The organism is Bifidobacterium sp. LH_743 (assembly GCF_056355775.1).
This window is the reverse complement of record NZ_JBKESZ010000008.1, coordinates 57,672-114,057: the sequence shown is the minus strand read 5'-3', so window position 1 is coordinate 114,057 and position 56,386 is coordinate 57,672. Positions and strand designations below refer to the sequence as shown.

Below are 56,386 nucleotides of genomic sequence, written 5' to 3'. Positions count from 1 at the left end.
TGGAGAGGAGGCTGGCGGAGACGCGGGCCCGTCTGGACGAGCTGGACGCCGACATCGAACGGCAGCGGCGGGAGAAGAAGGAGCTGGACATCGAGATCGCGATCCGGAAGGGCGCGTTGGAGCTGTTGGGAAAAGAGCCGGGCACAGACCCGGAAAACCTGACCAACCGCGAGAAGACGCTCCTCGTCAGGACCGTTAGCGAGACGCTGGGCGTTACCGCCAGGAGCCTGTTGGGTGTGGTCGGCATCGCGCGCAGCACCTACCATTACCAGCTCAACGCCATGAAACGTCCCGACAAGGATGCTTCCCTCCTGGAGCTCGTGCGCGAGGCGTTCGAGAACAGCGAGCGGCGCTACGGGTACAAGCGGATCCACCTGGAGCTGAAGGGCATGGGCGTCAGGGTGTCGGCGAAACGGATCATGAGGCTCATGACCGGAAACGGCCTGGTGCCCCTGTTCAAGAGCGCGAAGCGGTACAGCTCGTACAAGGGCGAGCTGACCAAGGCCCCGGCGAACCTGGTGGACAGGGATTTCCACGCCGAGCGGCCGAACATGCTGTGGGTCACGGATCTCACGGAGTTCTCGATCCCCGCGGGCAAGGCGTACCTGTCGCCCGTGATCGACTGCTACGACGGCATGCCGGTCGCGTGGACGATCGGAACGAGCCCCAACGCGGCGTTGGCCAACGGCATGCTGTTGGACACGTGCTCCACGCTCAAGGACGGCGAGAGGCCGATCATCCACAGCGACCGTGGCTGCCACTATAGGTGGCCGGAATGGATCCGCATCTGCGAGGACAACAACCTGACGCGTTCCATGAGCGCGAAAGGCTGTTCTCCCGACAACGCCGCCGCGGAGGGGTTCTTCGGACGCCTCAAGCAGGAGTTCTTCCACAAGCGCAGCTTCGCCGGCGTCTCGATGGACGAGTTCATCGGCATGCTGGACGACTACATGGTCTGGTATCGGGACAAGCGGATCAAGACGGAGTTCGGCATGAGCATCATGGACCGTCGACGCGAGCTCGGTCTTGTGGCATGATTGGTGGTGATGGAATCAATGACGAGTCCAACAAAACGGCACCAGCCCCGACGAGAAAGAACAATTCGACTACCATGTCAGGTACGGCGATATCAAAACACCGTATAATCTCGAACCATCCAGGACATCGATAAGCCAAATTACCTGCAACTGAAGTAAGGACGGAATCATGCGTAGCGAGTTCCCCGGGCTGTTGTATTGCGCGGGTACGTTAATCGCCGTGGCCTCTTGGACTCTTTTTATGTTCTCGAAAAAAATGCATCGGGAAGGCCGAACAGTATCCATCCTGCGGCTGTCCGTCATTTGGATACTGTTCCTCGTGAGTTCGACGCTGGCTCTCGCATCGTATCCGGTTTTTGAAATGCACTCGGAATCCATGGATCCGGATGTCATCGATTTCTACAGTCAGTCGTTCATACGACTGCTGCCGGCAGCAACCTGCATAATGAATCTGTGCGTATCGACATGCTGCTCCATGGCTCTTGTCAGCAAACGCAGAAAAACCGAGCACCACTAAAAACCAGATTCGCGGCATGTACTAGACCGGCGCCGTTCATTGGATCACCATCGATCCCATCACCAATCATGTCGCAAGACCCCACATCCTGCGTCGACCCATGATGCCTGTGCCAGACGCCCCGGTCTCAAGCCCATGAGACACTTAGGACCATGACTACAGTTATCATGCGCACCTCCGAAGGTGACATCAAAATCAACCTGTTCGACGACAAGACCCCGAACACCGTGGCCAATTTCCTTGGTCTCGCGACCGGCGAGAAGGAATGGACCGATCCGATGACCGGCCAGCCTTCCCATGAGCCGTTCTACAACGGCCTGACCTTCCACCGCATCATCAAGGACTTCATGATCCAGGGCGGTTGCCCGCTGGGCAACGGCACCGGCGGCCCGGGCTACGATTTCGACGACGAGATCGTTCCGGAGCTGAAGTTCGACCATCCGTATCTGCTGGCCATGGCAAACGCAGGCCTGCGTCGCGGCCGCGACGGCAAAATCCACGGCACCAACGGCTCCCAGTTCTTCATCACCACCGTGCCGACCCCGTGGTTGGATGGCCATCACACCATCTTCGGCGAGGTCGCCGATGACGAGTCCAAGGCCGTGGTCGACAAGCTCGAGGCCGTGAACACCGATCGCATGGACCGTCCAACCGAGCCGGTCGGCATCGTATCCGTGGAAGTGCTCAAGTAATAGTATTCAAGCGGCAATCGCCATACGATACGAATGAAGCCCCTCCGACGAGGGGCTTCATTTTTCTGAGATCCGATTGACCGGAACCGTCACATCTTGCGCAGCCGCGGTTCCGCGGAATCCTTCGCTCCGGTGATGCGGTACACATCGAACACGCCTTCGATCTTGCGCACGGCCGCAAGCAATGTGTTCAGATGCTGCGGGTCGGCCATTTCGAAGCTGAACTGGCTGGTGGCCACACGGTCAGTGCCGGTGGAGATCGCACCGGAAATGATGTTCACGCCATGATCGGACAGCACGCGCGTCACATCGCTCAACAGATGCGGACGGTCAAGCGCCTCGACCTGGATCTTGACCATGAACACACCCTTGGTGCTGGTCCACTGCACGTCCACCACACGTTCGGGCTGACGTCTTTCCAGTTCGAGCATGTTCTGGCAGTCCACGCGATGCACGGACACGCCTTGGTTGCGGGTAATGAAGCCGATGATCTTGTCTCCTGGCACCGGCATGCAGCAGCGAGCCAGCTTGACCCAGATGTCGCCCACACCCTTGACGGAAATACCCAACGAACTGGTGGTCTTCTTGGTGCGCTCCACTTGCTTGAGCGGCAACGCCTCCTGCTCAACCTCCTCGTCGACCTCGTCGCTGCCGGCATCCCGGACCAGATGGGAGATGACGTTCTGCGTGGAGATCTGCCCGTCGCCGATCGCCGCGAACACGGCATCGGCATTGGCGAAATTCAGCTCATCGGCGATGCCGACCAACGCTTCCGGAGTCATCAACGTGCCAATCGGCAGGTTGCGCTTGCGCATGGCGCGGGTCAGTTCGTCGCGCCCCTCCTCGACGGCTTCGGTGCGACGTTCCTTGCTGAACCATTGACGGATCTTGTTGCGAGCCTTCGGGCTTTTGGCGAAGCTCAGCCAATCACGTGACGGGCCGGCCGACTCGGATTTGGATGTCAGTATTTCGACGGTATCGCCGTTCTCAAGCTTGGTGTCGAGCGGCACCAACCGCCCGTTCACGCGCGCGCCCATGGTACGGTGCCCGACTTCGGTATGCACCGCGTAGGCGAAGTCGATCGGAGTGGCTTCGGCCGGCAGGGAGACGATCTTGCCTTTCGGCGTGAACACGTATACTTCGGATCCGCCCAGATCCTCCTTGAGCGATCCGAGGAATTCGTTGGAGTCCGGGGTCTCGCTCGTCCAGTCGGCAAGCTGTTGGATCCACTTGAGGTTGTCGGCCTCACTCAGCTCCTGATTCTCCCCACGCTTGCGGTCGGACTTGTCCGGCGAGCTCAGGGCACGGCCGGCCTGGCCATTCTCCTTGTATTTCCAGTGCGCGGCGATGCCGAACTCGGCGCGCCGGTGCATGTCCCACGTGCGGATCTGAATCTCGACCGGCTTGCCGCCAGGACCGACCACCGTGGTGTGCAGGCTCTGGTACATGTTGAGCTTCGGCATGGCGATGTAATCCTTGAAGCGGCCCGGAACCGGGCTCCACCGCGCGTGCACCGCGCCTAACGCCGCATAGCAGTCCTGAATCGTGTCGACGATGATACGCACGCCCACCAGATCGTAGATGTTCGCGAAATCATGTCCGCGCACAATCATCTTTTGGTAGATGGAGAAGTAGTCCTTCGGACGGCCCGTCACATAGGCCTTGATGTGCTGGGCGCTAAGATCCTCATTGACTTCGGCGAGGATCTGCTTCAGATACACGTCCCGCTGGCCGGCACGACGAGCCACCAACACCACGATCTCGTTGTAGATCTTCGGATACAGGACCTTGAAGCTCAGTTCCTCGAGTTCGGTCTTGATGGCGTTCATGCCGAGGCGATTGGCGAGCGGAGCGTACACGTCCAGCGTTTCGCGCGCCTTCTTCTGCGCGTTCGACTGCTTGACGTAACGCCATGTGCGGGCGTTGTGCACGCGGTCGGCGAGCTTGACCACCAGCACGCGCACGTCCCGGCTCATCGCCACCACCATCTTGCGGATGGTTTCGGCCTGGGCGGAATCGCCGTACTCCATCTTGGAAAGCTTCGTGACGCCGTCGACCAGTCCGGTCACTGTGTCGCCGAACTCGGCACGGCATTCGTCAAGCGTGTAATCGGTGTCCTCCACCGTATCGTGCAGAAGTCCCGCGGCCACGACCAGCGGCCCCATGCCCAGATCGGCGAGGATCTGCGCCACCGCAAGCGGATGGATGATGTAGGGCTCGCCGGATTTGCGTCGCTGCGACGAATGCTGGGTGACCGCGCGTTGGTACGCCCTTGAAAGAATGCTCATATCCTCGCCGGGATGATGGTATTCGCACATCCTCAGAATCGGCTCAAGCGGGTCGAGGGGATTCGTGCTGATCTCGCAACCCAGCATCCGGGCCGAACGAACCTCATGATCCATGTCGCTCATTTCATCCTCCTCGCTTGGAATGAACCCTATAGTACCCGCGTATCGACGCATATCGGGAGCACCCGACCGCATGTCGCGCGATCGGGTGTTTCCCAAAACCTTCGTTGGTCGTATGTGTCCGTCAGGATGCGACGCCGGTCGAACCGAACCCGCGCTCGGCGCGGTCGGAACCGGGCAATGTCTGCGCGTCGATGAATTTCGCCTCGACATACCGTTGGATGACCAGCTGCGCGATGCGATCGCCCGGATGGAACGTCACGGTATGCTCTGGGTCGAGATTGATCAGCGGCACTTTGATCTCGCCACGGTATCCGGCGTCGATGGTGCCCGGCGCGTTCAGCACGGTGACACCCTGTTTGACGGCAAGCCCGGAACGCGGATGCACGAGCGCGACGTAGCCGGCCGGCAACGCGATTGCCACTCCTGTGGGCACCAGTGCCCTATGGAACGGCTCAAGCGTGACCTCTTCGGTGGTGCGCAGGTCCGCGCCCGCGTCTCCGGCGTGGGCGTAATGCAGTTGAGCAGGTTGGTCGGGATTCAGCGACTTTACCAGAACCTCGACGTTTTCCGGCTCATTGTATGCTTCGTCGAACGCCATCAGGCAGCACACTCCTTGCATACCGGCTGGCCATCGGCGGTGGTGTGGTCAAGCTGGCTGCGATGCTTCACCAGGAAACATTCGGAGCAGATGAACTCGTCGCCCTGCATCGGGATGACGGTCACCGAAGCGTCCTCGTTGCTCAAATCGGCGCCCGGCAGCTCGTAATCCTCGGCGATGGCGTTCTCATCGTCATCCATGTCGTTGGAGTTGTTCTGAGAACCTTTGCCCAAAGCCTGGAGCGACTCCTCGTCCTCGTCCTTGTTGCGCGGGGAATCATAATCCTGTGCCATCGAGATTCCTTTCATCATCTACGGTGCCTTATGCGCCATAGAATACATGACTTTTCCCCCGCTAGAATACACGAATTGAAATACTCGTAAAATCCGACACGTGGGGCACAATAGAATTAATAGAAAAAATCAAGGGAAAGTGGTGTGTTGTGCCTGAGAATGCGCTCGAAGACGCACGGTTCGATCATGTAAGCGAAACCGGCGAACTCATCTTTGTTTCAGGTGCCGGCAAATTCGCCGTCAAAGTCACTGAATCGCTTGAAAGAGCCATTTTGGAGGCGAAGCAGATTCGCTCCGAAGCCCAGGAGGAGCATCAGGCCCAGGCCCCCGCCACTTTGCCGATATCGCAAATCCAATCGCTGATTCGAGCCGGCGCGAGTCCGACACGCGTCGCGGAACGTTATGGACTGAGCGAAGCACTCGTTCGGCGTTTCTCATCGGCGGTGGAGACCGAAAAGCAGTATGCGATCGAACAGTTCCTCGCCGTTCCCGCTCCAAAGGAAAGCCGGGTGCGGTCGCTTTCCGAGCTGATCGAGCGCACGTTCGCGGCCGCGCGGGTGCGTTTGGAAGGCGTGAAGTGGAAGGCCACCAGACGTGGATTGGAGCCGTGGAAGATCAGCGCGCAATTCGAATCCTCCGGTCGGACCGTCTGTGCGGAATGGTCGTGGAACATGCATGACAATGCGGTCGTCTGCCTCAATTCCGCGGCACGCAAGCTTATCGGCGAGCAGGACACATCGAAGGAAGGACATGCTGAAAAGCATGTCGATCAGGGATTCCTCACTTCGTTGAATCTTCCTGGAGATTCCGCACGTTCCGCACGTATCGAGCAGACGGTGTCCGCATGGAACACGCTGGAACCGCCTACGACGGCGCCCGCGCCGTCGGATGACGGCAGAACCGCCGCGAATGCCCTCGATGCGTCCAGCCCCATAACGAACAACGATGTGCCGTTGCCTGATCGTCCGGAGGCAGTGTCAAGCCTCCTGCCTACCGAAGCGAAGGCCCCGCAGGCTGCGGCCGACACCCAGGACGCGAAAACCGGAGTCGTGGAAGCGACCGCGTCCGCCACGCCCAAGACTGAGCAGACGCAGGACCCGCACAGCCAGAACACAACCAAGACGAAACGCCGTTCGGGGCGTTCCGCGGTGCCAAGCTGGGATGAAATCCTGTTCGGAGACTGACGACATCCTTTCCATGGGAACCTGCTTGAAGGGGACGGGATCTCGTCGAGCGTTTCCAGACGGATGTCTTATGCGATGTCGATCAGACAGGGGATGTCCGATTCCAATCTGGTAAGCGAACCGTGGACGCTGGGCAGATGCATCGCCTTTTCCGCTTGCGTGCGTGAATCGACGATGGTGGTGGCGCCGGTCGAGGACACGATCACGTCTCCGATCATCGGTTCCACGTATGGGGCCACCTGCCCATAGATGCCTTCCTCAATGGCCTGCCGACGCGTGCGTACCTGTGCCCGCTCCCCCAATGTCTCGCGCCATCTCATGGCAATGTCTTCTGGGTTCTCATCGGTTTCGGCGTAGAGCATGACGCAACGCGGTTCGCCTCCCACCTTCGCCACTCCCCTCATCAGGCGGGGGTCCGCTGCGATGTCGACGCAGCATTCCGGATCCGCGGTGATCATCCCGTGGTCCGCCACGATGACCATGAGTGTGCCTTTGGGAAGGTTGCGCCGCAATAGTCCCAGCTGCGCATCGACACGTTCGAATGCGCCGATCCATTTGTCGGAATCCCAACCGTAATTGTGTCCGATCTTATCGGTGTCGCGCAGGTACACGTATGTCAATCCCGGTGTCCGTGCCGCATTGGCGGCCGCCATGATGCGTCGGCGCGGGTCGTCGTTGGAGATGTAATCGCTGCCGCGCAATGCCGCCTGTGTCAATGCGGAGAACGCGAACTTCGGCAGGCCCGAACTGGTGACGCGAGCGTCTTGCGCCGTCAGTCGTTCGAAAATGGTCGGCTGACGCTGCAGTTCCATCGGCGCGGGGGCGTTTTTGAAGGATATGAGCTGGCAGATCTCCCCGGTGTCGGGATTAAGCTGCGTGTATCCGGTCATGCCGGTCAGTCCGGGGCAGGTGCCGGTGCCGAAGGTGGACATGGCGGCCACCGTGGTGCTGGGCATGCATGTGGCGATCGGACGTTGGTTGGCGCTGTCCGCCATCAGCGAGCGTAGGTATGGCGCGTGCCCCAGCCTCATGTTGATGTTCCAATAGCCGAGGCCGTCCACCAGGACCACGACCGCCGAACTCGCGTCGGGCAGGCCAAGCGCTTCCTGCAGGCGTTTCGGGTCGGCGTGCACCATTGTCGGTATGGGATGCCCGATGGCGCTGGAGATGGCGGGAAGCACCGAGGACAGGTGAAAGGCTCCGCCACGAGCGTTCCCATCTGGCGTATCGTCTCCGTATGACGCCGGTCTGGTCATGGACAGCAGCTGGTCGGTATCGGGCACTTCAACACTCATGGTTTCCATTCAAGCACCGCGGCAGTACCAGCTGGTAACATTGCTAGGTTGATTACCATAAACTTTCCGTGAGGAGAACCACCGCATGGTGTCGCACCGCAAACCGGCAAAACCAGCCTTCGACCCGCGTACGGTCAAGGAGAACATCGTCGAGACGCCGTTGAACGAGGAGATGAGCAAATCGTTCCTCGAATACGCGTATTCGGTGATCTACGCCCGAGCGCTGCCTGATGCCAGGGATGGTCTGAAGCCGGTGCAGCGGCGCATCATCTATCAGATGGGTCAGATGAATCTCAATCCGGATCGGCCGTACATGAAGTCGGCCCGTGTGGTGGGCGAGGTGATGGGCAAGCTTCATCCTCACGGCGATTCCGCGATCTACGAGGCGATGGTGCGTTTGGCGCAGCCGTTCGCCATGCGGCTGCCGTTGGTGGACGGCCATGGCAATTTCGGTTCCCTTGATGATGGTCCGGCGGCCTCTCGTTACACCGAGGCGCGCATGGCTCCGGCCGCGTTGGGCATGAATGCGGACATCGCGGAGGATACGGTTGATTTCACGCCGAATTACGATAACAAGCTCAAGGAGCCGACCGTTCTGCCCGCGGCGATTCCGAATCTGCTGGTCAATGGCGGTTCCGGCATAGCCGTCGGCATGGCCACGAACATGGCCACACACAATCTTGGTGAGGTGGTGGCCGCGGCCAAGCATCTCATGCGTCATCCCGACGCGACCTTGGAGGAGTTGATGCGCTACGTGCCGGGGCCGGATTGGCCGAGCGGTGGCGTGATTGTGGGCCGCAAGGGCATCCGTGAGGCGTATGAGACCGGCCGTGGCGCGTTGACCACGAGGTCGGTCACGCATATCGAGAATGTGACGGCGCGCAAGAAGGCGATCGTGGTGACGGAGCTTCCGTTCATGGTTGGTCCGGAACGTGTGCTGGAACGTATTTCCGAGGGCGTGAAGAACCGCAAGCTGGAGGGTATTTCCGGCGCCATCGATCTGACCGACCGTCATAATGGCACTCGTCTGGTCATCGAGGTCAAAACCGGTTTCGATCCGAACGCCGTGCTGGTCCAGCTGTTCAAGCACACGCCGTTGCAGGACAATTTCACCATCAACAACGTGGCGTTGGTCAATGGTCGTCCGCACACCATGGGCCTCAAGGAGATGCTTCAGGTGTGGGTGGATCACCGCCGCACGGTGATTCGCCGCCGCAGCGAATTCCGCAGGAAGAAAGCGCTGGAGCGTCTGCATCTGGTGGAAGGCCTGCTGCTGGCCATGGTGGACATCGACGAGGTCATTCAGGTGATTCGTTCCTCTGATGACGCCGAGGCCGCGAAGACTAAGCTCATCGCCGTATTCGATCTGGATGAGGTCCAAGCCCAGTACATCCTCGATCTGCGTCTGCGTCGTCTGACCAAGATGAGCCGTATCGAACTGGAAGCGGAACGCGACGATCTGAGGAAACGCATCGAGGAGCTCGAGCGGATTCTCGCCTCCGATGAGGCGCTTGATGGCGTGGTCATCGACGAGATGGACGACGCCGTGGCCAAATATGGCACTCCGCGTCGTACCGTGCTGCTGGATGAGGATGCCGAAGGCAATCTGACTCCGGTGGTGGCGCATGGTGATGACGGTGTTTCCGCGAATGCGGTGGCTGCGGCGCGCGCGGCGGCCACCGTCTCCTCCACCGCGGCGGACGTGGCCGCGGCCGCGAAGGCTGCGAAGAAGGCCGGTGAGGATAACGCCACCGCGGCGGCTCTGCAGATTGACGATGAGCCTTGCGCGGTGATGCTGTCCGCCACCGGCCTGATAGCGCGGACTTCCGTAGATGCGGTGGAACGTTGGGAGAACCGTTCCGCTTCCGCGAACCGGGCCAAGGACGATCAGATCGTTTCGATGTTCCGCACTTCCACACGTTCCTCGTATGGTCTGATCACGTCCGCAGGTCGTCTGGTACTGGCCCATGTGGTCGAACTGCCGAAGGTCTCCTCCGAGGGAACAATCAGCGCAGCCGGAGGCGTGAAGGCGGAGGAGCTTCTGGGCATGACGGAGAACACCGATCCGATTCGTGGGGAACGGGTCGTCGCGGCGATAGCCATGCCGTCTCCGGATGACGGCCAGCCAGCTCCCTTGGCGTTGGGCACGCGCAATGGTGTGGTCAAGCGTTGGAACCGCGAGTCGCCGACCACCATGGATTCGTGGAGCGTCATCGATTTGAAGGATGGAGACGCGGTGCTCGCCGCGGCCGAAGCGAACGACGATGACCGTTTGGTCTTCGTGTCCACCGATTCCTCCCTGCTGACGTTCGAGGCAAAGAACGTGCGGCCTCAGGGCCGTACCGCCGGAGGCATGGCCGGCATCCGATTGGCGGAAGGCTGCACGGTGGCCGCTTTCGCGGTCGTTCCGGCAGATAAGGTGGCTTGGAACTATGAGGAGGGCGAGAACGGCCTGTTCTCCGCTTCCGGAGCCGTGGTATTGACCGTGGCCGGCGATTCCAAGGCGTTGCCGGGCACAGAGAACGGTTCGGCGAAGGTCACTCCGTTGGAAATGTATCCGACGAAGGGCCGTGGCACTGGCGGGGTCCGCTCGCAGCGGTTCCTTAAGGGGCAGGACACGTTGATTCTCGCGTTTGTGGGCGCATATCCGGTTCATGCCTCGACCAGTGGCGGAACCGACGTGGAGTTGCCGAAACCCGATATGCGTCGTGATGGTTCCGGAACAGAACTGTCGGCTCCGATCGCGGTGGCCGGTTAAAAATAGGTTTTTCTGGATTCCTGAAAATCGCGGGGATGCCGTGCGCCGGTATGAATCCGATGCACGGCATCCCCGTTTTGCGTCAATGCGCATGAACGACGCTCAGCGGTACAGTTTCATGCCTTGCGGACTGTCGGTGAATCCCGCGGCGCGTAGCAGACGCCATGCATCGTTGCGAGCATTCAATGGTTCGCCGTTCATTTCGGCAAAGCTGACGCTGCCGCTGGGAAGCCGCTGCAGTGTATAGGCGAGTTCCGCGCAAGCGGATCGCAATGTCGGCTCGTCATCGGTGAAACTGACGAGCTTATGGCTTTTCGGCATGGCGAATATGACCGGAGCGCCTTTGGCGAGCACGATGATTGAGCCGGCTCTTCGTGCCGGTTTGAGATGCTCCTGTTGCGGCCATGCGATCGCGGATCCCGTCAGAACGGCAGGATCGGTCACATCAAGCGCCACGCAGGACAGGCCACGCGACCCGTGCTCGTCGCGTAGGACATCAACGGTGTCACGGCTGGCGAATTGGGCCGCGCCAAAGCCTTTGACGAACATGCCTCTGGCCAGGAGTCCATGTTCCTCCATACGCTTGAGCACCGGATACAATCCGGAGAATCCTCCGGGGATCCGTTCCTTGTCCACCAGAGGGGCGGCGAGCACGCCGTATCGGTCCAAAAGCGATTCGACCAGTTCAATCTCGTATTCCTCAGCGCCTGATGGCCGCGCCGACTCGTCGGAACCGACCGTGCCGTCCGGGTTGACCGCAGACCACAGTCCGCCAAGCGTAGCGGGAATCGAAGAACGTGTCCGCACGCGTCTGCGGGCGGGCACGCGAGGTGTACGGACCGTTCCATGTCTGCGGGACAGCGAACGGACGGGCATGAACGAACTGTTCGTTATCCTGCCCTGCCATACCAAGGACCATAACGCCTCTTCGAACCGCTCCTCGTTCCACGAGGGGTATATGATCTCCCCCGTTTCGGCATTCACTTGGATCTCGGCATGGTTCTGCCATAGGGTTTTCGCCATGGATGAGAGCTGCCGGGCGGGAAAGGCTCCGCCACCATCCAGAACGGCGAGCACTGCTTCCGGAACGGTCATGGCATCGGTGTGCGACTCGTTCCGTTCAGGATTATCCGGCATGTCTAGCAAACGTGAGTCGGCGGGATGGAATGCGATGGTGCCGGCATCCTTGGCATTGGATCCATTGGATTTGGAGCCGACCCATACCACTTCTCCGGATGCGAGCAGTTCGTCGAGCATGCCCGGCTCGTAATCGCGGACCCGTGCCGGAAACACCGAGGATTCCCATACGTCGGCATTGAGAGTCACGCCTTCGAGCTGTTCGATGACGCGCAACAGCCCGTCGGCGCCTTCATATCGGGCACCGCCCACCGGTCCGACGCCTTGGCGATCCAGCAGGAACGCCTGATATGCCGTCTGGTCGACTGGTTTGACGGCACGGCGTGCTTTGGCGAGGGATAGCGACCGAATACGTCGGAACACCTCGACGTGGAGCCACTGGTCGACGGCCTGGTCCGAACCGGAGAAACGTCCTTTGAGCAAAGTCCCTTTGGCGTTCAGCTCGTCCAGGGCATGGACCGCCCGCGTCGCGTCGATCCGGAGCTGTGCGATCATCTGGTCCGCGGTGAATGGTCCGTGTGTTTTGGCGTATCTTGTGACTCGGCCCGTGACATCATCCTCATCCAGATCGTTCCAGAACGTTCTTCTGGCCAGTTCCTGCTCGACCTGCGCGATAGCGTCCGGGTCCAGTAGCGAGGCCATGTCTGCGGCGCCCAGCAGTCGTTCCAGCACTTCCGGATCCATGGACAGCAGCTGCGTGCTGCGTTCGGCCTGGGGAACGTCATATTGGTACATCACCGATCCGACGAATCCGAACAGTAGCTGTTCTGCAAATGGCGAAGGCGTCCGCGTGGTCGTTTCGGTCAGATTGATGGCACCATCATTCAATCCCGCCATCACCTGGTGCAATGCAGGCAGATCGTAGACGTCCTGCAGGCATTCGCGCGCGGTTTCCAATAGGAGCGGGAAATTCCTGCAGGCGCGTGCCGCGTTGAGCAATTGCGCGGCTTTCAGCCGCTGCTGCCATAGCGGCACACGTTTGCCGGGTCTGGTGCGGGGCAGGAACAACGATCGTGCGGCGCATTCGCGGAATCGCGCCATGTACAGCACGCTTTTGCCGATCTGCGTCTCCACGATGCGTTGCAGCTCATCGCAGTCAAACAATATCAGATCACGCATCCGCATATCGGCGTATCCATCCGGCAAACGCAGGATGATGCCGTCATCGGCCGCATGCACCTGTCCATCGAAGCCGTAACGTTGCTTCAGACGTGTGGTGATGGCCATGGCCCACGGCTCGTGAACGCGTCTGCCGAACGGGGAGTGCACGATGATGCGCCAATCGCCGTCTTCCTCCCGACTACGTTCCACGACGAGTTCACGGTCGTCGGGCACGATGCCAGTCGATTCGCGCTGTTCGGCCAGCAATGCGGCCAGATCGCCGATGGCGTTGCCGTCAAGTCCGTCGTCCCGCAGTCGCCGCTCCGCCGATGCGGTGAATTTCGGTTTTCCGACGGAGCCGTCCGTTCCGGAGGACAGTTCACGGCTCAGCTCGCGGACGAGACGCCCTTCCGTCATGCCGAAATGGTAATCACGTCCATCCTGGTCGCCATGCCAGAATGGCAGCCGAGCCGTGCGCCCGGGAGCCGGCAGCACCACGACACGGTCGTGGGTGATCTCCTGGATCTGCCATGTCGAAGTGCCCAAGGTGATGACGTCCCCGACCCGGGATTCGTAGACCATCTCCTCATCCAGCTCCCCCACTTTGCGCGGCCCCGGACCGGAACCTTCTTCGGGGAGCACGACGGTATACATGCCACGGTCGGGAATGGTGCCGCCGCTGGTGACTGCGAGACGCGCGGCACCGGGTCTGGCGGTGATAAGCCCCGATTCCTCGTCGTATTGCAGAGGCGGCCGGAATGCGGAGAAGTCCTCGCTGTTGTAGGCACCGGTCATCATGCCCATGGTGGCGTCGAACATGGAACGTTCAAGATCGCGGAACGGCGCGGATCGGCGTACCACGGCATACCATTCGTCCGGTTTGAGGTCGTGCATCGCCGCCGCCGCGACCGTCTGCTGCGCGAGCACATCCAATGGATTGCCGATGACGCGCAGTGGTTCGAGATCCCCCGACCGCATGCTTTCGACACTGGCCACCATGCCGATGATCTGCTGACGCGTGACCGGATAGAGCAACGCGTGCGACACTCCCCCGACCTTGTGGTCGGCGCGTCCGACGCGCTGCAGCCCCGACGACACCGACAACGGAGGGGCAATCTGGATGACCAAATCCACCGACCCCATATCGATGCCGAGTTCGAGGCTGGATGTGGCCACCACGCAACGCAGTTGTCCACGTTTGAGCTGTTCCTCGATCTGCTTGCGACGATCCTTGGAGACCGAACCATGGTGGGCCATGGCGATCGCGTCGGCATCCTCGTGCGACTCGACCAGCATGGTGGTCGAGCCGACCACGGAATCATAGTGTCTGGCGAAATGCTCGCGCCCTTCGGGCGAGCCCATGTCCTGATATTGGGGAATGGAACCGCCACGGGATTGCGTATAGAGGTCGTTGAGCCGTGCGGTGAGCTTTTCGGCAAGTCCTCGCGAGTTGACGAACACAAGGGTGGTGCGGTGGACAAGCACCTCATCGAGCACGCTGCGCTCGATGGCCGGCCATACCGACCCTCCGGTGGCGCTGGTGTCAAGCATGTCGGAGAGCGGCTCCACTACCTTGATCTCCATATCCGGACGGGACTGCGGACGCACGATGCGTACCGGCTGCGAGCCGCCGAGGAAGCGGGCCACCTCCTCCACGGGATTGACGGTGGCCGACAGTCCTATGCGCTGTGCCGGTTTTTCAGTCAACTCGTCAAGCCGTTCAAGGCTAAGCGCCAGATGCGCGCCGCGCTTGGTTCCCGCCACGGCATGGATTTCGTCCACGATGACGGTTTCGACGGTGGAAAGTATCCGGCGCGCCTGGGAAGTGAGCAGCAGGAACAGCGATTCGGGTGTGGTAACGAGGATGTCTGGTGGATGGCTGACGATTCGGCGTCGCTCCTGTGGCGAGGTGTCCCCGCTGCGCATGGCCACGCTGACATTCGGAGCAGGGAAGCCCATCGTCTCGCATTGTTTGGAGATACCGTCCAATGGAGCCTGCAGGTTTTTCGCGACATCCGCGCCCAGCGCCTTCAATGGCGAGATGTACAGCACTTTGACTCCGCCGACCGGTTTGCCGCTTTTTGAGTCGGATGGCTGGGCCGTCCGACGTTCTTTCCCGGACATCAGCCGGTCGATCGCGGAAAGGAACGCGCATAGCGTCTTGCCCGAGCCGGTGGGAGCCACCACCAGAACGTTCTCACCGGCTCGTATAGCGGGCCAAGCCTGCCGCTGTGCTTCGGTCGGATGGTCGAACGCATGCCTGAACCATGTTCTGGTCGCTTCGGAAAACAAGTCCAAACATTCGTACATACGTTCGATTATGGCATCGCCTTCAGACATGCCAACCGTCAATCGACGTCATCGACCCATTCGAGCACATCGCCGGGCTGGCAGTCAAGCGTGGAGCATATCGCGTCAAGCGTGGAGAAACGAATCGCCTTGGCGCGGCCGTTCTTCAGCACCGACACATTGGCGGGCGTGATGCCAATCGCATCGGCCAGCTCATTCACGCCCATCTTGCGCTTGGCCAGCATCACATCAAGATTCACACGGATCGCCATGTCAGATCACCGCCGAAAGCTCATCACGCTGCTCGATGGCCTGCCGCAGCAGCGAGCGCATCACCAGCATGAGCAGCATGAACGCCGCTATGAGCAACAGAGCCACCAGACCGCCGCCCGCGACCGCGAAGCGAACCAGATCCGTTTCCAACCCGAGCAGCCTCGACAGGAACAGGGATGGCGACAGCCAGGCCTGGGAGAGCATCGCCAGGACGACCAGGATCCCTTCCACGCCGGCGCAGCCAAGTATGCCGTCGACCAGATGGATGGCCTTCCCGGAGAACACGTCACGATGACGAACCAATGTCAGCAGCCTCCACAACGGCACCAGAGCCACCTCGAAACAGGCCACCATCAACACGAATCCGATCACATAGAGCCAATGCGTCACATCAGCATGGAAGCAATCGATGGAAACGACCACCCCCGCCACGAACGCGCCGACCTGCAGAGCCAGCCCACACAGTGCAAACAGCACGACCAGCACACGCAGCGCCACAATCACCGCCGTCTCTCGTTCCGGATCGTCCATCGAATCATTCCGCGCACACATATACGGTATCTCCTTCATAGACAAACGCGATTTACGAAAAACGATAATAACCTATCGTTTTTCAATATGCAAATTCCGTGAAAAAATAAATTTCGATATGTTTATATCGTTTTTCGATAGCTTACCATGGCGACAGTTCCACATTGATCCATCAATCGAAAGGAATGCCATGAACACCCAACAGACACCGGCGCCGCAACCGGCCACACGCGTCGCCATCGAACAGCAGCATCCGGCATCCCGACGGACGGGACGGCGCACCATCGCGACCATGGCCACGGCGCTCGTCATCACCTTCGTCTTCGACCGGTTCGTCTGCAGCTCCACGCTTCCCGAATGCGTATACGGATATGCCCTGCCGTTATTCTGGCTGCTATGTCTTGCGCTCGTCACCGCGCTCCACTGGACGAGCGTGCGCAAACGTCCGTACACGTGGCTTGTGGCCGGCACGATCACCGCTTTGAGCGTATGGAACATGCTTTCCGTCAGCGCCACTCCGTATAGCGGGAACATCGATTACTCGCTGACCACATTCCTTGCGCAACCCATACTGCTGATGCTGCACTGCCAGCTGGTCAACGGCCGATACAGCATATGGCATCCGTCCCAAGTGGCACGCGATTGGCTTACCGGCTGGCTCGTACAGCCGTTTTCCAATCTGGGGCGTGTCTTCGGATCGCTTACCATCCTGGCCCGTTCCGCCGCTTCGGCCAACAAACGCTCGAAGGCCCGTGAAATCGGTATGGCAGCACTAGTCTCGATACCCCTACTACTGACCATCATCCCCTTGCTGACCAGCGCGGACCAGATATTCCGCTACGAACTGACAGCCGCCATCGGACATCCCGACCTTACGGCGATCACAATCCACACACTGATCGTCATTGTGCCCTGGCCGTTCCTATGCTCCCTGCTTCTTAGCCTCGATATCGAAAACAAAGAGCCGTCGGAGCCCCGTCATATCGCCTTGAGTTCAACGATGACGGTCACCGTGCTCTCGATGATGCTGGTCGTATACACGCTGTTCTGCGCGGTGCAATTGCGTTTCCTGTTCGCCGGAGCTTTGACGGACGGCTTAATCTCACTCCCGGATGGACTGACCTATAGCGAGTATGCGCGAGACGGTTTCTTCCAGCTGCTGACGGTGGCCGCCATCAATCTGGCCATCTTCGGCATCGCTCTCATATCCACCCCACACACACCTTGGCTGAACGCCACGCTGGGCGGACTGCTGGCCGTGACCGCCGTCATGCTGGCCTCGGCGGCCCTTCGACTGGGCCTGTACATCGGAGCGTACGGTCTGACCTGGCTGCGCTACTTCTCACTGACGTTCATCGTATTGCTGGCAATCGCCATCGCGCTGTGCGCGATCCGCATGTTCACGGCACGCCTTCCGCTCATGGCGACGCTCGCCGCGCTCGTCATGGTCTGGTATGTGACGCTTGGCTTCAGCAATCCGGATTGGGTGTGCGGCACATACAATGCCGCGCACGGTTTCAGCAGTTCCTATTCGCCGGACAATCCGGCGACGTGGATGTTCTGACGTTCAGGCCGTGACCTGGCCACCACACTTTTTGCGCAACGTTTCGTGCATGACCACCATGAGCACCAGGAACGCCACGAGATACCACGGGAACAGGTTGACGGAGATGTGCTGGGCAATCAGACCGAACACCGGAGGCATGCACATCGACCCCACATAGGCGAATGCCATCTGCATGCCGACGATGGCCTGGGACTTGTCCTTGCCGAAATAGGTCGGCGTGGAGTGGATGACGCATGGATAAATCGGCGCGCATCCCAGGCCGATGACCATCAGTCCCGCGATGGTGCCGATGTGATGCGGCAGCGGCAGCAGCATGATGATGACACCCGTCAATACCAGAGCCTGTCCAAGGCGGATCATGGACGGATCGCTCAATCTCATGGTGAGGAAGCCGCTTGCGAGACGTCCGACGGTGATGCCGATGCAGAACAGGCTTCCCCACATGGCGGCCGTGGTCTTGTCGATGCCCTTGCCAAGCACCATGTAGCTGCTGGCCCACAGCATGGCAGTGGATTCAAGCGCGCAATAGCAGAAGAACATGACGAGGATCTCGCGTGCGCCACGAATCGCAAGCACGCCACGGATGCCGAGGGGCTTGCGTGGCGCATCGTCCTCAGTTGTCTCTTCGGTGTCTTGTGCGGTGCGTGTCTTCCACAGCGGCAGGCTGAATACCAGTACCGCGGTGAGTGCTATTTGCAGGATAGAGATGTACCGGTACCCCCATGACCAGCCTTGACCTGCGCCCAACGCATACGCCATGATGTACGGGCCAAGCAGCGTGCCCAATCCCCACATGGCGTGCAGCCAGCTCATGTGACGGCTTTCATAGTGGATCGCGACATAGTTGTTCAGCGCCGCGTCGACGCCACCCGCCCCCAATCCATAAGGAATCGCGAACAGCAGCAACATCCAGTAATTCGGCGCGATCGAGAAACCGAACAAAGCGAACGCCGTCAACGCCACGGACACCACAGTGACCTTGCCCGCGCCGAATCGCAGGGTCATGCGATCGGACAGCAACGCGGACACGATGGTGCCCGCCGAAATGGTCATGGAGATGCCACCCTCCCAGGAAACAGGCGCGTTCAAATCGGTGCTCATCGTCGGCCAGGCAGCTCCGAGCACGGCATCCGGCAAGCCCAGACTGATGAAAGCCACATAAATCACGGCAAGCAGCAGATTGGCCATGAATCAGCTCCTTTGATGGTTCCTTGGACACGTTGATCCGAATTCTTCATACAGTTTACCCGCAGTTACCTACCAAACGGTAACTAGCGATTTGCGGTACCGCTTCAACGTCTGATTCCGGTCAAAGCATGATTCGGTCTTGTTTTTCGGTCTTGTTCCAAGAAGCGAGCAGGCGTTGGTTCCGGCAAAAAAGCGGGAGGCGGGTTTCGACGGAACGGAACCTACCTCCCATGCAATCAAAATCAGGTGTCGATCTTCGAACGGTCGAAATCGTCCGCGTTCTCCACGATGAACGCCTTGCGCGGAGGCACGTCATCGCCCATGAGCAGGCTGAAGATGTGGCTGGCCTGTTCGGCGTCCTCCATGCGGATGCGGCGCAGCATGCGGGTGCGTGGATCCATGGTGGTGTCGGCCAACTGATCGGCATCCATCTCGCCAAGGCCCTTGTACCGCTGAATGTCCTCGTTGTAGCCGATATGTTTTCTGTCGAGCTCGGCAAGCTTGCCCGCCAACTCGTCATCGGAATACGTATAGATGAACTCGCCCTTGTGCGCGCCCGTCAACGCGATACGATGCAACGGCGGCACGGCCGCATACACGTGACCGTATTCGATGAGCGGCCGCATGTACCGGTAGAACAGCGTCAACAGCAGGATGCGGATATGCGCGCCGTCGACGTCGGCATCGGTCATCATGATGATCTTGTTGTACCGGGCCTGCTCGATGTCGAAACTCGCTCCGGAGCCGGCGCCGACCACCTGGATAATGGCCGCGCATTCCTTGTTGGACAGCATCTGCGCGAGCGACGCCTTCTGCACGTTGAGGATCTTGCCTCGAATCGGCAGCAGCGCTTGGAATCCGGAATTGCGGGCGGCCTTGGCGGTGCCGAGCGCAGAATCGCCCTCGACGATGAACAATTCGGCCACATCGTCGTTGCCCGGCTGGCAGTCGGACAGTTTCGGAGGCATGGAGGCGGATTCGAGCGCGTTCTTGCGGCGCGTGACCTCCTTGGTCTTGCGGGCCTGCACGCGGGCGTGCATCTCACCGACGATCTTCTCCAGCACGCGGCCGGACTGCTCCTTGTATCCGCGCTTGGAGCCGGTGATCATCTCGCCGAACTGCCTGTCGGTCATCTTGGAGACGATGGGCTTGACCTGCGCGGTGCCGAGCACATCCTTGGTCTGTCCCTGGAACTGCGGCTCGGCGATGCGCACGGTGACCACGGCGACCAGACCGGCGAGGATATCGTCGCGCTCCACCTTCATGTTGGAATCCTTGAGATTCACCTTGAGCTTACGCGCATTATCCTCGACGGCCTTACGAACCTGTCTGGTGATACCCTGCAGGAAGCCGTCCACATGCGTGCCTCCGCCGGGGGTCTCCACCACGTTGACGAAGCTGCGTATGGTTGTGTCATATCCGTTGGTCCAACGCATGGCGATGTCCACGGCGCAATCACGGGTCACCTTTTGCGCATGCAATTCACCGTCATCGCCCACAGCCTGCGTCTCTTCGACATACGTGTCATCGCCAGTGATGCGCCAAATATCCGAAACGGCCTCGCCTTTGGACAGGAAATCGACGAAATCCCTCACACCGCCGGTATGAAGGAATTCCTCGATGCGCGCATGCGGGTATTTCGGACGCGTGTTCGGTGCGGCGTTTTCCTGCGGTTGCGCGTCGGCACCGTCCGTCTGGGCTTCAGGCGTTTCGTCCGTGGCGGTGGCGTCCGGTTGTGCCGCGTCCGTGGCATTGTCCTCGACATCGACTTCCAGCATTTCGTCGACGGCCTCATCACCGGTTTCAGGGATGTTCTCATCGATGACGGTGATTTTCAGCCCTGGTACCAGGAAGCTGGTCTGACGCACACGGTCGATCAGCTGGTCGTAGCTGAATTCGGCGGTGTCATTGAAAATCTCAGGATCGGCCCAGTAACGGATGCGGGTTCCCGTGGTCTTCGGACTTACCTTGCCAATGATCTCCAGTTCGGTCGGACGGTTCTTCCGTGTCTTCTTGAACGGCGAGTCCGGGGACGGATGCTTGGGATCAGCGTCGGAATACACGCCGGGATGACCCTGGTGGAAGGCCATGTGATGCGTTTTGCCGTCACGATCCACTTCCACGTCAAGGCGGGAACTCAACGCGTTCACCACAGACGATCCGACGCCATGCAGACCACCGGAGGCGCCGTATGAGGAATTGCCGAATTTCGCACCGGCATGCAGCTTGGTCAACACCACTTCCACGCCGGTGAGCTTGGTCTTGGGCTCGACATCCACCGGAATGCCACGGCCGTTGTCCGCCACCTCGACGGAACCATCATCGTGCAATGTCACGATGATGTGGTCGCAGGCACCCGCGAGAGCCTCATCGACGGCATTGTCGATGATCTCCCAAAGGCAATGCATCAATCCTTGGCTGTCGGTCGTACCGATATACATACCTGGACGTTTGCGCACCGCGTCCAAGCCTTCGAGCACGGTGAGGCTCTTCGCTCCGTAATTATCCTTTGCCATGTTCCCTTTCGATTATCGCGTCTCCAGACGGAAGAAGCCGAGAAACCAACGTCTCCGCCGGTTTCTCGACTTCGTTCATTCACGTCCGATCACTGATCCAGGAAGTCGCGCAACGTCTGCGAACGAGACGGGTGACGCAACTTGGACATGGTCTTCGATTCGATCTGGCGGATGCGTTCACGGGTCACCCCGTACACACGGCCGATGTCGTCCAACGTCTTGGGCTGGCCATCCTCCAAGCCGTAACGCATCTTGATGACGCCTGCCTCACGGGGGGACAGCGTCTCAAGCACCTGCTTGAACTGCTCTTGCAGCAGAGAGAAAGCCACGGCGTCGGACGGAGCGATGGCATCGGTGTCCTCAATCAGGTCGCCGAATTCGGAATCGCCGTCCTCGCCAAGCGGGGTGTGCAGCGAAATCGGCTCACGGCCATACTTCTGCACTTCCTGGACCTTCTCAACAGGCATGTCGAGCTCTCGAGCCAGCTCGTCGGGCGTTGGTTCGCGGCCCAGATCCTGAAGCATCTGGCGCTGCACGCGGGACAGCTTGTTGATGACCTCGACCATGTGGACAGGCACTCGGATGGTGCGGGCCTGGTCGGCCATGGCACGGGTGATGGCCTGACGAATCCACCACGTGGCGTACGTGGAGAACTTGAAGCCCTTCTTCCAGTCGAACTTCTCGACGGCACGGATCAGACCGAGGTTGCCTTCCTGAATCAGGTCAAGGAACAGCATGCCGCGTCCCGTATAACGCTTGGCCAGAGAGACCACAAGTCGGAGGTTGGCCTCCAGCAGGTGATCCTTGGCTCGTTTGCCGTCGTTCGCGGCCCACTTGAGCTCGCGCTTGCGCTTGAAGTCCATCTTGTCGGATTCCGTGTCCAGCAGATGCTGGGCGTACAGACCGGCTTCGATGCGTTCGGACAGGTCGACCTCCTGCTCGGCGTTCAGCAGGTTCACACGGCCGATCTGCTTCAGATAATCCTTGACCGGGTCGGCGGTGGCGCCGGCGGCGATCACACGACGCTTCGGATTGCCCGACGGCGTCAGATTGTCGTCGTCATCATCATCGCGGACCACGAAAGCGCCCTTTTCCTTAGGCTCTTCCGGCTTCTTGCGCTTATTGTCCTCGTCATCATCCGACTCGGAGTCGTCCTCGTCGAGATCATCATCCTCGTCGAGATCATCATTGTCATCGTCGTCCGCGTCCACGTCGTCGAGGTCATCATCGAAATCGTCGAGATCGGCGTCCTCGTCGGGGCCATCTTCGTCCTCGGGAACCTCGTCGACCAGATCCTCCTCGTGATCCTTCTTGACCTTGGAGGCCTTCTTCGCGGTGGCTTTGCGCGATGTCTTGGCGGTGGTCTTCTTCGCCGCACCCCTCTTCGTAGTGGTCTTGCGCGTGGAGGCCTTCTTCGTGGAGGTGGTCTTTTCGGTCAGATCAGTCTGTTCCGTGCTTGCCGTCGTTTCCTTGGTGGCCAAACTTATCCTCCTACTGATCCCGCCGGAAGCGTATACCATATGGGCCCACTTCTGGCAAGGGCAAATCGTCAACTATGTGAGTAAACCATCTTGCAAGGACGATTATTCCCGCGTGTTGGGCCCATCACGCACCAATGTCGACGCCTTTCGGCGTGTTGTCTGCGTTTTCCGAAGTCCATGCCGGACCAATATGACGGTGCGTGGCGGAACAGACGATCGCGGCAAGCGAACAGTCCTCATCCAACGCGAGTGCCCGCAGGGCACACAGCATGGCACGCTCGTCACCCATCCACCACAATACATAGCTGATCACGGCCAATGGCTGAACCTGATAGCGTTCGGGAACCATTTCGATGATGTCGAACATCATGGTGACGCCGTTGTCGCAGCGCACGGTGTCGGGAGTCGTTGAGGCGTCCCGGAACGAATCCTTGAGTATCTCCTCCAGCCGGCGTGAATTATCGGGATGCATCGGATTGGTCATGAAGTCCATCAGGAACTCGCGCGGCGAACGGTCCTCCCCCACGACGATGGACACCAGCAATGCGTCGCGGACCGACATCGCCCGTTCCATGGCGACGGCGATCGCCCGCTTATCGTTCCGGGATAGTCTGCGAGCGCCATCCAGACCACCGCCGACGGACTGAGAATCGGCAAGAGAGTCCATCCATCGTCCGAACGGCTCCTGCAGGAATCCGCGTATCGCTTCCTCCATTCCCTGCGATTTGCAATCTTCCGTCAGCTGTTCGCCGAGCTGATCCATTTCCGTGTCACGTATCGGCGTCGTCTCGTCGATCATGTTCATCATTCCGTTCTCCTTGACATGGTTGGCGCGGACGCCGTGCGCGACCGCTTTCCGGAGTACTATGCGGCATCCGCCGATGCTCGGGCCGTGTTTTCAGCCCCTGTGGTCGGAGAATGCGTCCATCGGCGTGTCATGGAACGTGCCATACCGTTCCATCCATTGCAATTACTGCGTTCCGTTCTTGTCGGACGCATGTGGATAACTTTGATATATGACTAGCTCCTCCGATTTGGAACAGATTGAAACGCGCACGTTATCGTTGGTGAGGGATTTTTCGTTCCTTCACGCGGATGATGCGGTCGCCGATTCCTGTAGGCCCATCGCCGACGCGGTCGCCCGGCAGGCGGTCACGTCAAGCGAGGGCGGCAAACGGCTTCGCGCGCTGCTGACGTTGGATGCGTTTCGCGTGTTTGCCCAGCAGGACGTGTTGGAGCGGGATATGGACGCGGTGCTTGATCTGGCCTGCGCGATCGAGGTGTTCCAGACCGGAGCGTTGGTGCACGATGACATCATCGACGATTCCGACCTGCGTCGCGGCAAACCATCCGCTCATCGCGCGCTGTCCATGGACACGCACAGCGATGCCATCGGCCATGGTCTGGGCATCATGCTGGGCGACATGCTGGCCACCGCAAGCGTGGATATCGCGGAAAAAGCGGCATCCCGTCTTGGTTCCGGAACGGACGTGGTGTCGGCGTTCCTGAATATGCATCGCGAGGTGGAGATCGGCCAGGTGCTTGATTTGGCCGTGGAGCTCAATTCCCTGGACGATCCTGCCGAGCTGGCGGCCGCGTCGCTGAATGTGTTCCGTTGGAAGACTGCCAGCTATACCACCATCGCGCCACTGGAATTCGGTATGCTCGCAGCCGGTGCCGATGCCGGTACCGCACGTGACCGTGCTTTGGCGATAGGTCTACCTCTTGGCTTGGCGTTCCAACTTGCCGACGATCTTCTGGACGTCATCGGTTCGAGCCGCAATACCGGCAAGCCGATTGGCGGTGATATCCGGGAAGGCAAACGCACGGTGCTGCTCGCCGATGCCATCGATGCGGCTGACGAGGCGGAGAGACGCGAGCTCATCGGCATGTGGGAGGCCGGTTCCCGCGACGAGGAACAGGTTGCCCGCGCCATCACGCTTTTCGAATCCACCGGTGCGATCGATCGTTCCAAGGAAAGGATAGCGGAGCTGTGGGGCGAATCCAGGAAGTCCATCGAATCGCTTGGTCTGCCCCGTCAACGTGAGGATATGCTTGTCAAGGCCTGCGCACGCTTCGTGCCCATCGTTCACGAATAGATCTGGAAAATCAGTATCAGGAATCTCGCGGAATGCGTGAAAGACCCATGTCCGTCATATGTTCCGCGAGGCTCATGCTTGACCCCTGCTTGTAAACTACGGATTGAAGACTGTTCGACAAGACGTTTTTGAGAAGGAACCATACCGATCAACCATGAATGAAGCCCCACACGACCCCGTAGGCCAAGTCATAGAAGACCGGTACCGGGTTATCAGCAGAATCGCCGACGGTGGCATGGCCACGGTGTATCAGGCCACCGATGAACGGCTGGGACGCACCGTCGCCGTAAAAATCATGCACACGCAGCTGGCGCAGGGACCGAAGCGCGATCAGTTCGCGGAACGCTTCCGGCGTGAGGCCCGTTCCGCGGCCGCGATAGCCAATCCGCACATCGTGCAGGTCTACGATACCGGCGAATTCAATGGATTGGATTATCTCGTCATGGAATACGTCCATGGCGTGAACCTGCGTTACGAAATGAACCAGCAGGTCACTTTCAGCGTGCGTGAGACGCTCCGGATTGTCGGGGAAACGTTGGATGGCCTGGCATCGGCCCACCGCGCGGGCGTGGTGCACCGCGACATCAAACCGGAGAACATTCTGCTCAACGACCGAGGGCATGTGCAGATCACTGATTTCGGCCTGGCCAAGGCCGTTTCACAGGCCACGTTGTCCTCCACGGGCATGTTGCTGGGCACGGCCTCGTATCTGGCGCCGGAAATGATCGAAAGCAACCGGGCGATTCCTCAAGGGGACCTCTATTCTGTGGGCATCATGGCTTGGGAGATGCTGACCGGCAGGGTTCCTTTCAACGCCGACAATCCGGTGACGTTGGTGTTCAAGCATGTGCATGAGGACGTGCCGGACGTTTCGACCGTATGTTCCGGAATCAATGCCGACGTGTCGGCGTTCATCGCAAAGCTCACCGCGCGTGCGCCGGAGGAGCGCCCCCAAGACGCTTCCGTGGCGCTCGAGGAACTGCAGCGATTGCAAAGGGGCCTCACAATCGACGATTGGCAGTATCGACTACCCTCAGAGACCGACGTCTCAGCCAACGTCGGCGGGCCGGGCATGATCCCTCCCGCTCCCCCTGCGCCGCCCACGAACCAATCCGACGATCGCACCCGTCCTTTTGAGCAGCATACGACGAATGCAACCAGTATCATGCCAACGGAACAGTCACGACCCGATCCGGAGGAGACCGCCAGACTGTCCTTGGACGGACACGGATCCCCGACCGGATCCAGGGAAAAGGCCAAAGGCAAGCAACGAGGCCGCAAGGGCAAACGTACTCCCGTGATTGTCGCGTGCATAACGGCGGCCGTACTTGCCTGCGCCGGTGGAGGCGGCTATGCGTGGTGGTACTTCCAAGGTCCGGGAAGCTATTGGACCTTGCCTCAACCGGCCGACCTGTCGTGTGCGGCTTCAAAATCCTGCCGCATCTCCAATGTCAAATGGAGCTCCTACGAGCAACTGCTGAAATTCGCCAATATCGAATACGAAATGACTGAGGCCTACAGCGATTCCATCGCCAAGGGAGACATCATCTCCACCGATCCGGCGAACGTCGGATCGCATGTGAGCAAACGACGCCATCAGAAGGTGAAGGTGGTTGTGTCGAAAGGCGTCAAGCAGGCCACCGTTCCCGCCGACATACTCGACGCCGACAGCGCGAATGGCAAAGACCCCGTCAAAGCGCTGAAAGAAGCCGGCTTTGACAATATCGAGCGGACGCCGGACAGTGATGACGCGTACTCCATGGACGTGCCCCAAGGGGCGTTGCTGTCGCTCAGCGTAGACCCTGGCGCCACCCTGTCCCATAATACGAAGATCACCGTCACCCTGTCACAGGGGCCGAAACCGGTCACCATGCCTAATATCGTCGGCGAATCGAAGGACGAAGCCCAACAGGCATTGGACGGACTCAAGCTCACCGTCGACTGGTCCGAGCAGTTCGATGACAAGATTCCGCAGGGACAGGTGATGTCCGCCTCCGCAAAGGCCGGTGACGAGTTGCATTGGGGCGACGCCATCGAAGTGGTGGTGTCGAAGGGGCCGCAGACCGTGACGCTGCCGAATTACGTCGGACAGCGTGCGTCCGATGCCAAGAGCGCTTTGGAGAAGCTTGGGTTCAGTGTGAAGATCAGCTCGCAGATCACGCTTGATTCCAGCCAGGACAAGAAAGTGGCGTCGCAGGATCCCGTAGGTGGCACAGAGGTGCGTCTGCATCAGGAGGATGGAACGCCGACCACCATCACTTTGAAGATGTATTCGTCGCTGTTCTGAGCATCCTCATGGCTCATGGCATGCGACGACCATGAGCCGTATATGGCGATGGGGATGTTCCGACGTTCCTGGAACATCCCCATCGCCATATATGAAAAGAATCTACTTTTTGCCGTTCTCAGACTGGTTGGCCTGCGCTTCGGCCTCCTGCTGGGCCTTAAGCTCGGCCTTAACCTTTTGCGCATACTCGTCGACGTATTCCTGGCCGCTCATCTTCTGGATCTCGCGGGTCACACGGTCGGTGAGCGAACGCAGGTCCTCATGGGTGATCTCGTCCACCGGCTTCTTCTCGACTTCAATCGGCTTGCCGTAAATCACCGTGGATTTACCTTTGTTCGGAATGACCTGTCCCGGCTTCTGCAGTTCACGGGAGCCGATGATGGCGGCCGGAACAATCGGGCATCCGGTCTCGAACGCCAGTCGGGCCGCGCCGGTATGTCCCTTGTAAAGACGTCCGTCCGGACTACGCGTACCTTCGATGTGGATACCGAACAGATGCCCGTCCTCGATGATCTCACGGGCATGGTTCAACGCTCCAAGCGATTTGGAACCGCCGGAACGGTCCACGGGGAACACGCCGACGGAAGTGAACCACCATTTCTTGAACTTGCCTTTGATGCCCTTGCCTTCGAAATACTCGGCCTTGCCCATGAAATGAATCATGCGCGGGCAGGTCAGCGGCAACAGTGCATCGTCGATGACGGCAAGGTGATTGGCCGCGATGATGGCGCCACCCTCATGCGGAATGTTCTCAAGTCCCTGCGCGGTCGGCCCCAGACGATGGATGGCGATCGGCCCCAGACCTTTGACGAAAAACCAGTAGAGCATTCTTCACATTCCTCCCGACGGATTGGCGCCCGCCCGATTAGAGTATAAGTATGACTGACCTCAACAATACCAACGACGATGAAGAACGCCCAAACGATGAGTCGCATGGCGGTGTCTCGCCATCCGACGACCTGGATGCGGCCTGGGCCGAATTCGCGAATTCGCACGCCGATGACCTGAAGGCCGTGGAACGTTCGCGCAGTGCGAAACGTTTCGAAAAACACGCGCAACGTCAGGAAAAAGAGGCCCTGCTGTCCGTCAACGATCTGGATCAAGGCACATTCGTCGGCGACATGCCGTCAACTAGCCGCGGTCCGCGTGATTTCACCGGTTCAAGCTGGCTTGATACTGACCGGGTCATGGACCGTTATGGTGAGGATTTCGTGCCACCGAACCCCAAGATCGGCCCTGTGAAATTGTCGAAGCTTGTCTTCTGGGTATTGTTGGTCGCCGGTGTCATCGGCATCATCGCTTCGGTGTTCATGCCAGCGCTGGCTTCGATTCTGGGGTCCATCTTCGGTCTGTGCGCATTGGTCGGCGCCGCCGGGCTCATTGTGCAGCATAAGGGGCATTCCCAGACGCGCACCGACGAGTTCGATGATGGCGCGCGCGTCTGATGACGGCTCCCATATGCGGCCTAGCTGCCGTCATATCGGACGATGCAATGTGAAGGCCCGACACTGTTATTCCATCAGTGTCGGGCCTTCACATGTCTGTACAAGCGCTATATACGCGCGGATTCAGGCTTTCGCAGCTTGGGCGGTCGCAATCCACTTATCGAGCAGCGCCGTTGCCTTGCCGGAATCGACGGTCTGCTCGGCAATGGCATAAGCTGCCTTGAAGCGTTCGGCCAAGCTGGCATCGGCCAGTACCTGATGCCCGTCGGCTACGATGGCGGATGCGGCGTTCAACAGGGCGGTGGTGCGGAACGGCACATCCTTGCCCGCGAAGAAATCACGTGCCAGTCGTGCGTTGAGTTCGGGTTCTCCGCCTTTCAGGTCGGAAACGTTGATCTTGGCGAGACCAAGCTCGACGGTCGGGTCGAATTCGTCTTCAACAACCTTGCCATCCTTGAACTCCCAGATGGAGACCGGTCCGGTCGGGGCCATCTCGTCAAGTCCCTCGCTGGAGGTGTAGACCATGCCGGTTTGACCGTTCGCCGCGTACACGGCGGCCATGATCGGGCTCATCTTGCGATTGGCGCAGCCGACGGCCATATGCTTCGGGCTTGCGGGATTTGTTAGAGGACCAAGCACGTTGAACACGCATGGCACGCCGAGCGCGGCGCGAATCGGTCCGACGAAACGCATCGCCGGATGGAAGGTACGTGCGAACGCGAACGCGATGCCGCATTCGTTGCCGACTGCGGCCACCTGTTCCGGCGTCAAATCCAACGGCAGTCCCAACGCTTCGAAGCAATCGGCGGTGCCGCACTTGGACGAGGCGGCGCGATTGCCATGCTTGACGATCTTGACGCCCGCTGCGGCGGCAACGACCGCGCCCATGGACGACAGGTTCACCGTGGACGCGCCGTCTCCGCCGGTGCCGACGATATCGGTGGTCTCACCTTCGATATGCAGCGGGATGGCGTGGGCGACCATGGCCTTCGCCGCACCGCGAACCTCATCAGGCGTCAATCCCAGCTGTTGCTGGGTGGCTAGCACCGCGCCGACGGCGGCCGGATTGGCGTTGCCGTTCATGAGGTCATCGACGAACCACTCGGATTCCTCGGCGCTTAAGTGGTCCCCCTCGACCAGCTTGGTGAGGATCGACTTCCATGTGATTTCGGCCATGATGCCCTCCTTGGCGTTGAGACGCCTGTTGTTATGTTTGTCGCTACATTGTAATGACTCGCTGTTTCCTCTGGCATGCACGTCCGTATCACGAACAACGAATACCCACGTTCTTAATAACAGCAATGGCCTCGCATCTGGTAGACATACATCAGCTATTGAAGTCGATGGACTCCTGAAGCTCGTTGATCATGGCCTTCGCCGCGGGAAGCGGCTTCTGCTTGCCGAACACGACGTCCTGCTGGTATCTCACGATTATCTTGTCCAAATCGGAAGCGCCATTGGGCGTGATGCCCGGAGCCTTGCCCAACGACGATTCGATCCGGTCCACAAAGTCCAGAGAAAGCTTGTCCATGCCGCTCGCACTAGAAGAGATGCTTTTGCGGATGCCGTTATTCGCCGGGATACCTCGTTCGGTGCCTAGGATTTTTCCAGCCTTCTCGTTGTTCAGCAGGTAGTCCACCAACATGGCCGCCTCGGCTGGATGCTGGGAACCGGAGGAGACACACCAGTACATACCTGGTTTTAGATAGCCCGTTTTGGCGCCTGGATTGACCTGTGGCATCGGCAACAGCGACATATTGGCAGTTCCGGCCGCCTGTGCGTATGGCACAATCTGCGGAGCTTGGGTGAGCATCAGCGCCTGCTGTCCCTTGCCGAATGCGCTATCGTTCAACGACGCGGTGACATTCTCACTCCAGGTTTCTTTGCTGATCTCGATGCCATTGGCAGCCCATTCGGAGGGCATCTGCAAGAATTGGGCCAATGTGTCCGGCTTAATCGCGACAGTATTGCCATTGAACAGCTTCTCGCCATGCTGCCGAGCCCACAACTGCAAAGCGTACCCGTTATTGGGAGCAATCGCACCGACTATTTTGCCGTCCGACTTGGCGGCCACCTGCTTGGCAAAGTCCTCAAACTCGTCCCATGTCCATGAATTGGCGTTTTCCGGCAGCTTCAGCCCCAAAGAGTCGAGCACATCGTTATTGACGATGACGCCATACTGCGCCGTGCTTAACGGCACTGCCACCTGCTTGCCATCCAACTTTCCCATATCAAGCAGACTGGAGTCGATCTGACTAAGGTCAAGATACTTCTTCGCCTTGTCGAGATCAAGCAAGGCGTTCATGCCACCATAGAAGGAAAGGTACAGCTCATCCATCTGCATGACATCAGGCGCGTTGCCGCCGGCAGATTGCACCGCGAGCTTGTCCCAATATCCCGTCCAATCGGAATATTCGGTCTGCACATGGATGTTGGGATGTTCCTTTTCGAACGCCTTGACCACCTGCTCGGTGGTCTTGACGCGACTGTCACCACCCCACCAGTTTAGACGGATAGTCACTTCGCCCTTCGATGGCACGACCGGAACATCGCTTGCGCCAACGGAAGTTCCGCACCCGGAAAGGACCAACATGGCAAGCGCCGCGCAGACTGCGGCAATCTTCTGCATACGCTTCATCTCACAACTCCCTGATATCCGTTGCCGATACCGCCGAATCACATTCGCTCCGCATCACTTGCCTCCCGTGGTTGCGATGCCCTGGACCAGGTACTTCTGTCCGAAAGTGAACACCAGGAACAGTGGAATCAGGCTGAGGACGCTCATGGCGAACATCGGCCCATAGCTCGATTGCGATTGGGAGTCGATGAACGTGCGCAATGCGATCGGAACCGTGTACATGTCCGGCTTGGTCAGATACAGCAGCTGGGAGAAGAAATCGTTCCATGTCCAGATGAACGTGAACACGGCGCAGGTGCCGACCGCAGGCTTCATCAACGGCAGTAGTACATTGAAGAAGATACGGAAGTGGCCGGCGCCATCAAGTTTCGCCGCCTCATCCAATTCACGCGGGATGCCACGCAGAAACTGGTAGAACAGGAATGTGAAGAAGCCGTCCGTGGCGAGGAATTTCGGCAGGATCAGCGGAACGAAAGTGTTCACCAGATGCAATGAGTTCCACATGATGTACTGCGGAATCACAATCACGTGGATTGGGATCATCAGCATCAGCAGCATGAACGCGAACAGCGGTCCGCGGAAGCGGAAATTCAAACGTGCGAAAGCGTAGGCGGCCATCGAGCAGGTCAGCGTATTGCCGATGATGGCGCATACCACGATGAACAACGAATTCAGCAGATACCGGCCGAACGGATAGCTCAATGCGTTCCAACCCGCGATGTAGTTCTCCCATACCGGCTTGGTGACCACAAGCCCCATGTCGGTGAAGATCTTATCCCCCGGCCGCAACGAGCTGGCGATCATCCATAACACCGGATACAGCATGAACACCGCCAAAGCAAGCACGAGCGCCTGCTTGATTACCGGGACGACCACACGTGCGACAGCACGCTTTCTATCGCCTTTTCTCTCGGCATCGCCACGCATTTCACGTTCCTCCATCTTCATGACAGTCGAATCAGTCATCGTAATGCACCCAGAACTTTGACAAAGCGAAATTGACGAGCGTCAACGCAGCCACTATCACGACGAGAATCCAGGCCAGCGCGGAAGCGTATCCCATTCGCAACGAACCGAATCCCTGCTGGTAGAGGTACAGCGTGTAGAACAACGTGGAGTCGGAGGGACCGCCTGTTCCTCCAGACACGACATATGCCTGAGTGAAAGTCTGGAAACTGTTGATCACGCTCATCACCAAGTTGAAGAACACGATTGGAGAGAGCATCGGCAACGTAATGGAACGGAACTGGCGCCATTCCGATGCCCCATCAACGCTGGCGGCCTCATACAACGAGCGCGGAATCTGGCGCAGTCCGGCGAGGAAGATCACCATCGGCGAACCGAACTGCCATACGTGAAGGGCGACCAGCGTCCAGTTCGCGGTATCCGGGTTGGCGATCCAGCTCATGGCCGTGTCGATGCCGAACAATCCCAGGAACCGATTGGACAGCCCATCGGAACCGAAGACCATCTTCCACAGCACCGCGATGGCGACCGAACCGCCGAGCATGGACGGCAGGTAGAAGGCGGAGCGGTAGAACGCCAAGCCCCGCATGCCGCGGTCGAGCACCACAGCCAGAGCCAATGCGGCAATCAGCTGCAGCGGCACCGAAACCACGACATACACCAGCGTGACCTTCAACGAGCTGATGAAACGTGGATCGGCGAGCATATGCCGGTAGTTCATTAATCCCACAAATTTTGCAGGTTTAATCATGTTGTATTTGGTGAATGAAATCGCCAGCGAATACAGCATTGGGATCAGCGACAGCACGATGGCGCCGACCAGCCATGGCGCGAGAAACACCATCGCCACTTTGGTGTCGGTGGGCTTGGCCTTCGGCTTGTGTCGATTTTTGGCCAGCGACTGCAGTTCGGAAATCGCACTCATTGTCTAATTTCCTTTCACGCGGTTCATATATTCCGTCCACATTGACTCATCCGTATGATTCCAAAATACGGTCATCCGCGCAACCTGACCATTTGTTGCCAAAAGTTGCACGACATGATGGAAGCGGGGACAAGGCCGTAGCCTTGTCCCCGCTTCCATCATTCAGCGTGGTATGAATGAATCAGAACCGGAACCGGAACAATTCACTCGGTGGTTTGCGGCCAGCACTTCTCGTACTTGATGCCGGTGAGTTCCTCAACGACCTTCTTGGTGTTCGGATCGACGTCTTTCTTCTTGCCACCGTTCTTGAGACGATCGATCTCCTTGAGCAGAATGCCGTCGGTGTTCTTGTCGAGCTTCATGGTAAGCGACACGATCCATGCCACGGCGAGACCGGCGATAATCCACCAAACCAGCACGGTGCCAATGGCGTTCACCGCCTGATCGGGCTGCGGCTTGCCTGCCTTGAACGCGTCCTCGACGAAACCGTTGGCACCGAGGAACCAGCCCCAAGCCATGGCAGACAGGCCTGCGGTGATCTTGCGCGCGAACTGCTGGAAACCGATGTACAGGCCGCCACGGTTCTCGCCGGCCATGATCGTATCGACGTCAGGAATGAACGGGAACACGTTCCACGGAATGAACCAAGTCATGGCACGGAAGATAAGCCACCAAATCATGACCACGTACAGGGCGATGTTCCACCACGTGGCTCCATTCTGGGAAGCGGTCTGCCACAGGCCCCACAGTCCGAGCAGGCCAAGAATCGCGCCGGCGAAGTTCAGCGAGAACATCTTGCGCGGTCCAAGCTTGGTGAACAGCCAGCCGAATACCGGCTTCAACGGTTCGCCGATCAGAGCCATGCCCAGCAGGGCGGAACCAAAGGCGACCGGCTTGTTGAGATTGTACAGCACGAAGAACAGCCACACCTGGCCGAAGATGTCCAGGAAGGACTGGCCGAGCAGGTAGATGATGATGTGCTTGCGGAAGGTCTTGTTGCGCAACGTGGAGAAATAGCCGACGAAGATATCGCCCACGCCCTTGAGCCACTTGCCGAAGTTGAACGGCTCCTTGTGCTGCGCGTTGATCGCTGCTTCATCAAAGCCGGCCTCCTCGGGGGTGAGCTCCCACGTGGACTTGTATGCTATGAACACGAACAGGGCGAACAGGCAGATGAAGAAGCCCATGGCGATCGTGTAGGAAGACGCTTTCTTGTCGCCCAGTGCCTGCAGGAAGGCGGCCATGCCCAGCGGAATCACGGCAGTGGCGATGCCGGAGAACAGCATACGGGTGGTCGACAGCATGGTGCGGCCGTTGAAGTCGGTGGTCATCTCATTAGGCAGCACGGAATACGGCGTCATAATGAGCTGGTTGGCAACGATCCACAGTGCGTACACCACGAAGTAGGCCCACACCGGCAGTCCCGGCACGAACATGAGAATCGTGACCAACAGCGTCGGCACGCCAAGCAGAATGAGGAAACGACGACGTCCGAACTTGCGTCCAACCTTCCATTTGTACAGATTGTCGGACAGTGTGCCGAACACCAATGCGGAGAATGCGGCAAGCATGGTGGCGATGCCGACGATGGAGCCGGCCTGCGCCACCTTCAATCCTGCGAACGTGGTCCAGAACAGTGTCAGATACGTGGCGATCTGACCGAAGCCACCACCATAGAAATCACCGAACGCGTAGCCGATCGCATTGATCAGCTTGATTTTGCGACCCTGCGACGGCTGTGTCTGGGTTGCCTGTTGCTGTGCCATGACAGCACTCCTTTCTTATTTCTTATCTTCCCTTAAATCAGTTCTGCCAAGCTTTTTTCATGGCTTCGAAGATCTCGCCATCCGTCTCATGGTTCTCCATGTTCATGATGACGAACAGGTCCTTCTCCCAAACCGGGTAGGTGAAGTCGCGCTTCCACTGGTAGTAATGCGGACCATCGCCCACGCAACGCAGATAGCCCATGAGCTGGGTCATGACCCAAGCGGACTGTTTGATGTCGGTAAGGCAATCGTTGCGCCAGAATCCAATCCACTTGCCATGCTCACGGGAGCGCATCGCCTGATCGCCTGCCGTGAATTCCTCGCGGGCGAGCCCAGCGTAGTAGAACGCATGGCGGTAATGCTTGCCATATGCGGAAAGCAGGGAATCACACACAAGCGAGGACGCCTTGACGCAGTGCTCGTAGATGCCGACCATCACGCCGATGGAATCGCGGATGAGCTCGGCCGCATCATGCTCGCCACGCAGCTCCGCGGCGATGGCCGCCAGCTCCACCTTGTCGGACAATGCCTCGTACCGTTCGACGGCCGGCTTGCACAATGCCTGGAAATGTTCGATCTGTTCCTTAAGGGTCTTGCCGTCGTGCATCCACTGGAGGTCCTCGGACGGAGCGTCCTTGTCGCGCAGGAACGCCGTGGTCAGCATGCGTGGCACATGGTTGAAGAACTGCTCGCCGGCATGATCGTCCCAATTCGGCCCGTATGGAACCGCGACCTTCCAGTAGTCCTCATACAGGTCGAACACGGCATCCGCATTGTCTTCGCCATAGTATTCGGCCAGATAATCCTTGGCGACCTTCTCGAAATCGATTTTGCCGTCGCGCCAAACGGAAGCCATCATGTTGAGCATGTAGACGTGGGGCTTGATGTTGGATGCGTTCATGATCCACACATCGCCGCCGCCGTTCTCGATGACTTTCTCCAGCTCGCCTGCGATGAGTCTCGGATCATTGCAGATCTCGGTGGTATGGTTCGCGGCCTGCAGGTCATAGAAGCTGGCATGGAAGTAGATGCCGTTCTTGCCGTCACCCTCGGGCATTGCGGGGATACGCGGATTCCAGTTCTCCTGGCGTCGGGAGACCATGCGGCCGAACCCGTTATCCGCCCAGACCTTGATGACATCCTTCGGATAGGTAAGCACACCCTTGCGGTACAGGTCCATCGCCTCGCCGTACAGGTAGATCACGCACGGGGAATCCGGATCGGCCTCCTGCACGAGATCGTACTGGCGTTGGATGATATCGGAAAGCAGCTTGCCACGGGCTTCGTCGGTGGCGTAGCGCGGATCGTAATTCCAGAACGGCTGGTCGCCTTGCCCGCGGAAACCCAGGGTCCACACAGTGCGGTATTTCTTACTGTCCTCGATGCCGGCTTTCCACAACGCCTCGAACTTGTCCTTCTGTTCCGGCCACTGCGGCTTCAGTCCCGGATAGGCGACCGCGAACATCTGCGCGCCCAGCGGGCAGGCATGATGCTGGTTGATATAGAAGCCCATGCGACGGGCGAGATCAAGATGCGGCTCGCCACGCTGGCCGGACCCCGGGATGACCAAGTTGCCGCCCAGACGATACACGGTCTCGAAGGCGAGACGCCAAGGCTTTTCCTTGTCATTGTCGACGTTCCAGTCCTCCAACAGCACTTCGTCGTTGATGAAGAAGCCCTTGTACCGCACTGCGGTGGGCTTGGACTTTGCGGTGAAGTCATCGGCCACCGCAATCTTCTCGACCGGCTCGAAACGCTGGTCGTTCCAGAACCAGAAGTCCTTGACCCCGAGCAGTTCGCGGCTGATGGCATACAGACCATAGATGAAGCCGAAGTCATCACCGGCATGCACTTCGATGTCGTTGCCGTTGACCTTGACCTCCCACGCCTCATCCTCGTGAGGTTCCTCAACGAGAACGATGCGGGCGCCCGGTTCGTCACCCGGCAATGTGGTCTTGGCGATGTCCCGTTCGACGTCTTCCACTGCGAAGCCTACCGCTTCGGAAACATGCGCTCCTGTAATTTCCGTATTCGATGTTATGGAAATCGTCATTGTTCCTCCATACGTTGTCTTTATCAGGATTCTTCATTGAACAGCGAGTCGATCCGCAGTCGATGATTCGTGGTTCCTGAATCAGCTTGACTTCAGTATCGTTCTCAACGCACATGGAGGGCGGAAAATTGCCAATAGTTGCCAGAACCTGCTATCGTAAGGCAACAGTTGGCAACAACCATATGGAGCAGTCATGATGACATCAGCAAGCGCATCGAGCACAAAGCCCGTCCAAGACAGGCAGGTGACCATCTACGACATCGCCAAAGAGGCAGGCGTAAGTCCTTCCACCGTGTCGCGCGCGCTGTCCAAGCCCGGACGGCTTTCCGCGAAAACTGAATTCAAAGTCCGCCAAGTGGCGGAAAGACTTGGATATCTGGCCACTGATCCCGCGACACGGCACCCGTCGTTGCAATCGACCAGCATGATCGGCGTGGTCGTCCCGGATTGCCGCAATCCTTTTTACGCAGACATCCTGCACTGCTTGAGAGACGCCTTGCGGCCCCACGGCTATGATCTACTGATGCTCGAATCATCCAGCGAATACGCCGCCAGCAAGCAGACCATCGCCAAACTCACACGATCGGTCGACGGCCTGGTCTTCATCTCCTCCACCATGAGCGAACCCGATCTCAAACGTGTGGTCATGGTCCGTCCCACAGTGATGATCAACCGGTCCATCACAGGCATCTCAAGCGTCACCAGCGATCCCCAAAATGCGATCGACGCGGCAGTGCGTCATCTGCATGAGACCGGACATCGTTCCATCACATATCTCGCGGGCAACGCGAACACATGGTCCAGCGAGACGAGACGCAGGATGATCCGGACCGCCGCATATCGATACGACCTATCCGTGCGAACGGTACGAGGATTCGACATCGCCCTGGATGGAGGAAAGCAGGCCTTCGCACAGTATCTCAAGCATCCCACGGATGCGGTGTTCGCATACAACGACCAGCTTGCCATTGGCTTCATTTCCGCGGCACGCCGTTCGGGAATGCGTATTCCGGATGATGTGTCGGTCATCGGCTTCGACAATATCGAGGAGGCGGCTGCGCAATCCGTTCCTTTGAGCACCGTCGATCAACACGCCCAGATCCTGGCCAAGCAGGCAGCCAGGATATTGCTTAACGAGATCGCCGCCGAAGCCCCGCATACGATGAACTTCACCGATTCGTCGGAATATGTCAAGCGGGAATCCGTGATATCGTCACGTCGCTCGACGATGCGGCTCGGACCGTATGTCAACCTCAAGGAACGGGATGACGACACGGTCACCCTGACCATGCTCTCCAGCCAATTCAACGAAACGATCCCCCGCATCGAAGCCTTTATGCGGACGCATCCGAACATCGCCATAGACCCCATAGAAGGCCATACCCAAGAACAGACCAATGCCCTGTACTGGGAACGTGTCACCAACAACAGATCAGTGCCCGACCTGTTCAATGTGGAACGGGACAAGCTCCCGCAATTCGCGGCGGCCGGCGTATTGCTCGACATCGGAGCCCCGAATGTGGAGGAGAAATGGAGCGGACTGTACACCGACGCCGTTTGGCGAGCGTCCCATTATGCCGGACACCTCTACGGTCTTCCGGGAGATTCCGGCCAAACCGTGATGTTCTATCGGAAGGACATCATCGACCGATACGGTCTGAAAGTGCCGACCACATGGGAGCAGTTCTATGAGGAAGGCATCAAACTCCATCAACGCAATCCGAACCGGTGGATGGGCATCATCGACACCACCGATGTGCAGCATTACCTGTCGTTCCTGCGCATGGCGCATGGCAAACCCTGGACCGTCACCGGCACCGACAGCATCTCCTTCCAGCTGACGGATCCCGTCATCCGGGAAACGGCACGATTCATCCAACGTTGCATCGATGATGGCGTGCTCAAAGCCGAACCGATTTGGGATGGACGATACGCGCTTCCCGAGGATGGCACGTTCGCGACATTCATATACGCGAACTGGTTCGGAAAGATCCTTGCATCATCATACCCGGCATCCGCCGGAAAATGGCGCGTCACGCTTCCGCCGAGCTTTGGAACGCCGGATGATGTCTGCACTGCGGAAATCGGCGGATCGGTGCTTACCATCAGCGCGCGGACCTCGAGAAAACGCCAGCGGGCGGCATTGCAGTTCGCGCACTGGTTCCAGACGAATCCCGAATCGGTGGACCTGCGTCCCCTCGGCGGTTTCTCCGCCACCCGATATTTCCAGAGCAATCCGAAGATCCTCTCCATCATCGATCCGTATTTCGATCAACGCATCTATGAGGTGTACGTCAAATCCGCGAATCTGCTGAACCGCGATTGGAACAATCTGCCGTTCGCGACGCGGCTCAATGCCGCCTACCATGACTCGCTGGTACCGTCCCTGGTACCTGGAGGCAACTCGTTGGACGTCATAGGCCAATGGGCCATCGAACTTCCCGAATATGCGGAATCGCAAGGATTCACCGTGGAATGATCCTCTGAAGCAACACAGTGCGGAATCGCAATTTGCACGGCTCCAAAAATTCACCGCGCATGTCTTGTATCAGATCACCAAGTGCACGAAGCCATTATTAGACCTAATTTCATTCCCAGATTGCAAGTATGCGCTGAGGGGCGGCATCCAATAACATATGGATGCCGCCCCTCAGCGCATACTTAGTTGGCTATCCGATGGCCAATCGGACTGCTGTCACTATCACTTCTCGTTCTGGCCGTGGCACATCTTGTACTTACGACCGGAACCGCACGGGCACTGGGCGTTCTTGCCGGTTCCCGGGAAGGTGCGGCCATCAGCCCACGGGGAGTGCAGCTCCTCGCTCTTCGGGCGCTTGTTGGCCGGAACCTTGCCTTCGGCGTGGCTGATCGGCTGCATGCCGACAATGCCCTTCTCGTTCTTCTGCTCGTCGGCCAGCTCATCGATGGTGGTCTTCTCGGCCTCATCATCGGTCTCTGGCTCGCTCGGAGCGGACTCTCCCGTGGCGGAGGCTTCGCCGTCCAGGCCCATCACGGCTTCGGCGGCGTTCACCGCCTCGTCCTCGTCGGATTCGGTGGATTCGTCCTCAGTCATGGCCACGCGGTCGATGTCCACGTGGAACAACAGCTGGATGGTCTCCTCCTTGATGGCTTCGATCATGGAGTTGTACATCTGGTAGCCTTCACGCTGGTATTCGACCAGCGGATCGCGCTGGCCCATGCCGCGCAGGCCGATGCCGTCCTTGAGGTAATCCATCTCGTACAGGTGCTCACGCCACTTGCGGTCGAGCACGGCGAGCACCACGCGACGTTCGAGCTGGCGCAGTCCCTCCGCACCGAGCTTGTCCTCGAATTCGGAGTACTGGTCCTTGGCGTCGGAGACGATGAGCTCCTTCAGCGCGTCCACTGCCTTGTCGCCCTTGAGCTTGGCGACGGCGTCCTTGGCGGCCTCCTGTTCCACGGCGATCGGGTACACGGAGGCGATGGCCTTGAACAGACCGTCCCAATCCCACTCGGCCGGCTTGTCGGAACCGTTTTTAGCGCCCTTGATGTAGCTCAACACGGTGTCGTCGATGAACCTGAGGATGTCCTCGTGGATGTCGGCACCCTTCAGCACGGACTGGCGTTCGGCGTAGATGACGGTACGCTGCTTGTTCATCACGTCGTCGTACTTCAGCACGTTCTTACGGATCTCGAAGTTGCGCGACTCAACGGCCTTCTGCGCGGTGCGCACGCCCTTGGAAACGCTCTTGGCCTCGATCGGCTCGCCTTCCGGCATGCCCTTGGCCATGACGCGTGCCACCAGCTGGGTGTTGAACAGACGCATCAGATCGTCTTCGAGGGACAGGTAGAAGCGGGATTCGCCTGGATCACCCTGACGGCCGGAACGGCCACGGAGCTGGTTGTCGATACGGCGGGATTCGTGGCGTTCGGTGCCGAGCACATACAGACCGCCGAGCTTGACGACCTCCTCATGCTCGTCCTTGACCTGCTCCTTGATCTCGGCCAAGGTTCCTGGCCAGCGCTTCTCGTACTCGTCCGGAGTGGCATCCGGGGAGTAGCCTTCGGACTTGAGCTTCGCATCGGCCAGGAACTCGACGTTGCCGCCGAGCATGATATCGGTACCACGACCGGCCATGTTGGTGGCGACGGTGACAGCGCCCTTGCGGCCGGCGACGGCCACGACCGCGGCTTCCTTGTCATGCTGCTTCGCGTTCAGCACCTGATGCGGAATCTTGGCCACATCAAGCAGGGTGGACACGACTTCGGAGGATTCCACGGACGCGGTGCCCAGAAGGACCGGCTGGCCCTTCTTGTGGCGCTTGGCCACGTCACGCACAATGGCGGCGAGCTTCTCCTTCTTGGTGCGGAAGATCAGATCGTCCTTGTCCTCGCGAATCATCGGCTTGTTGGTCGGGATGGGCAGCACGCCAAGTTTGTATGTGCCCATGAACTCGGCGGCCTCGGTCTCCGCCGTACCGGTCATGCCGGCCAGCTTGTCGTACATGCGGAAGTAGTTCTGCAGGGTGATGGTGGCGAAGGTCTGGTTTTCAGGCTTGACTTCCACGCCTTCCTTGGCTTCGATGGCCTGGTGCAGACCTTCGTTGTATCGGCGGCCCGGCAGGATACGGCCGGTATGCTCGTCGACGATGAGCACCTCGCCGCCGGTCACGACGTAATCACGGTCGCGCAGGAACAGTTCCTTGGCCTTGATGGCGTTGTTCAGGTAGCCGATCAGCGCGGTGTTGTTGGGCTCGTACAGGTTGTCGATGCCGAGGTAGTCCTCCACCTTGGTGATGCCCGGATCGAGAATGCCGACGACCTTCTTCTTCTCGTCGACCTCGTAGTCCTCGTCGCGGTTGAGCTTCAGGACCAGACGCGCGAACTGCCTGTACCAGCGGGTCACATCGCCCTCGGCTGGACCGGAGATGATCAACGGGGTACGTGCCTCGTCGATGAGAATGGAATCGACCTCATCGACGATGGCGTAATGGTGTCCGCGCTGCACAAGGTCGGACTTCTCCCACGCCATGTTGTCGCGCAGATAGTCGAAGCCGAACTCGTTGTTGGTGCCGTAGGTGATGTCCGCGTTGTACTGCTTGCGGCGCTCCGGCGGCTTCTGGTTGGTGATGATGCAGCCGGTGCTCATGCCGAGGAAACGGTAGACGCGTCCCATCAGCTCGGCCTGGTAGCTGGCCAGGTAATCGTTGACGGTGACGACGTGGACGCCCTTGCCTTCGAGCGCGTTCAGATATGCGGGCAGCGTGGCCACGAGGGTCTTGCCTTCACCGGTCTTCATTTCGGCGATGTTGCCCCAGTGCAGCGCGGCGCCGCCCATGAGCTGCACGTCGAAGTGGCGCAGGCCCAAAGTGCGCTTGGACGCCTCACGCACGGTGGCGAAGGCTTCCGGCATGAGCTTGTCGAGGGATTCGCCGTTTTCGATGCGCTGCTTGAACTTGGCGGTCTGGCCTTTGAGCTCCTCGTCATCGAGGGCCGCGATCTCATCCTCGAAGGCGTTGGTCGCCTTGGCCACGTTCTCGAGCTTCTTGATCTGTCGGCCTTCGCCCATGCGCAAGGCTTTGTCAACGATATCTACCACAATCACTCCCTTTGTGTATGGTGACTTTCCTCGATTGAGGATAGTCCCTTCCTCGCGATTCTCGAAAAATTCCGTCCATTTTACGTAAGTTTTTTGCGTGTCGCGCCATTCGAGCGAGCGTTCACATCTCTGTTCATCGCCGCACGCACATATGCGAGGAGGGCCCGCGCATATATTGCGCGGGCCCTCCTCGGGAATATTCAGATGCCTACAGGTTCACTTCTTCTTGGCCACGTTCTCCGGGGTGTCGATCTCGAAGACGCCATAGCTCCAGCCGTGACGACGGTAGACGACGGACGGGCGTCCGGTCTCCTTGTTCACGAACAGGAAGAAGTCGTGGCCGATCAGCTCCATCTCATACAGAGCCTCATCGATGGTCATCGGCTCGGCGATATGCAGCTTGCGACGGATGACGATCGGGGTGTCGCCGACCTGGACTTCGACGGACTCTCCGGGGCCAAGATCGGCGGAGACGGCATCGGCCGGGCTGTTGTTCGGCTCCTCCGGCTCCTTCTCCTCGACCACGGCAGGCTCGACCGGACCAAGATCGACCGGAACGGGATCGGTGTAGCCACGACGATGATCCTTGCGACGGTCGCGCGTGCGGCGCAGACGGAGGGTCAGCTTGTCAAGAGCCAGATCAAGGGCGCTGAACTCGTCGGCGCTGGACGCTTCGGCGCGCACCACGGTACGGCCTGCGATGACTGTGATTTCAACGCGCTTGGCGGTATCGGCCTGGCGCGGATTGCCCTCATGGGACAGCACGATCTGGGCACGCTGCGCATCCGGGGCGATAGCGGTCACACGATTCATCTTGCTTTCGACAACGTCACGGAACCTTTGCTTAATCTGCGTATGACGTCCGGTAACGACGATTTCCATGTGAACCTCCCTAGAGTCAAGCGGTTTCACCCGCTATATACGGACCAACCAGCTGCATCGCTGCTTGGTAGTCATCATTGTAGCCATAAGATCATCGATTTGAGGCATGACGCCCCGAGAAAAACAAAAGTTTTTTTACGCTTTGCTTTCGGCCATTCTCTTGCTATAGTTGTGCGTTTGAGACCTCTTGATGGCCGCGACCGGCTTTGCCGGTTGAGGAACTTCCGGGCTCCATAGAGCACGATGGCGGATAACGTCCGCCCAGGGTGACCTGAGAGATAGCGCAGCAGAGAATAGACCGCCTTACCGGTTTCGGCCGGTGGGTAAGGGTGAAACGGTGGTGTAAGAGACCACCGGGCCGCTGGTGACAGTGGGCCGCATGGCAAGCCTCATCGGGAGCAAGGCCAAGCAGAAGGCGTCCGAGGACTGCTCGTCCGAAGCCTTCGGGTAGGCTGCTAGAGCCTGACGGCAACGTCAGGTCGAGATGGATGGCCATCCGTGCCTTTGGCACGACAGAACCCGGGGTATAAGAGGTCTCATCCCCATTTTTCCCGCCGATTTACGGGACGGTTCTCCATGGTCGATTGCAGGCTTCAGTCGAACAATTCTTGCGCGATTTGCCGCAGAATGTCGGGATTGTGGCCTTTTCTTCCACCGGCGCTCCAGAAACGGCGTTTACGCACGTCGCGGTCCATTCCGATGGTTTTACGCGCGGTCCTACGTCCCAGTTCCCACGCGGCTTCGGAAAACACGCCTTCGGCCTCCGCCTCATCGCAGGCGCGCTGCGCGAGTCTGCGGTCAACGCCCTTGCGGACGAGTTCCATGACCGCTCCCCTCCGTCCCATGAGACGCGCCGCGCAGTAGCGCACAGCTGATTGCACATAGGCCTCATCATCAACCAGCTGCACCCGTTCCAACCGATCAATGACGTCATCGACCACCTCGACCGCGTATCCTTTGCCGACGAGTCTCTCGCGCAAAGCGCCGGAGGGGCGTGGCGCCGCGTCCAGCAATCGGAGCGCGGCCTCTCGGCACGAATCGAGATCATTGGCGTCCGGCATCGTCCTTTCTGAGGCATGATTCGCGACACGCCCAGCGTGTCGCGCGTGTCGCGACGTCTTCAGCGTGTTTGCGCTGCCAGCGAACTCGCCGGACCTTCCGAAATCCATCCGCCGCAATCGCGGCCGATCGGATGCGTTCTTCGCATCCGTGCCGAAAGGGACAGGGCCCCCAGCGTCGGCCGAAGCCGGCTGAAGGCCCTGTTCCTCAAGAAAACGTTCGGCGTCAATCATGCGTCACGCCTTGGCGTCCGTTTTGGATGTCTTGGCCGCAGGCTTGTCCGCGTCGGCTTTCTCCTTGCCGCCGGAAGTCGATTCCGCGCCGTCCTCCGCACCATCTTCCGCGAACTGGTCGGTAGGCTTGATCAGGCCGAACGCCGTTTTGACCTTGTTCTCGATCTCCTCCGTGAGCTCCGGATTGTCCTTGAGGAATTGACGCACGTTCTCACGTCCCTGTCCCAACTGATCGCCTTCATAGGTGAACCACGAGCCGGACTTCTTGACGACGTTGGCTTGCAAGGCCATATCGAGCACGGAACCCTCCTTGGAAATGCCCTCGCCATAAAGCACATCGAATTCAGCCGTCTTGAACGGCGGAGCCATCTTGTTCTTGACCACCTTGACCTTGGTGCGGTTGCCCACGGCCTCGTCACCGTTCTTGATGGTCTGGATACGGCGAATGTCCATGCGCACGGAAGCATAGAACTTCAGAGCCTTGCCACCGGTGGTGGTTTCCGGATTGCCGAAGAACACGCCGATCTTCTCACGAAGCTGGTTGATAAAGATGGCGGTAGTGCCGGCTTGTGCCAGCGCGCCGGTCATCTTGCGCAACGCCTGGCTCATCAGACGCGCCTGAAGACCTACGTGGCTGTCTCCCATTTCACCTTCGATTTCCGCCTTCGGCACCAAGGCCGCGACGGAATCGATGACAATCACATCCAGCGCGCCGGAGCGAATCAGCATGTCGGCGATCTCCAACGCCTGCTCGCCGTTATCAGGCTGGGAGACGATCAACGAATCGGTATCGACGCCCAATTTACGCGCATAGACAGGGTCAAGTGCGTGTTCAGCATCGATGAAGGCCGCGACGCCACCGGCTTTCTGCGCGTTCGCCACCACGTGCAATGCCAGCGTGGTCTTGCCGGAGGATTCCGGACCATAGATCTCCACGATTCGTCCTTTGGGCAGGCCGCCGATACCCAGCGCCATATCCAACGCCAAGGAGCCGGTCGGAATGACTTCGACGTCTTGCTCCGGCCGATCGCCCAATCGCATGGCGGACCCCTTGCCGAAGCTTTTCTCAACCTGCGCGAGCGCCGTGTCAAGCGCGGCCTGACGGCGCGGATCGATTCCGTTCGCGGACTTGTTCTGTGCGGCGTTCTTCGTCGCGCTCGTCTGTGCCATGGCTACTCCTTGTTGTTTTACCGAGACGAATGATGACCTCACCGTAAAGCCGTACCATCCATCCATGCAAATCCAAACGACCCTTGTGGTCGGAGAACATGCTTTTTGATGCGTCCCAAGCTCATTTATCCCGATTTTCCGCCATTTCGGAATTCCGGAAACAAGCCGTCGGCATCAATCCAATCCATATGTCCTGTGGATAACTATATCCCATCATACGAACATCTGTTCGAAACGGTGTTTCGCGATGAATGTGCTCAGCGGACCGGCATCGGAGGGGCGTTATGATCCTTGCCCCATCTTCTGGAATCAGGGATGTTCATCTGGTCGCACAGCACGTTCCACACCACACGGGGCTCCTCCCCCGCGTCAAGCGCCTCGATGGCCGTCATGCCCTCCAACCTGTCGAGCACCTGGTCGTGCGCGAGAGCACGCCCGTAGCTGCGCCCGAGCACTTCCTCAAGCAATTGCCAAAATTCACGTTCCTGCACGGATTCAAGTGTACTCAGCGAACGCAACCAAATGAAAACGCCCGGCAACCTAAGCTGCCAGGCGTTGACGATCCAATACGAATCAGGCCGCGACCGAATCGAGATAATCGGCGACCATACGCAGCATCTGAGCGGTGGAGACGCCGAGCGATTGGGCGATGGAGCTCAGAAGCTCGGAACTGGCCTCCTTCTGTCCACGCTCCACCTCAGACAGATATCCGAGGGACACTCCGGCCTTTTCGCTGACTTCGCGCAACGTCTTGCGGTCATGGGTGCGCAGGTCGCGCAACACGTGACCAATCGCCTCGCGCAGGGAAACCTCCTTGGGCTCTTCCACCGTTTCCGCGGACGGAGACGCGGCATACGCCCGAGCGTGATCGCCGTCCTCCTCCTGCCACATGCGGGTCAACGCGGCCTGACGCTCATCCTTGGCCCTTTTGGCGGCCCGGGCACGCAACACCTGCTGCTGGGCGAACATCACCGCGCGACGCTGGGCCGGAGTGAGCTCCCTGACACGGACATTACCGCTTTGCACCGCGGGGGCCATCGCCTTGAGTTCCATCTGTTCCTTGGTGAGTGTCATCGCGTCCATGCCGCCGGCCCCTTTCGCTTGCGTTGCGTATTTCCACTACGGTCAACACCCATGGTCGCCGATTATTCCTGTGAAAGTGCTGAAAGAATTCTCAGTTTTTCCAGAATGCATTGCATGACACCTCGACGGACAGCCTCACGCCCACCATTCAATCTCAGTTCGAAGGCGACCGTTCGTCGCGAATGAACGTCTCCGAAGCCAGACGGCAAGGAACAACCGATATACGCCAAGCCGGCCGGCTTGTCCCCGTCCGGTCCCGGTCCGGCCACACCAGTGGTGGACAGGCCGATGACGCAATCGCCATCCTCGTCCTGCTGGTAGAGACGCGCGGTGCCAGACGCCATCTGCCGCGCCACTTCGGGATGCACCGCACCCTCTCTATTCAATAGATCGCGATCGACGCCGAGAATCTTCGCCTTGGCACGAATGTCGTAGGTCACCGCCGAGCCGAGAAACACTTTCGAAGCACCGGGGATGCGCACGAAGGCGTCGGCCAGCAGTCCACCAGTGAGCGATTCAGCGGCGGCGATCTTGAAATGGTTGTTGTCACAATAGCGCAAAACGGCCGTGGCCAGCTCATCGCACTGCGATTGGCTGGCCACGGCCGTTGAGAATTCGGTTTCGTCCATCGGACTACTTTGCTTCCTTCGAGGTCTTCTTACGGCCGCCGAACGTGTTGATGAGATACTCTCCGCCCGAATACAGGCACAGAATCAGCGCAAGATAGATCAAGGCGTAGGTGATGGTGTAGTAGATGGTCATCCACAACGGGGTGGCGTTCATACCGTCGGCGAGGCTCCACATCGGCAGCATGAGCATGGCCAGGCCGACGCACTGGCAGAGCGTCTTGTATTTGCCAGCCTGGGACGCGGCGATGACCTTGCCGCCGGTGTCGATGACGAAGAAACGCATGACGGTGATGCCGATCTCACGGATGAGGAACAGCGCGGTCACGACCCAGCCGAGCACGACATTGCCGAACTCGTTGAAGATGGCGGCGACGATCAGAGTGCCGCAGGTGAGCAGCTTGTCCGCGATCGGATCCATAAGCTTGCCCAACTCGGTGACCTGGTTGTATTTGCGGGCCATCCAGCCGTCGAGCTTATCGGTGCACGCGGCGATGATGAAGATGACCGCCGCCCACCAGCGCATGGTCGTATTCTTCGTACCCCAGGCGCCGGCCATGACGTACAACGCGAGGAAGATGATGACGAGGATGATACGGGAGAAGGTCACGATGTTCGGCGGGGAATTCCACCCGTCAAGCAGGGACGGTTTGCGTTCTTCTTGCTTTTCCATACCGTTCACGTTACCCTGACACCGCTACTTGATGCAAAGCGCGCGATTGTCACGCCCGTCGCATCTCAGGACCGTGCGCCGTCCGATGGGGACGCGCCGCCGGTGAGCGAGGACGTCTCGCCTTTGATGAAGGCGAGCACCTGGGGCAGATCCTGCGGCTGCACAAGCACCTCACGGGCCTTGGACCCTTCGGATGGGCCCACCACGCCACGAGATTCGAGCAGGTCCATCAGGCGACCGGCCTTGGCGAATCCGACACGCAGCTTGCGCTGCAGCATGGAAGTGGAGCCGAACTGCGTGGAGACCACCAGTTCCGCGGCCTGCAGCAGCACGTCCATGTCGTTGCCGATGTCCTCATCCGGCTCGACGGCCTTCTTCTCGGCTTCCTTGGCCATCTCCTCGATATCCTCGCGATAGTGGGGCTTGCGCTGGGTCCGAACGAATTCCACCGCACGGCGTATTTCGGATTCGTCGACCCACGCGCCCTGCACTCGAATCGGCTTGGCCTGCCCCATGGGCAGGAACAGGGCATCGCCCTGTCCGATCAGGGTCTCCGCCCCGGTGGCGTCGAGGATGACGCGGGAATCGGTGGCGGATGAGGTAGCGAACGCCAAACGGGACGGGATGTTGGCCTTGATCAGACCAGTGACCACGTCGACGGACGGACGCTGGGTGGCGAGCACCAGATGGACACCCGCGGCTCGTGCCAGCTGGGTGATGCGCTGGATGGAGCTTTCCACGTCGTTCTTGGCCACCATCATGAGGTCCGCCATCTCGTCCACGACCACCAGGATGTACGGATATGGGGCCACCTTGCGCTTGGATCCGGCTGGCGCATGCACCTTGCCGGCGCGCACTGCCGCATTGAAATCCTTGATATGGCGGAATCCGAAGAATTCGAGGTCACTGTAGCGGGCGTCCATCTCCTTGACCACCCATTCGAGCGCCTGCGCCGCCTTCTTCGGATCGGTGATGATCGGCGTGAGCAGATGCGGAATGCCCGCATATGCGGACAGCTCCACTCGCTTCGGGTCGACCATGATCATGCGGACCTGGTCGGGCGTGGCTCGCATGATCACGGAAGTCAGCATGGAGTTGATGAAGCTCGATTTACCGGATCCGGTGGCGCCGGCCACCAGGAGGTGGGGCATCTTGGTCAGGTCGGCGGTCACGAAGTGGCCCTCCACGTCCTTGCCGACGCCGGTAAGCATCGGATTAGGGTCGTTTCTTGCCTTGTCGGAACGCAACACATCGCCCAGCACCACAGTCTCGCGATCGGTGTTCGGAATTTCGATGCCGATGGCAGACTTGCCTTCGATCACCGACAGGATACGTACATCGGAGCTGGCCACCGCATAGGCGATGTTCTTCTGCAGATTGGTGACCTTCTCGACTTTGACGCCGGGGCCGAGCTCCACCTCATACATGGTGACCGAGGGGCCGCGCAGGAAGCCGATGACCTTCGCGTCGACATTGAACTGCTGGAAAGTGCCGGTCAGCGCACGGATGACGCGATCGTTCTCCGGCGTATGCGCGGCATGCGGCGCGCCTTTCTTGAGGATGTTGAGGTCGGGCAGATGATATGGGCCTTCGGGAGTCCCGTCCGGCTCCGATGCAGCATCAGCATCAGAATGCGCATCGTCAAGAACCTCTCCGGTGGCGGCGTCCACCATGACTTCCTTGCCGTTGGAGGTGCCGTCCTCGTCGATGACCGCCCACGGATCATTCGGAGCGACGCCGACGGGTTTGACCTCGTCGGCCGGCACCAATGCGGATGCGCCGCCCATGGAGCCGGATAACACATCGATCGGATCGGAGGCGACGGAACGGCTGTGCCCTTCCTGCGGCATGACCGTGGTGCCGGACGGCACGGCGGCGTAACCATCCGCATCATAATCGCCGGAGGATATGCTCCGCGGTGACGTGTCGCGTCGTCCGGAATCGTCCACCATGGTTTCCGCAATCTGCCCATGGCGATCGGCCGCGTTAAGGAACGCTTCGTCGCCGGCGTAATGATCGAGATCGCCGTCCTCATCATGCTTGGCTTTGCGGGACGAAAGCCGTTGCCTCATACGGGCGAACAGACCCGGTTTGACGTCGTCATCATTCTCATCAGTGCCGTCATGCGACGGGACCCCTTCGGCGAAAGCGAGCGTCGTATCGCCGACACGCACTTCGTTGGGGAATTGCTCCGTCTCGTCGACGGTGTCATCACGTTGCTTCGACGTACCTAAGAACCTCGATACCAACGTCCCCACCTTGTCGGGAATCTGCGTGACGCGCGTATGGGTGATCAGCAGCAGTGCGAAAAGGATGACGACCACGAAAATCGCGATCGAAAAACCTTTGGAAAGTCCCCATGCCAACGGACATCCCAGCACATAGCCGAGCAATCCTCCGGCGCGCTGCAGCAAAGCCATGTCGAAAGTCGTGGAATCGGAGGCGATGGCCGCGTCGAGAATCGAGCAGACGGACCATAGAATCATGAGCCATCCGAGCGCCATATGGAGGTTCTCGTTCCGGTTCTGGGTTTTGCGCATCAGGCTGAACACCACAAGCGCGAGGAAGACCGGCAGAATCACACTAGTCAGGCCGAACAGTCCCGATGCCATGGCGTGCAACACCTGGCCGAAGGCGCCTTGGACCCGGAACCATTCGGATGCGCAAAACAGCACCGCGAGAATGGCCATGATGAAACATGCGATGTCGCGGCGGTATTTGCGCAGTATGACCGCCATCGCCGACGGTTCGGTCTCGTCCATGACCTTGGTATCGCCGGAACGCGATTTACCTGCGGATCCCTTGCCGTTTGACTTGCCGCTTGATTTCGGGGTGGAAGATGCTGTTCGTGCCATAACAGACATGATTTTACCCATGGGCACCGCCATGGCACGACATTTTCTTGTATCGCCGACGGATTCGCGCATGCTCGTATGGCGTCGGCGTTCCGGTTATGAGATATCGCCGAGGTGATGCTGCGTGTAGGCGTCGGCCTGGGCGTCGATGGCGTCATAGTCGCCTGCGTCCGCATGCTCGATGATTGCCATGGCGTTGTCGAGCAATGCGGGATTGAGCGCCTGCAGCCAGTGGATGCGGGGGTCGCGGCCGAACCATCCCATTTGCTTGCGTGCAAGACGCTTGGTCTTCTGCGCGATGCTCATGAAGGTGTCGTTCAGGTCGCACAGGCCGTCCAGATAGTCGATCACCTGTTGGTATCCGAGCGCCTTGCCCGCGGTGATGCCGAGTCTGGGCCGGATACGTTCCACTTCCTCAACGAAACCGTTTTCCAGCATGTGTTTGGTTCTGACATCGATGCGGCGATCGAGTTCCTCACGTGGCAGGTCGAGGCCGATCTGCACGGTGGGGATCACGTACCGGTAATGCGGCAGGCTGGCCGAATATGGCCGGCCCGTCACCTCGATGACTTCCAGGGCGCGGATGGTGCGACGTGGATTGTGCGGATCCATACGCGCGGCGGCTTCGGGATCCTTCGCCTTGAGCTCGTCGAACAGCACGCCAGCCCCCTCGGTCTTCTCCCGCTCCTCGAGACGCTTGCGCACTTCGGGATCGGTGCCGGGAAAGGAGATGTCGTCGATGGCGGCACGGGCATAGAGACCGGAGCCGCCCACCAGAATCGGACGCACTCCCCTGTCATGCAATTCGGCGATTTTATCGCGGGCCAATTCTTGAAAACGCGCCACAGACATGGCATCATCCGGCTCGATGATGTCGATGAGGTGATGCTTGACCTCGGCCTGTTCCTCGGGGCTTGCCTTGGCGGTGCCGATGTCCATGCCCTTGTACATCTGGTAGGCGTCGGCGTTGATGATCTCCGCCTGTTCGCCTTTGGCCGCCAGCGCTTTGGCGATGGCGATGCCAAGTCCCGTCTTGCCGGACGCGGTGGGTCCGACGATGGAGACGACCTTGCGTCCGTCGGTCCGTTCCGTCTGTTCGGAAGTCTGCTCAGTGTCGGACGGCATAGGTCTGCCCCGCTTTCGGATCAGGGTCGGCGATGAGGTTGTGACGGCCGGCATGCGTGACGGTGGCGGTCACGAAATCGCCGACCTGCGGTGTCGGCTCGCCTTCCGGAACGCCGACATGGACCAGCACGCCGGTCTTCTCACGGCCGGTGACACGGTGGGTGGCGGCATCCTTTTTGCCGGACGCGCCGGTGACCATCACTTCGACGTCACGTCCTTCGAAGGTTTTGAGGTTCTCCTCAGTGATGCGCTCCTGCAAGGCGACGAGCCGTTCGAAACGATTCTGTACCACGTCGTGAGGCAGCTGCTCCATCGCCGCGGCCGGCGTGCCGGGGCGAGGGGAATAGATGAAGGTGAACGCGGAGGCGAACCGGGCCTCCTCCACCACGCGAAGCGTCTCCTGGAAATCCTCCTCCGTCTCGCCCGGGAAGCCGACGATGATGTCGGTGGAGATCTGCGCGTCGGGCATGGCCTCACGGATCTTGCGCAGAATGTCAAGGAATTTGGCGGAACGGTATGAGCGGCGCATCGCCCGCAGAATCCGATCGGAACCCGACTGCAACGGGAAATGCAGCTGATGCATGACGTTCGGTGTCTCGGCCATCGCGGCGATCACGTCATCGGTGAAGGCGGCCGGATGTGGCGAGGTGAATCGCACTCGTTCCAATCCTTCGATCTTGCCGCAGGCGCGCAACAGCTTGGAGAAGGCGAAACGGTCGCCGATGCCGTAACCGAAGGAGTTCACGTTCTGCCCAAGCAGCGTGACCTCCTTGGCCCCCTCATCGACGCATTGGCGGATCTCGGCGAGGATGTCGCCCGGACGGCGGTCATGCTCCTTGCCTCGGGTGGTGGGCACGATACAGAAGGTGCAGGTGTTGTTGCACCCGACGGAGATGGACACCCAACTCGACACCTTCGACGCGCGGTCCGTAGGCAGCTGGCTCGGGAAGTAGTTGAGTTCCTCCTTGACCTTCACCTGCGCGTGTCCTTCGATGCGGGCCTGGTCGAGCAGCTGCGGCAGGGACCCAATGTTCTTGGTGCCGAACACGGCATCGACCCAAGGGGCCTTCTTCGCGATCTTCTCACGGTCGAGCTGGGCCATGCAGCCGCCAACGGCGATCTGCAGATTCGGCCGCTCCCTTTTCATCTCCGCCCATAGTCCGATGGTGCCGTACATGCGCTCGGCGGCGTTCTCACGCACCGCGCAGGTGTTCATGACGATCAGATCGACATCATGGTCGAGATACTGTTCCTCGGTGGCGGGCACGTAGCCGTCGGCCTCGAGCACGCCGGCGATGCGTTCGGAATCGTGCACGTTCATCTGGCATCCGAGCGTATGCACGTAGAACACGCCCTTGCCTCGCGTGGAAGTGCCGTTCCCGGCCGGCTCGGCCAGCTTCGAGGCGCGCTCCGCCTCGGTCATCATGTCTTCGTTCATAAGAAACCATGCTATCGGCAGGGCGGCACAGGCGTTTCGGAAGGCCCCGCACCCAGGAAACACCCGTTACGCGGGGCTCGTTCACAGCGCACATCCAGTTTCGCGACACGCAGAAAGGTACACTGTTCTCCTGTGATACTCGATAGACAGAACCGCATCAACACCACGGAATTGCAGACGCATCTGAAGAACATCGACCTCGGGCAGGGTCCTCTCGCCCCTGAGCAGATCACCGAGTTCATCGACCAGATGCAGGTGTATGAGGGCGCGATGTACGAAATAAGCACAAAACTGGAAATCCTCGATTCGGAGTTCCAGGTCCGCTTCTCCCATAATCCGATCCATCATATGGAACGTCGTCTCAAATCGATCAATTCGATCATCGGCAAACTGCAGCGGCGGAATCTTCCGCTGACCGTCGACGCGATCAAGGACAACCTGTTCGACGTCGCAGGCGTCCGCGTGATCTGCAACTATCGCGACGACGTGTATTCCGTGGCGAACTATCTGTCGGCTCAGAGCGACATCCAGGTGCTGCGGGTCAAGGACTACATCAAGAATCCGAAGCAGAACGGGTACCGGTCGCTGCATGTCATCTACGCGGTGCCGGTGTTCCTTTCCTCCGGCCCGCATTACACGCCGGTGGAGGTGCAGCTGCGCACCATCGCCATGGATTACTGGGCGAGTCTGGAGCATGCGCTTCGATACAAGACCGATCTGCCGGACGCGAAGCTCGCCGAGCATTCCCAGACGTTGCTCGACTGTGCGCGCAGTCTACAGAACATCGAGACGCAGATGCAGAACATCCACCGCGACATCAACAGCGCGCCTCAGGCGGGCGAGGCTCCGCAGACGAGCTGACGCTCCTTGGGGCCGCCCCGCCCCGTCATTCGCGTCTGAGGAGCTTCGGCACCTTCACCGGAATCTGCGCGAGTATGGTTCCGGCGAAGATCAACGCGCATCCGACGTAGCCGCGCGCGGTCATGACCTCTCCGAGCAGCAGCGCGCCACCCACCGCGGAGAAGAACGATTCCAGCGACATGATCACCGCGGCGCGGGACGGCGGCACGAGCTGCTGTCCTATCACCTGCAGCGTGTAGGCCACGCCCGCCGAGCCCACGCCCGCGTATACGATCGGGAACCAGCTCTGCATCGCGCCAGCCCAATCGACGGAGCCTTCGAACAGGGAGCCTATCCAGCTGAGGACCGCGGTGGTGGAGATCTGTCCGAAAGACAGCAGAATCGGATCCATATGCCGTCCGAACGTGTCAATCACGAGGATGTGCCCGGCGAACAGCACGGCGGTGAACAGCAGCACCACATCGGCGAGAGTTATCGATCCGAAGCCGTTGGTGATGCACAGCAGATAGAAGCCGACCACGGCGATGGCGACGCTGACGATGACGTTCGCCGTCACGCGGCGGCGCAGGATGAGGAAGGCGAGCAGCGGCGTCATGACGATGTACAGCGCCGTAATGAAGCCGGAACGTCCGGCTGATCCGGAATAGAGCACGCCATACTGTTGGACGGTGCTGGCGGTGAACAGCACGATGCCGCATATGATGCTGACGACCACGGGATTGCCTGTCCATTTCGGCATGGCCACGATTCTGCCGTCGCCAAGTGTGATGGTCGGATTCTCCTGCGATTCACGACGGCGCCGCTCCTGCTCGGTTATGGTGCCGCGACGGAACCAAAGCAGCGACACCAGCGACAATGCCCCCAACGTGAATCGTGTGGCACCAAAGAACAGGGGGCTCATGGATGTCATGCCCTGCACTTGGGATACGAACGCGAACCCCCAGATCATGGCCGTCAACACCAGGCAGGCCATGCCGCCTATCTCTTTCCTCCGCATGAGCCACTACCCTACGGCGAGCTTCTTGCATACGAAAAGGCCTGACCATATTCTGGTCAGGCCTTTGCTGATTGAGACGCGGACGCCGCGTCTACGCTACGAACGGAATCAGTCCCTATCTCCCAGAAGCTGAAGGACATACAGGAAGATGTTCACGAAGTCCAAATACAGGTTCAGCGCGCAGATGATGGAGACCTTCTTGATCATCTCCTCGCCCTGGCCCGCATACTGGGCGAACAGCGCGCGGGTGGACTGGGCATCGTAGACGGTCATGCCGGCGAACAGCACGAGTCCGATGGCGGAGACCAGCATCAAAGTGGTCTGTCCGGGGGCGAAGATCATGAGCAGCACCTCGGCGACGATCAGCACGATAAGACCAACCATCAGAACCGGTCCAGCCTTGAGCACATTGACCTTGGTGGTCATGCCGAGCATGGTCAGCGCGAAGAAGAAGCCCGCGCACAGGGCCAGCGAGATGCCGATGGTGCCAAGATCGTATGCCATGAAGATGGTGCTCAGCGAGAAGCCCATGATCGCGGCGTACACATAGAACATGACGCGCGCGGTGGTCGGAGTGATTTTCTCGATGCGCGCGGCGAGATAGATGGCGAGCACGACTTCGACGACGAGCGGCGCCCACACGCCGATGACACCAAGAGCCTGGATGAGGGCGATGTAGGCACCGGTGACCTGGGTGAGGATGGCCACCACGGCGGTGACGAGCAGGCCGATGGTCATCTCACCATAGGCGCGGGTGAC

At 59.5% G+C, this 56,386-nt stretch carries 42 protein-coding genes and 1 other RNA gene (1 of these 43 running past the window's edge); 12 read left to right on the top strand and 31 right to left on the bottom strand.

The window, feature by feature from the left end:
• The 3 genes from AC1ATL_RS09130 to AC1ATL_RS09120 all read left to right on the top strand — a co-directional run.
• Positions 1 to 1,037, top strand: a 1,037-nt coding sequence (locus AC1ATL_RS09130) for an IS3 family transposase (RefSeq protein ID WP_476569984.1), incomplete at its 5' end; no start/stop codon positions are given.
• Positions 1,038 to 1,206: 169 nt separating this feature from the next.
• Positions 1,207 to 1,554, top strand: a complete 348-nt coding sequence (locus AC1ATL_RS09125) for a hypothetical protein (RefSeq protein ID WP_476569983.1) — start codon at positions 1,207 to 1,209, stop codon at positions 1,552 to 1,554.
• Positions 1,555 to 1,706: 152 nt separating this feature from the next.
• Entirely contained in the window at positions 1,707 to 2,246 is a 540-nt protein-coding gene (locus AC1ATL_RS09120) for a peptidylprolyl isomerase (RefSeq protein ID WP_432623937.1), read from the top strand.
• A gap of 89 nt (positions 2,247 to 2,335) precedes the next feature.
• Here AC1ATL_RS09120 and AC1ATL_RS09115 read toward each other — a convergent pair whose 3' ends face one another.
• The 3 genes from AC1ATL_RS09115 to AC1ATL_RS09105 form a co-directional block, all read right to left on the bottom strand.
• Positions 2,336 to 4,657 carry a RelA/SpoT family protein gene (locus AC1ATL_RS09115; protein WP_476569982.1) on the bottom strand — a complete coding sequence of 774 codons (2,322 nt, stop codon included), beginning with the start codon at positions 4,655 to 4,657 and terminating at the stop codon, positions 2,336 to 2,338.
• A gap of 121 nt (positions 4,658 to 4,778) precedes the next feature.
• On the bottom strand, positions 4,779 to 5,255 hold the full coding sequence (dut, locus tag AC1ATL_RS09110; RefSeq protein ID WP_476569981.1) for a dUTP diphosphatase: 477 nt from the start codon (positions 5,253 to 5,255) through the stop codon (positions 4,779 to 4,781).
• Positions 5,255 to 5,548, bottom strand: coding sequence for a DUF4193 domain-containing protein (locus AC1ATL_RS09105; RefSeq protein ID WP_026646096.1), 294 nt, complete (start codon positions 5,546 to 5,548; stop codon positions 5,255 to 5,257). Before AC1ATL_RS09105 ends, dut begins: the two co-directional genes overlap by 1 nt.
• 149 nt (positions 5,549 to 5,697) lie before the next feature.
• Between AC1ATL_RS09105 and sepH the strand changes: the two genes are divergently transcribed.
• A complete protein-coding gene (gene sepH / locus AC1ATL_RS09100) occupies positions 5,698 to 6,732 on the top strand; it encodes a septation protein SepH (RefSeq protein WP_476569980.1) in 1,035 nt (344 codons plus the stop codon).
• Positions 6,733 to 6,800: 68 nt separating this feature from the next.
• Here the strand turns inward: sepH and AC1ATL_RS09095 are convergent, their stop codons facing one another.
• Complete coding sequence (locus AC1ATL_RS09095) at positions 6,801 to 8,027, bottom strand: alkaline phosphatase family protein (protein ID WP_476569979.1); 1,227 nt, start codon at positions 8,025 to 8,027, stop codon at positions 6,801 to 6,803.
• An 85-nt stretch (positions 8,028 to 8,112) separates the two neighbouring features.
• Between AC1ATL_RS09095 and AC1ATL_RS09090 the strand changes: the two genes are divergently transcribed.
• Positions 8,113 to 10,785 carry a DNA gyrase/topoisomerase IV subunit A gene (locus AC1ATL_RS09090; protein WP_476569978.1) on the top strand — a complete coding sequence of 891 codons (2,673 nt, stop codon included), beginning with the start codon at positions 8,113 to 8,115 and terminating at the stop codon, positions 10,783 to 10,785.
• Between the two features lie 102 nt (positions 10,786 to 10,887).
• On the opposite strand, the gene AC1ATL_RS09085 is transcribed toward AC1ATL_RS09090, so the two are convergent.
• The 3 genes from AC1ATL_RS09085 to AC1ATL_RS09075 are packed head-to-tail and all read right to left on the bottom strand — an operon-like array spanning position 10,888 to position 16,137.
• The gene (locus AC1ATL_RS09085) at positions 10,888 to 15,333 is read right to left on the bottom strand and encodes a DEAD/DEAH box helicase (protein WP_476569992.1); all 4,446 of its coding nucleotides are present in this window, start codon (positions 15,331 to 15,333) and stop codon (positions 10,888 to 10,890) included.
• A 38-nt stretch (positions 15,334 to 15,371) separates the two neighbouring features.
• Positions 15,372 to 15,584, bottom strand: coding sequence for a helix-turn-helix domain-containing protein (locus tag AC1ATL_RS09080; protein WP_432623932.1), 213 nt, complete (start codon positions 15,582 to 15,584; stop codon positions 15,372 to 15,374).
• A 1-nt stretch (position 15,585) separates the two neighbouring features.
• A complete protein-coding gene (locus AC1ATL_RS09075) occupies positions 15,586 to 16,137 on the bottom strand; it encodes a DUF2975 domain-containing protein (RefSeq protein WP_476569977.1) in 552 nt (183 codons plus the stop codon).
• Between the two features lie 169 nt (positions 16,138 to 16,306).
• On the opposite strand from AC1ATL_RS09075, the gene AC1ATL_RS09070 reads away from it, so the two are divergent.
• Positions 16,307 to 17,680 (top strand): DUF4153 domain-containing protein, encoded by a 1,374-nt coding sequence (locus tag AC1ATL_RS09070; protein WP_476569976.1) that lies wholly within the window; start codon positions 16,307 to 16,309, stop codon positions 17,678 to 17,680.
• A 3-nt stretch (positions 17,681 to 17,683) separates the two neighbouring features.
• On the opposite strand, the gene AC1ATL_RS09065 is transcribed toward AC1ATL_RS09070, so the two are convergent.
• From AC1ATL_RS09065 to AC1ATL_RS09050, 4 genes are all read right to left on the bottom strand, one after another.
• The gene (locus AC1ATL_RS09065) at positions 17,684 to 18,871 is read right to left on the bottom strand and encodes an MFS transporter (protein ID WP_476569975.1); all 1,188 of its coding nucleotides are present in this window, start codon (positions 18,869 to 18,871) and stop codon (positions 17,684 to 17,686) included.
• Between the two features lie 242 nt (positions 18,872 to 19,113).
• Complete coding sequence (locus AC1ATL_RS09060) at positions 19,114 to 21,387, bottom strand: DNA gyrase/topoisomerase IV subunit B (protein ID WP_476569974.1); 2,274 nt, start codon at positions 21,385 to 21,387, stop codon at positions 19,114 to 19,116.
• An 89-nt stretch (positions 21,388 to 21,476) separates the two neighbouring features.
• Complete coding sequence (locus AC1ATL_RS09055; protein WP_476569973.1) at positions 21,477 to 22,868, bottom strand: RNA polymerase sigma factor; 1,392 nt, start codon at positions 22,866 to 22,868, stop codon at positions 21,477 to 21,479.
• Between the two features lie 124 nt (positions 22,869 to 22,992).
• Complete coding sequence (locus tag AC1ATL_RS09050) at positions 22,993 to 23,676, bottom strand: DUF4192 domain-containing protein (RefSeq protein ID WP_476569972.1); 684 nt, start codon at positions 23,674 to 23,676, stop codon at positions 22,993 to 22,995.
• Between the two features lie 208 nt (positions 23,677 to 23,884).
• On the opposite strand from AC1ATL_RS09050, the gene AC1ATL_RS09045 reads away from it, so the two are divergent.
• Both AC1ATL_RS09045 and AC1ATL_RS09040 read left to right on the top strand, forming a co-directional pair.
• Positions 23,885 to 24,967 carry a polyprenyl synthetase family protein gene (locus AC1ATL_RS09045; RefSeq protein ID WP_476569971.1) on the top strand — a complete coding sequence of 361 codons (1,083 nt, stop codon included), beginning with the start codon at positions 23,885 to 23,887 and terminating at the stop codon, positions 24,965 to 24,967.
• Positions 24,968 to 25,121: 154 nt separating this feature from the next.
• The gene (locus AC1ATL_RS09040; RefSeq protein WP_476569970.1) at positions 25,122 to 27,254 is read left to right on the top strand and encodes a Stk1 family PASTA domain-containing Ser/Thr kinase; all 2,133 of its coding nucleotides are present in this window, start codon (positions 25,122 to 25,124) and stop codon (positions 27,252 to 27,254) included.
• 102 nt (positions 27,255 to 27,356) lie between these two features.
• Here AC1ATL_RS09040 and AC1ATL_RS09035 read toward each other — a convergent pair whose 3' ends face one another.
• Positions 27,357 to 28,082, bottom strand: coding sequence for a lysophospholipid acyltransferase family protein (locus AC1ATL_RS09035; protein WP_476569969.1), 726 nt, complete (start codon positions 28,080 to 28,082; stop codon positions 27,357 to 27,359).
• Between the two features lie 50 nt (positions 28,083 to 28,132).
• Between AC1ATL_RS09035 and AC1ATL_RS09030 the strand changes: the two genes are divergently transcribed.
• Complete coding sequence (locus tag AC1ATL_RS09030; RefSeq protein ID WP_476569968.1) at positions 28,133 to 28,699, top strand: hypothetical protein; 567 nt, start codon at positions 28,133 to 28,135, stop codon at positions 28,697 to 28,699.
• A 123-nt stretch (positions 28,700 to 28,822) separates the two neighbouring features.
• Here AC1ATL_RS09030 and trpD read toward each other — a convergent pair whose 3' ends face one another.
• The 6 genes from trpD to AC1ATL_RS09000 form a co-directional block, all read right to left on the bottom strand.
• A complete protein-coding gene (trpD, locus tag AC1ATL_RS09025) occupies positions 28,823 to 29,875 on the bottom strand; it encodes an anthranilate phosphoribosyltransferase (protein WP_476569967.1) in 1,053 nt (350 codons plus the stop codon).
• A 151-nt stretch (positions 29,876 to 30,026) separates the two neighbouring features.
• A complete protein-coding gene (locus tag AC1ATL_RS09020; RefSeq protein WP_476569966.1) occupies positions 30,027 to 31,220 on the bottom strand; it encodes an ABC transporter substrate-binding protein in 1,194 nt (397 codons plus the stop codon).
• A 171-nt stretch (positions 31,221 to 31,391) separates the two neighbouring features.
• Positions 31,392 to 32,303 carry a carbohydrate ABC transporter permease gene (locus AC1ATL_RS09015; RefSeq protein WP_476569965.1) on the bottom strand — a complete coding sequence of 304 codons (912 nt, stop codon included), beginning with the start codon at positions 32,301 to 32,303 and terminating at the stop codon, positions 31,392 to 31,394.
• On the bottom strand, positions 32,296 to 33,228 hold the full coding sequence (locus AC1ATL_RS09010) for a carbohydrate ABC transporter permease (RefSeq protein ID WP_476569964.1): 933 nt from the start codon (positions 33,226 to 33,228) through the stop codon (positions 32,296 to 32,298). The genes AC1ATL_RS09015 and AC1ATL_RS09010 overlap by 8 nt, the downstream gene beginning before the upstream one ends.
• A gap of 203 nt (positions 33,229 to 33,431) precedes the next feature.
• Positions 33,432 to 34,994, bottom strand: coding sequence for an MFS transporter (locus tag AC1ATL_RS09005; RefSeq protein WP_476569963.1), 1,563 nt, complete (start codon positions 34,992 to 34,994; stop codon positions 33,432 to 33,434).
• Between the two features lie 37 nt (positions 34,995 to 35,031).
• Positions 35,032 to 37,047: a glycosyl hydrolase 115 family protein gene (locus AC1ATL_RS09000; protein ID WP_476569962.1), complete on the bottom strand. Its 2,016-nt coding sequence runs from the start codon at positions 37,045 to 37,047 to the stop codon at positions 35,032 to 35,034.
• Positions 37,048 to 37,240: 193 nt separating this feature from the next.
• Here AC1ATL_RS09000 and AC1ATL_RS08995 point away from each other — a divergent pair, with 193 nt between their 5' ends.
• Positions 37,241 to 39,526: an extracellular solute-binding protein gene (locus tag AC1ATL_RS08995; RefSeq protein WP_476569961.1), complete on the top strand. Its 2,286-nt coding sequence runs from the start codon at positions 37,241 to 37,243 to the stop codon at positions 39,524 to 39,526.
• A 222-nt stretch (positions 39,527 to 39,748) separates the two neighbouring features.
• Here AC1ATL_RS08995 and secA read toward each other — a convergent pair whose 3' ends face one another.
• Both secA and hpf read right to left on the bottom strand, forming a co-directional pair.
• Positions 39,749 to 42,625, bottom strand: a complete 2,877-nt coding sequence (gene secA, locus AC1ATL_RS08990; RefSeq protein WP_476569960.1) for a preprotein translocase subunit SecA — start codon at positions 42,623 to 42,625, stop codon at positions 39,749 to 39,751.
• Positions 42,626 to 42,841: 216 nt separating this feature from the next.
• Complete coding sequence (gene hpf, locus AC1ATL_RS08985) at positions 42,842 to 43,507, bottom strand: ribosome hibernation-promoting factor, HPF/YfiA family (protein ID WP_432624140.1); 666 nt, start codon at positions 43,505 to 43,507, stop codon at positions 42,842 to 42,844.
• Between the two features lie 178 nt (positions 43,508 to 43,685).
• On the opposite strand from hpf, the gene rnpB reads away from it, so the two are divergent.
• Positions 43,686 to 44,050, top strand: an RNA gene (gene rnpB, locus AC1ATL_RS08980) — RNase P RNA component class A.
• Positions 44,051 to 44,100: 50 nt separating this feature from the next.
• On the opposite strand, the gene AC1ATL_RS08975 is transcribed toward rnpB, so the two are convergent.
• The 9 genes from AC1ATL_RS08975 to miaB all read right to left on the bottom strand — a co-directional run bounded on the left by AC1ATL_RS08975 (position 44,101) and on the right by miaB (position 53,769).
• The gene (locus tag AC1ATL_RS08975) at positions 44,101 to 44,676 is read right to left on the bottom strand and encodes a regulatory protein RecX (protein ID WP_476569991.1); all 576 of its coding nucleotides are present in this window, start codon (positions 44,674 to 44,676) and stop codon (positions 44,101 to 44,103) included.
• A 126-nt stretch (positions 44,677 to 44,802) separates the two neighbouring features.
• Positions 44,803 to 45,969, bottom strand: coding sequence for a recombinase RecA (gene recA, locus AC1ATL_RS08970; RefSeq protein ID WP_476569959.1), 1,167 nt, complete (start codon positions 45,967 to 45,969; stop codon positions 44,803 to 44,805).
• A gap of 257 nt (positions 45,970 to 46,226) precedes the next feature.
• The gene (locus AC1ATL_RS08965; protein ID WP_432624138.1) at positions 46,227 to 46,460 is read right to left on the bottom strand and encodes a DUF3046 domain-containing protein; all 234 of its coding nucleotides are present in this window, start codon (positions 46,458 to 46,460) and stop codon (positions 46,227 to 46,229) included.
• 82 nt (positions 46,461 to 46,542) lie between these two features.
• Positions 46,543 to 47,052 (bottom strand): helix-turn-helix domain-containing protein, encoded by a 510-nt coding sequence (locus AC1ATL_RS08960; protein ID WP_432624137.1) that lies wholly within the window; start codon positions 47,050 to 47,052, stop codon positions 46,543 to 46,545.
• Between the two features lie 62 nt (positions 47,053 to 47,114).
• The gene (locus AC1ATL_RS08955; protein ID WP_476569958.1) at positions 47,115 to 47,681 is read right to left on the bottom strand and encodes a CinA family protein; all 567 of its coding nucleotides are present in this window, start codon (positions 47,679 to 47,681) and stop codon (positions 47,115 to 47,117) included.
• 4 nt (positions 47,682 to 47,685) lie between these two features.
• Positions 47,686 to 48,351: a CDP-diacylglycerol--glycerol-3-phosphate 3-phosphatidyltransferase gene (gene pgsA / locus AC1ATL_RS08950; RefSeq protein WP_432624757.1), complete on the bottom strand. Its 666-nt coding sequence runs from the start codon at positions 48,349 to 48,351 to the stop codon at positions 47,686 to 47,688.
• A gap of 65 nt (positions 48,352 to 48,416) precedes the next feature.
• Positions 48,417 to 51,206 (bottom strand): DNA translocase FtsK 4TM domain-containing protein, encoded by a 2,790-nt coding sequence (locus AC1ATL_RS08945; RefSeq protein ID WP_476569990.1) that lies wholly within the window; start codon positions 51,204 to 51,206, stop codon positions 48,417 to 48,419.
• Between the two features lie 96 nt (positions 51,207 to 51,302).
• Positions 51,303 to 52,331 (bottom strand): tRNA (adenosine(37)-N6)-dimethylallyltransferase MiaA, encoded by a 1,029-nt coding sequence (gene miaA / locus AC1ATL_RS08940; protein WP_476569957.1) that lies wholly within the window; start codon positions 52,329 to 52,331, stop codon positions 51,303 to 51,305.
• Positions 52,315 to 53,769, bottom strand: a complete 1,455-nt coding sequence (gene miaB, locus AC1ATL_RS08935; RefSeq protein WP_476569956.1) for a tRNA (N6-isopentenyl adenosine(37)-C2)-methylthiotransferase MiaB — start codon at positions 53,767 to 53,769, stop codon at positions 52,315 to 52,317. Before miaB ends, miaA begins: the two co-directional genes overlap by 17 nt.
• Before the next feature lie 132 nt (positions 53,770 to 53,901).
• Here miaB and AC1ATL_RS08930 point away from each other — a divergent pair, with 132 nt between their 5' ends.
• On the top strand, positions 53,902 to 54,630 hold the full coding sequence (locus AC1ATL_RS08930; RefSeq protein ID WP_432622748.1) for a GTP pyrophosphokinase: 729 nt from the start codon (positions 53,902 to 53,904) through the stop codon (positions 54,628 to 54,630).
• A 25-nt stretch (positions 54,631 to 54,655) separates the two neighbouring features.
• On the opposite strand, the gene AC1ATL_RS08925 is transcribed toward AC1ATL_RS08930, so the two are convergent.
• Complete coding sequence (locus AC1ATL_RS08925) at positions 54,656 to 55,627, bottom strand: DMT family transporter (protein ID WP_476569955.1); 972 nt, start codon at positions 55,625 to 55,627, stop codon at positions 54,656 to 54,658.
• 108 nt (positions 55,628 to 55,735) lie between these two features.
• Positions 55,736 to 56,386 carry the 3' portion of a Bax inhibitor-1/YccA family protein gene (locus AC1ATL_RS08920; RefSeq protein WP_432622744.1) on the bottom strand. Its footprint extends 186 nt past the window's final position, so the window shows 651 of its 837 coding nt (coding positions 187–837); the start codon falls outside the window, past its right edge; the stop codon is at positions 55,736 to 55,738.

Excerpts from the sequence above, each read along its gene's own strand:
- AC1ATL_RS09125 (WP_476569983.1), top strand. The coding sequence starts at position 1,207 with ATGCGTAGCGAGTTCCCCGGGCTGTTGTATTGCGCGGGTACGTTAATC.
- AC1ATL_RS09120 (WP_432623937.1), top strand. The coding sequence starts at position 1,707 with ATGACTACAGTTATCATGCGCACCTCCGAAGGTGACATCAAAATCAAC.
- AC1ATL_RS09115 (WP_476569982.1), bottom strand. The coding sequence starts at position 4,657 with ATGAGCGACATGGATCATGAGGTTCGTTCGGCCCGGATGCTGGGTTGC.
- dut (WP_476569981.1), bottom strand. The coding sequence starts at position 5,255 with ATGGCGTTCGACGAAGCATACAATGAGCCGGAAAACGTCGAGGTTCTG.
- AC1ATL_RS09105 (WP_026646096.1), bottom strand. The coding sequence starts at position 5,548 with ATGGCACAGGATTATGATTCCCCGCGCAACAAGGACGAGGACGAGGAG.
- AC1ATL_RS09095 (WP_476569979.1), bottom strand. The coding sequence starts at position 8,027 with ATGAGTGTTGAAGTGCCCGATACCGACCAGCTGCTGTCCATGACCAGA.
- AC1ATL_RS09090 (WP_476569978.1), top strand. The coding sequence starts at position 8,113 with ATGGTGTCGCACCGCAAACCGGCAAAACCAGCCTTCGACCCGCGTACG.
- AC1ATL_RS09085 (WP_476569992.1), bottom strand. The coding sequence starts at position 15,333 with ATGTACGAATGTTTGGACTTGTTTTCCGAAGCGACCAGAACATGGTTC.
- AC1ATL_RS09080 (WP_432623932.1), bottom strand. The coding sequence starts at position 15,584 with ATGGCGATCCGTGTGAATCTTGATGTGATGCTGGCCAAGCGCAAGATG.
- AC1ATL_RS09075 (WP_476569977.1), bottom strand. The coding sequence starts at position 16,137 with ATGTGTGCGCGGAATGATTCGATGGACGATCCGGAACGAGAGACGGCG.
- AC1ATL_RS09070 (WP_476569976.1), top strand. The coding sequence starts at position 16,307 with ATGAACACCCAACAGACACCGGCGCCGCAACCGGCCACACGCGTCGCC.
- AC1ATL_RS09065 (WP_476569975.1), bottom strand. The coding sequence starts at position 18,871 with ATGGCCAATCTGCTGCTTGCCGTGATTTATGTGGCTTTCATCAGTCTG.
- AC1ATL_RS09060 (WP_476569974.1), bottom strand. The coding sequence starts at position 21,387 with ATGGCAAAGGATAATTACGGAGCGAAGAGCCTCACCGTGCTCGAAGGC.
- AC1ATL_RS09050 (WP_476569972.1), bottom strand. The coding sequence starts at position 23,676 with ATGATGAACATGATCGACGAGACGACGCCGATACGTGACACGGAAATG.
- AC1ATL_RS09045 (WP_476569971.1), top strand. The coding sequence starts at position 23,885 with ATGACTAGCTCCTCCGATTTGGAACAGATTGAAACGCGCACGTTATCG.
- AC1ATL_RS09040 (WP_476569970.1), top strand. The coding sequence starts at position 25,122 with ATGAATGAAGCCCCACACGACCCCGTAGGCCAAGTCATAGAAGACCGG.
- AC1ATL_RS09035 (WP_476569969.1), bottom strand. The coding sequence starts at position 28,082 with ATGCTCTACTGGTTTTTCGTCAAAGGTCTGGGGCCGATCGCCATCCAT.
- AC1ATL_RS09030 (WP_476569968.1), top strand. The coding sequence starts at position 28,133 with ATGACTGACCTCAACAATACCAACGACGATGAAGAACGCCCAAACGAT.
- trpD (WP_476569967.1), bottom strand. The coding sequence starts at position 29,875 with ATGGCCGAAATCACATGGAAGTCGATCCTCACCAAGCTGGTCGAGGGG.
- AC1ATL_RS09015 (WP_476569965.1), bottom strand. The coding sequence starts at position 32,303 with ATGACTGATTCGACTGTCATGAAGATGGAGGAACGTGAAATGCGTGGC.
- AC1ATL_RS09010 (WP_476569964.1), bottom strand. The coding sequence starts at position 33,228 with ATGAGTGCGATTTCCGAACTGCAGTCGCTGGCCAAAAATCGACACAAG.
- AC1ATL_RS09005 (WP_476569963.1), bottom strand. The coding sequence starts at position 34,994 with ATGGCACAGCAACAGGCAACCCAGACACAGCCGTCGCAGGGTCGCAAA.
- AC1ATL_RS09000 (WP_476569962.1), bottom strand. The coding sequence starts at position 37,047 with ATGACGATTTCCATAACATCGAATACGGAAATTACAGGAGCGCATGTT.
- AC1ATL_RS08995 (WP_476569961.1), top strand. The coding sequence starts at position 37,241 with ATGATGACATCAGCAAGCGCATCGAGCACAAAGCCCGTCCAAGACAGG.
- hpf (WP_432624140.1), bottom strand. The coding sequence starts at position 43,507 with ATGGAAATCGTCGTTACCGGACGTCATACGCAGATTAAGCAAAGGTTC.
- AC1ATL_RS08975 (WP_476569991.1), bottom strand. The coding sequence starts at position 44,676 with ATGGATTTCGGAAGGTCCGGCGAGTTCGCTGGCAGCGCAAACACGCTG.
- recA (WP_476569959.1), bottom strand. The coding sequence starts at position 45,969 with ATGGCACAGACGAGCGCGACGAAGAACGCCGCACAGAACAAGTCCGCG.
- AC1ATL_RS08960 (WP_432624137.1), bottom strand. The coding sequence starts at position 47,052 with ATGGACGCGATGACACTCACCAAGGAACAGATGGAACTCAAGGCGATG.
- AC1ATL_RS08955 (WP_476569958.1), bottom strand. The coding sequence starts at position 47,681 with ATGGACGAAACCGAATTCTCAACGGCCGTGGCCAGCCAATCGCAGTGC.
- pgsA (WP_432624757.1), bottom strand. The coding sequence starts at position 48,351 with ATGGAAAAGCAAGAAGAACGCAAACCGTCCCTGCTTGACGGGTGGAAT.
- AC1ATL_RS08945 (WP_476569990.1), bottom strand. The coding sequence starts at position 51,206 with ATGGCACGAACAGCATCTTCCACCCCGAAATCAAGCGGCAAGTCAAAC.
- miaA (WP_476569957.1), bottom strand. The coding sequence starts at position 52,331 with ATGCCGTCCGACACTGAGCAGACTTCCGAACAGACGGAACGGACCGAC.
- miaB (WP_476569956.1), bottom strand. The coding sequence starts at position 53,769 with ATGAACGAAGACATGATGACCGAGGCGGAGCGCGCCTCGAAGCTGGCC.
- AC1ATL_RS08925 (WP_476569955.1), bottom strand. The coding sequence starts at position 55,627 with ATGCGGAGGAAAGAGATAGGCGGCATGGCCTGCCTGGTGTTGACGGCC.